At 73.4% G+C, this 55705-nt stretch carries 55 protein-coding genes, 2 pseudogenes and 1 riboswitch (1 of these 58 cut by a window edge); of the genes and pseudogenes, 35 read left to right on the top strand and 22 right to left on the bottom strand.

Annotated features, from left to right (window positions below):
• The 6 genes from ACGFML_RS32380 to ACGFML_RS32355 all read left to right on the top strand — a co-directional run.
• Positions 1-130: the 3' portion of a DUF3037 domain-containing protein gene (locus ACGFML_RS32380; protein ID WP_393549206.1), read on the top strand. The gene continues 266 nt to the left of window position 1, outside the view; 130 of the gene's 396 nt are visible here — the last part of the coding sequence; the start codon falls outside the window, past its left edge; it ends in the stop codon at positions 128-130.
• Positions 131-389: 259 nt separating this feature from the next.
• The gene (gene fabG / locus ACGFML_RS32375; protein ID WP_393549205.1) at positions 390-1151 is read left to right on the top strand and encodes a 3-oxoacyl-ACP reductase FabG; all 762 of its coding nucleotides are present in this window, start codon (positions 390-392) and stop codon (positions 1149-1151) included.
• A gap of 17 nt (positions 1152-1168) precedes the next feature.
• Complete coding sequence (locus ACGFML_RS32370) at positions 1169-1939, top strand: SDR family oxidoreductase (protein ID WP_393549204.1); 771 nt, start codon at positions 1169-1171, stop codon at positions 1937-1939.
• 114 nt (positions 1940-2053) lie between these two features.
• Positions 2054-3019, top strand: a complete 966-nt coding sequence (locus tag ACGFML_RS32365) for an aldo/keto reductase (RefSeq protein WP_393549203.1) — start codon at positions 2054-2056, stop codon at positions 3017-3019.
• A gap of 122 nt (positions 3020-3141) precedes the next feature.
• Positions 3142-3816 (top strand): uracil-DNA glycosylase, encoded by a 675-nt coding sequence (locus tag ACGFML_RS32360; RefSeq protein ID WP_393549299.1) that lies wholly within the window; start codon positions 3142-3144, stop codon positions 3814-3816.
• A gap of 166 nt (positions 3817-3982) precedes the next feature.
• Entirely contained in the window at positions 3983-4444 is a 462-nt protein-coding gene (locus tag ACGFML_RS32355; protein ID WP_393549298.1) for a hypothetical protein, read from the top strand.
• 48 nt (positions 4445-4492) lie between these two features.
• Here ACGFML_RS32355 and ACGFML_RS32350 read toward each other — a convergent pair whose 3' ends face one another.
• Positions 4493-5083 (bottom strand): TetR/AcrR family transcriptional regulator, encoded by a 591-nt coding sequence (locus tag ACGFML_RS32350; RefSeq protein WP_393549202.1) that lies wholly within the window; start codon positions 5081-5083, stop codon positions 4493-4495.
• An 81-nt stretch (positions 5084-5164) separates the two neighbouring features.
• On the opposite strand from ACGFML_RS32350, the gene ACGFML_RS32345 reads away from it, so the two are divergent.
• A complete protein-coding gene (locus ACGFML_RS32345) occupies positions 5165-6352 on the top strand; it encodes an FAD-dependent monooxygenase (RefSeq protein ID WP_393549201.1) in 1188 nt (395 codons plus the stop codon).
• Positions 6353-6401: 49 nt separating this feature from the next.
• Positions 6402-7310 carry a Gfo/Idh/MocA family protein gene (locus tag ACGFML_RS32340; protein WP_393549200.1) on the top strand — a complete coding sequence of 303 codons (909 nt, stop codon included), beginning with the start codon at positions 6402-6404 and terminating at the stop codon, positions 7308-7310.
• Here the strand turns inward: ACGFML_RS32340 and lnt are convergent.
• The 3 genes from lnt to ACGFML_RS32325 form a co-directional block, all read right to left on the bottom strand.
• The gene (gene lnt / locus ACGFML_RS32335; RefSeq protein ID WP_393549199.1) at positions 7279-8862 is read right to left on the bottom strand and encodes an apolipoprotein N-acyltransferase; all 1584 of its coding nucleotides are present in this window, start codon (positions 8860-8862) and stop codon (positions 7279-7281) included. The genes ACGFML_RS32340 and lnt overlap by 32 nt on opposite strands.
• Positions 8863-8932: 70 nt before the next feature.
• Positions 8933-9412, bottom strand: a complete 480-nt coding sequence (locus tag ACGFML_RS32330; protein WP_393549198.1) for a nuclear transport factor 2 family protein — start codon at positions 9410-9412, stop codon at positions 8933-8935.
• Between the two features lie 61 nt (positions 9413-9473).
• Positions 9474-11426, bottom strand: a complete 1953-nt coding sequence (locus ACGFML_RS32325; protein WP_393549197.1) for an ABC transporter ATP-binding protein — start codon at positions 11424-11426, stop codon at positions 9474-9476.
• Positions 11427-11637: 211 nt separating this feature from the next.
• Here ACGFML_RS32325 and ACGFML_RS32320 point away from each other — a divergent pair, with 211 nt between their 5' ends.
• The 3 genes from ACGFML_RS32320 to ACGFML_RS32310 all read left to right on the top strand — a co-directional run bounded on the left by ACGFML_RS32320 (position 11638) and on the right by ACGFML_RS32310 (position 14604).
• Positions 11638-12504: an ATP-grasp domain-containing protein gene (locus ACGFML_RS32320; RefSeq protein ID WP_393549196.1), complete on the top strand. Its 867-nt coding sequence runs from the start codon at positions 11638-11640 to the stop codon at positions 12502-12504.
• Positions 12501-13781 (top strand): SLC13 family permease, encoded by a 1281-nt coding sequence (locus tag ACGFML_RS32315; RefSeq protein WP_393549195.1) that lies wholly within the window; start codon positions 12501-12503, stop codon positions 13779-13781. Before ACGFML_RS32320 ends, ACGFML_RS32315 begins: the two co-directional genes overlap by 4 nt.
• 415 nt (positions 13782-14196) lie before the next feature.
• Entirely contained in the window at positions 14197-14604 is a 408-nt protein-coding gene (locus tag ACGFML_RS32310) for an STAS domain-containing protein (protein WP_393549194.1), read from the top strand.
• A gap of 58 nt (positions 14605-14662) precedes the next feature.
• Here the strand turns inward: ACGFML_RS32310 and ACGFML_RS32305 are convergent, their stop codons facing one another.
• The 4 genes from ACGFML_RS32305 to ACGFML_RS32290 form a co-directional block, all read right to left on the bottom strand.
• Positions 14663-15151 carry a glutathione peroxidase gene (locus ACGFML_RS32305; protein WP_393549193.1) on the bottom strand — a complete coding sequence of 163 codons (489 nt, stop codon included), beginning with the start codon at positions 15149-15151 and terminating at the stop codon, positions 14663-14665.
• Positions 15152-15403: 252 nt separating this feature from the next.
• Positions 15404-16756 carry an SGNH/GDSL hydrolase family protein gene (locus ACGFML_RS32300; protein ID WP_393549192.1) on the bottom strand — a complete coding sequence of 451 codons (1353 nt, stop codon included), beginning with the start codon at positions 16754-16756 and terminating at the stop codon, positions 15404-15406.
• A 148-nt stretch (positions 16757-16904) separates the two neighbouring features.
• The gene (locus ACGFML_RS32295) at positions 16905-17312 is read right to left on the bottom strand and encodes a hypothetical protein (RefSeq protein ID WP_393549191.1); all 408 of its coding nucleotides are present in this window, start codon (positions 17310-17312) and stop codon (positions 16905-16907) included.
• Between the two features lie 74 nt (positions 17313-17386).
• A complete protein-coding gene (locus ACGFML_RS32290; protein WP_393549190.1) occupies positions 17387-17767 on the bottom strand; it encodes a VOC family protein in 381 nt (126 codons plus the stop codon).
• Between the two features lie 170 nt (positions 17768-17937).
• Between ACGFML_RS32290 and ACGFML_RS32285 the strand changes: the two genes are divergently transcribed.
• Complete coding sequence (locus ACGFML_RS32285) at positions 17938-18138, top strand: hypothetical protein (protein WP_393549189.1); 201 nt, start codon at positions 17938-17940, stop codon at positions 18136-18138.
• Complete coding sequence (locus ACGFML_RS32280; RefSeq protein WP_393549188.1) at positions 18135-18557, top strand: ArsR/SmtB family transcription factor; 423 nt, start codon at positions 18135-18137, stop codon at positions 18555-18557. Before ACGFML_RS32285 ends, ACGFML_RS32280 begins: the two co-directional genes overlap by 4 nt.
• A 356-nt stretch (positions 18558-18913) precedes the next feature.
• Here ACGFML_RS32280 and ACGFML_RS32275 read toward each other — a convergent pair whose 3' ends face one another.
• Positions 18914-19741, bottom strand: a complete 828-nt coding sequence (locus ACGFML_RS32275) for a CDP-alcohol phosphatidyltransferase family protein (protein ID WP_393549187.1) — start codon at positions 19739-19741, stop codon at positions 18914-18916.
• A 124-nt stretch (positions 19742-19865) separates the two neighbouring features.
• Here ACGFML_RS32275 and ACGFML_RS32270 point away from each other — a divergent pair, with 124 nt between their 5' ends.
• The 5 genes from ACGFML_RS32270 (at position 19866) to ACGFML_RS32250 (ending at position 24324) form a co-directional block, all read left to right on the top strand.
• Positions 19866-20894: a dehydrogenase gene (locus tag ACGFML_RS32270; RefSeq protein ID WP_393549186.1), complete on the top strand. Its 1029-nt coding sequence runs from the start codon at positions 19866-19868 to the stop codon at positions 20892-20894.
• A 70-nt stretch (positions 20895-20964) separates the two neighbouring features.
• Positions 20965-21363, top strand: a complete 399-nt coding sequence (locus tag ACGFML_RS32265; RefSeq protein ID WP_393549185.1) for a 6-pyruvoyl tetrahydropterin synthase family protein — start codon at positions 20965-20967, stop codon at positions 21361-21363.
• Complete coding sequence (locus ACGFML_RS32260; protein WP_393549184.1) at positions 21360-22475, top strand: glycosyltransferase family 4 protein; 1116 nt, start codon at positions 21360-21362, stop codon at positions 22473-22475. Before ACGFML_RS32265 ends, ACGFML_RS32260 begins: the two co-directional genes overlap by 4 nt.
• Positions 22472-23329, top strand: a complete 858-nt coding sequence (locus ACGFML_RS32255; RefSeq protein ID WP_393549183.1) for an SAM-dependent methyltransferase — start codon at positions 22472-22474, stop codon at positions 23327-23329. The genes ACGFML_RS32260 and ACGFML_RS32255 overlap by 4 nt, the downstream gene beginning before the upstream one ends.
• On the top strand, positions 23329-24324 hold the full coding sequence (locus tag ACGFML_RS32250; protein ID WP_393549182.1) for a lysylphosphatidylglycerol synthase domain-containing protein: 996 nt from the start codon (positions 23329-23331) through the stop codon (positions 24322-24324). The genes ACGFML_RS32255 and ACGFML_RS32250 overlap by 1 nt, the downstream gene beginning before the upstream one ends.
• 102 nt (positions 24325-24426) lie before the next feature.
• Here the strand turns inward: ACGFML_RS32250 and ACGFML_RS32245 are convergent.
• Together ACGFML_RS32245 and ACGFML_RS32240 are read right to left on the bottom strand one after the other, a co-directional pair.
• Positions 24427-25062 (bottom strand): annotated as a pseudogene (locus tag ACGFML_RS32245) (RibD family protein); the annotation flags it as partial.
• Positions 25055-25810 carry a creatininase family protein gene (locus tag ACGFML_RS32240; RefSeq protein ID WP_393549181.1) on the bottom strand — a complete coding sequence of 252 codons (756 nt, stop codon included), beginning with the start codon at positions 25808-25810 and terminating at the stop codon, positions 25055-25057. The gene ACGFML_RS32240 and the pseudogene ACGFML_RS32245, both read right to left, overlap by 8 nt.
• Positions 25811-25912: 102 nt before the next feature.
• Here ACGFML_RS32240 and ribA point away from each other — a divergent pair, with 102 nt between their 5' ends.
• Positions 25913-26566 carry a GTP cyclohydrolase II gene (gene ribA, locus ACGFML_RS32235; RefSeq protein ID WP_393549180.1) on the top strand — a complete coding sequence of 218 codons (654 nt, stop codon included), beginning with the start codon at positions 25913-25915 and terminating at the stop codon, positions 26564-26566.
• A gap of 222 nt (positions 26567-26788) precedes the next feature.
• Here ribA and ACGFML_RS32230 read toward each other — a convergent pair whose 3' ends face one another.
• Complete coding sequence (locus tag ACGFML_RS32230; RefSeq protein ID WP_393549179.1) at positions 26789-27007, bottom strand: CbtB-domain containing protein; 219 nt, start codon at positions 27005-27007, stop codon at positions 26789-26791.
• A gap of 42 nt (positions 27008-27049) precedes the next feature.
• A riboswitch (cobalamin riboswitch) is annotated at positions 27050-27195 on the bottom strand.
• 125 nt (positions 27196-27320) lie between these two features.
• Here ACGFML_RS32230 and ACGFML_RS32225 point away from each other — a divergent pair.
• Positions 27321-27893: a histidine phosphatase family protein gene (locus tag ACGFML_RS32225; protein ID WP_393549178.1), complete on the top strand. Its 573-nt coding sequence runs from the start codon at positions 27321-27323 to the stop codon at positions 27891-27893.
• A gap of 135 nt (positions 27894-28028) precedes the next feature.
• Positions 28029-28469: an SPW repeat protein gene (locus ACGFML_RS32220; RefSeq protein ID WP_393549177.1), complete on the top strand. Its 441-nt coding sequence runs from the start codon at positions 28029-28031 to the stop codon at positions 28467-28469.
• 48 nt (positions 28470-28517) lie between these two features.
• Here ACGFML_RS32220 and ACGFML_RS32215 read toward each other — a convergent pair whose 3' ends face one another.
• Positions 28518-28727, bottom strand: coding sequence for a hypothetical protein (locus ACGFML_RS32215; RefSeq protein ID WP_393549176.1), 210 nt, complete (start codon positions 28725-28727; stop codon positions 28518-28520).
• Positions 28728-28946: 219 nt separating this feature from the next.
• On the opposite strand from ACGFML_RS32215, the gene ACGFML_RS32210 reads away from it, so the two are divergent.
• Positions 28947-29987 carry a methyltransferase gene (locus ACGFML_RS32210; RefSeq protein WP_393549175.1) on the top strand — a complete coding sequence of 347 codons (1041 nt, stop codon included), beginning with the start codon at positions 28947-28949 and terminating at the stop codon, positions 29985-29987.
• 69 nt (positions 29988-30056) lie between these two features.
• On the opposite strand, the pseudogene ACGFML_RS32205 reads toward ACGFML_RS32210, so the two are convergent.
• Positions 30057-31205: pseudogene (locus ACGFML_RS32205) on the bottom strand (MFS transporter); the annotation flags it as partial.
• Positions 31206-31263: 58 nt separating this feature from the next.
• Between ACGFML_RS32205 and ACGFML_RS32200 the strand changes: the two are divergent.
• The 5 genes from ACGFML_RS32200 to ACGFML_RS32180 all read left to right on the top strand — a co-directional run bounded on the left by ACGFML_RS32200 (position 31264) and on the right by ACGFML_RS32180 (position 37704).
• Entirely contained in the window at positions 31264-32247 is a 984-nt protein-coding gene (locus tag ACGFML_RS32200) for an ArsR/SmtB family transcription factor (protein WP_393549174.1), read from the top strand.
• 38 nt (positions 32248-32285) lie between these two features.
• Positions 32286-33008, top strand: a complete 723-nt coding sequence (locus ACGFML_RS32195; protein ID WP_393549173.1) for an SDR family NAD(P)-dependent oxidoreductase — start codon at positions 32286-32288, stop codon at positions 33006-33008.
• Between the two features lie 73 nt (positions 33009-33081).
• Positions 33082-34416, top strand: a complete 1335-nt coding sequence (locus ACGFML_RS32190) for a condensation domain-containing protein (protein WP_393549172.1) — start codon at positions 33082-33084, stop codon at positions 34414-34416.
• A gap of 49 nt (positions 34417-34465) precedes the next feature.
• Positions 34466-35554: an enoyl-CoA hydratase/isomerase family protein gene (locus ACGFML_RS32185; RefSeq protein WP_393549171.1), complete on the top strand. Its 1089-nt coding sequence runs from the start codon at positions 34466-34468 to the stop codon at positions 35552-35554.
• Positions 35555-35673: 119 nt separating this feature from the next.
• The gene (locus ACGFML_RS32180; RefSeq protein ID WP_393549170.1) at positions 35674-37704 is read left to right on the top strand and encodes an ATP-binding protein; all 2031 of its coding nucleotides are present in this window, start codon (positions 35674-35676) and stop codon (positions 37702-37704) included.
• 123 nt (positions 37705-37827) lie between these two features.
• Here the strand turns inward: ACGFML_RS32180 and ACGFML_RS32175 are convergent, their stop codons facing one another.
• The 6 genes from ACGFML_RS32175 to ACGFML_RS32150 all read right to left on the bottom strand — a co-directional run bounded on the left by ACGFML_RS32175 (position 37828) and on the right by ACGFML_RS32150 (position 43247).
• Entirely contained in the window at positions 37828-39186 is a 1359-nt protein-coding gene (locus ACGFML_RS32175) for a hypothetical protein (protein WP_393549169.1), read from the bottom strand.
• A gap of 199 nt (positions 39187-39385) precedes the next feature.
• A complete protein-coding gene (locus tag ACGFML_RS32170; protein WP_393549168.1) occupies positions 39386-40477 on the bottom strand; it encodes a serine hydrolase domain-containing protein in 1092 nt (363 codons plus the stop codon).
• Positions 40474-41400 (bottom strand): DUF6895 family protein, encoded by a 927-nt coding sequence (locus ACGFML_RS32165; protein ID WP_393549167.1) that lies wholly within the window; start codon positions 41398-41400, stop codon positions 40474-40476. The genes ACGFML_RS32170 and ACGFML_RS32165 overlap by 4 nt, the downstream gene beginning before the upstream one ends.
• Positions 41400-42353, bottom strand: coding sequence for a DUF6895 family protein (locus tag ACGFML_RS32160; RefSeq protein ID WP_393549166.1), 954 nt, complete (start codon positions 42351-42353; stop codon positions 41400-41402). The genes ACGFML_RS32165 and ACGFML_RS32160 overlap by 1 nt, the downstream gene beginning before the upstream one ends.
• Positions 42350-43009 (bottom strand): hypothetical protein, encoded by a 660-nt coding sequence (locus ACGFML_RS32155; RefSeq protein ID WP_393549297.1) that lies wholly within the window; start codon positions 43007-43009, stop codon positions 42350-42352. Before ACGFML_RS32155 ends, ACGFML_RS32160 begins: the two co-directional genes overlap by 4 nt.
• Before the next feature lie 52 nt (positions 43010-43061).
• On the bottom strand, positions 43062-43247 hold the full coding sequence (locus ACGFML_RS32150; protein WP_393549165.1) for a hypothetical protein: 186 nt from the start codon (positions 43245-43247) through the stop codon (positions 43062-43064).
• A gap of 934 nt (positions 43248-44181) precedes the next feature.
• Here ACGFML_RS32150 and ACGFML_RS32145 point away from each other — a divergent pair.
• From ACGFML_RS32145 to ACGFML_RS32135, 3 genes are all read left to right on the top strand, one after another.
• Positions 44182-46146 (top strand): MFS transporter, encoded by a 1965-nt coding sequence (locus ACGFML_RS32145; protein ID WP_393549164.1) that lies wholly within the window; start codon positions 44182-44184, stop codon positions 46144-46146.
• A complete protein-coding gene (locus ACGFML_RS32140; RefSeq protein WP_393549163.1) occupies positions 46146-46703 on the top strand; it encodes a MarR family winged helix-turn-helix transcriptional regulator in 558 nt (185 codons plus the stop codon). Before ACGFML_RS32145 ends, ACGFML_RS32140 begins: the two co-directional genes overlap by 1 nt.
• A gap of 85 nt (positions 46704-46788) precedes the next feature.
• A complete protein-coding gene (locus ACGFML_RS32135; protein ID WP_393549162.1) occupies positions 46789-47199 on the top strand; it encodes a molybdopterin-binding protein in 411 nt (136 codons plus the stop codon).
• 76 nt (positions 47200-47275) lie between these two features.
• Here ACGFML_RS32135 and ACGFML_RS32130 read toward each other — a convergent pair whose 3' ends face one another.
• Positions 47276-48805, bottom strand: coding sequence for a helix-turn-helix domain-containing protein (locus ACGFML_RS32130; protein ID WP_393549161.1), 1530 nt, complete (start codon positions 48803-48805; stop codon positions 47276-47278).
• A gap of 202 nt (positions 48806-49007) precedes the next feature.
• Between ACGFML_RS32130 and ACGFML_RS32125 the strand changes: the two genes are divergently transcribed.
• The 3 genes from ACGFML_RS32125 (at position 49008) to ACGFML_RS32115 (ending at position 53416) form a co-directional block, all read left to right on the top strand.
• Complete coding sequence (locus ACGFML_RS32125) at positions 49008-49832, top strand: FAD binding domain-containing protein (protein WP_393549160.1); 825 nt, start codon at positions 49008-49010, stop codon at positions 49830-49832.
• Entirely contained in the window at positions 49829-52690 is a 2862-nt protein-coding gene (locus tag ACGFML_RS32120) for a molybdopterin-dependent oxidoreductase (protein ID WP_393549159.1), read from the top strand. Before ACGFML_RS32125 ends, ACGFML_RS32120 begins: the two co-directional genes overlap by 4 nt.
• A gap of 189 nt (positions 52691-52879) precedes the next feature.
• On the top strand, positions 52880-53416 hold the full coding sequence (locus ACGFML_RS32115; RefSeq protein ID WP_393549158.1) for a molybdopterin-dependent oxidoreductase: 537 nt from the start codon (positions 52880-52882) through the stop codon (positions 53414-53416).
• Positions 53417-53506: 90 nt separating this feature from the next.
• On the opposite strand, the gene ACGFML_RS32110 is transcribed toward ACGFML_RS32115, so the two are convergent.
• Positions 53507-53926 (bottom strand): molybdopterin-binding protein, encoded by a 420-nt coding sequence (locus ACGFML_RS32110; RefSeq protein WP_393549157.1) that lies wholly within the window; start codon positions 53924-53926, stop codon positions 53507-53509.
• 292 nt (positions 53927-54218) lie between these two features.
• Here ACGFML_RS32110 and ACGFML_RS32105 point away from each other — a divergent pair, with 292 nt between their 5' ends.
• Positions 54219-54614, top strand: coding sequence for a molybdopterin-binding protein (locus ACGFML_RS32105; protein ID WP_393549156.1), 396 nt, complete (start codon positions 54219-54221; stop codon positions 54612-54614).
• Between the two features lie 169 nt (positions 54615-54783).
• Positions 54784-55581 (top strand): molybdate ABC transporter substrate-binding protein, encoded by a 798-nt coding sequence (gene modA, locus ACGFML_RS32100; RefSeq protein WP_393549155.1) that lies wholly within the window; start codon positions 54784-54786, stop codon positions 55579-55581.
• Positions 55582-55705 lie beyond the last annotated feature (124 nt).

Raw genomic sequence — 55705 nt, 5'->3', positions numbered from 1 at the left:
CCCGGGGCGCCGCTTCCGCTGGCTGATCGCGCCGCGCAGCACGATCGTCCAGCCGGGGCCCGTCCACACCGGGCTGACCACCGACCCCTCCGCCGAGGCGACACGGCTGCTGGAGTTGCTGGTGCGCTGACGGGCCAAGCACCGCCACCACGTACGGCGCCGGGTCCGTCCTCTTGGGACGGGCCCGGCGCCTTCGCGTGCCACGGCGCAAACGCGCCACTGGTGTCCCCCGCCCGGCCGCCTCCGCAGGTGAGGTGGGTTACGGCGCGGCGGCGGGGCGTTGACAGCGGGTGGCCGGGCTTCTAGCGTCAGCCCTACTAAGCGGTTGCTCACCTTCTCGACCGGTGCGGCGAGCCGCTTTCGAGGTTTCGAGGCTGAGGAGAACCCGCATGTCCACCACCGACCAGCGCGTCGCCATCGTGACGGGCGCGGCCCGCGGAATCGGCGCGGCCACCGCCGTCCGCCTGGCCGCCGAGGGCCGCGCCGTCGCCGTACTCGACCTCGACGAGGCGGCCTGCAAGGACACCGTCGAGAAGATCACCGCGGCGGGTGGCAAGGCCCTCGCGGTGGGCTGCGACGTCTCCGACGAGGCCCAGGTCGAGGCGGCCGTGGCGCGCGTCGCCGAGGAGCTCGGTGCGCCGACCGTCCTGGTCAACAACGCGGGCGTGCTCCGCGACAACCTGCTCTTCAAGATGAGCGCCGCCGACTGGGACACGGTCATGAACGTGCATCTGCGCGGTGCGTTCCTGATGTCGAAGGCATGTCAGAAGCACATGGTCGACGCCAAGTTCGGCCGGATCGTCAACCTCTCCTCCAGCTCGGCGCTCGGCAACCGCGGCCAGGTCAACTACTCCACCGCCAAGGCGGGTCTGCAGGGCTTCACCAAGACGCTCGCCATCGAGCTCGGCAAGTTCGGCGTCACCGCCAACGCCGTCGCCCCCGGCTTCATCGTCACCGACATGACGGCGGCCACCGCCGAGCGCGTCGGCATGGGATTCGAGGACTTCCAGGCCGCGGCCGCCACCCAGATCCCGGTGCAGCGCGTCGGCCGGCCCGAGGACATCGCCAACGCCATCGCCTTCTTCACGGGCGAGGCGGCCGGGTTCGTCTCCGGCCAGGTCATGTACGTCGCCGGCGGCCCGCTCAACTGACCACAGGAGTACAGGACATGACCGAGCAGGACAACGTGCTCCCCGAGCTCAGCGGCAAGGTGGCGCTGGTCACCGGTGCCAGCCGGGGCATCGGCTACGGCATCGCGCAGGCCCTGGTGGCCCGCGGCGACCGGGTCGTCATCACCGGCCGCAACGAGGACGCCCTCAAGGAGGCAGCCGAGAAGCTGGGCGCGGACCGGGTGATCGGCGTCGCCGGCAAGGCGCACGACGAGGCCCACCAGGCCGTCGCCGTCGAACGGGCGATGGAAGCCTTCGGCCGCGTCGACTACCTCGTCAACAACGCCGGGACGAACCCGGTGTTCGGCCCGATCGCCGACCTCGACCTCGGCGTCGCGCGCAAGGTGTTCGAGACGAACGTCGTCTCGGCGCTCGGCTTCGCGCAGCGCACCTGGCACGCCTGGCAGAAGGACAACGGCGGCGCGATCGTCAACATCACCTCGATCGCCGGCCTCAGCGCCTCGCCGTTCATCGGGGCCTACGGCATCAGCAAGGCCGCGATGGCGAACCTGACGCAGCAGCTCGCCCACGAGTTCGCGCCGGTGGCCCGGGTCAACTCCATCGCCCCCGCGGTGATCAAGACCAAGTTCGCGGCCGCGCTCTACGAGAACCGTGAGGAGGAGGCGGCGGCCGCCTATCCGATGGCACGACTCGGCGTCCCGGAGGACATCGGGGGCGCCGCGGCCTTCCTGCTGTCCGACGCCTCGGGGTGGATCACCGGGCAGTCGCTGGTCGTCGACGGCGGCCTGTTCCTCAACGCCGGGGTCTGAGCGCGGGGCCGCCGGCCTTGCGTTCGTGTGCACTCCAAGAGGCAGAGTCGCTGGTGCCGGCCCCATCGGGGCCGGCACCAGCCGCGTCGGCGGACTCTGCGAGGGAGACACACCATGCACTACCGCACGCTCGGCGGCGGCCGGGGACCCCGGGTGAGCGCCATGTGCCTGGGGGCGCTGCCGTTCGGCACCACGGTGGACGAGCGGACCTCGTACGCCATCCTGGACCGCTTCGCCGAGGCCGGGGGCACCTTCGTCGACACCGCGAACCACTACGCCGCCTGGGTCCCCGGTGCCACCGGCGACGAGAGCGAGCTGCTGCTCGGCCGCTGGCTGCGCAGCCGGGCCGCCGGCGGCCGCACGGTGCTGGCCACCAAGGCAGGCGCCCGGCCCGACCCGGCCCGCGGATCCGAGTGGCCGGCCAACACCGAGGGGCTCGGCGGGCCCGCGCTCCGTACCGCGCTCGAGGGCAGCCTGCGGCGTCTGGGCACCGACCGGGTGGATCTCTACTACGCGCACATCGAGGACCGCCGCATCCCTCTGGAGGAGACCGTCGGCGCGCTGGCCGCCCTCGTCGCGGAGGGCCGGGTGGGCCTCCTCGGTGCCAGCAACCACCCCACCTGGCGTCTCGCCGAGGCCCGCCGGATCGCCGCCGGGCGCGGGCTGCCCGGCTTCCGGGCCGTACAGCAGCGGCACACCTACCTGCACCCGCGCCGGGGACTGCCGCCCGGCCTCCAGCGGGAGACCGACGAGGACCTCCTCGACTACGCGGACGCGCACCCCGATCTCACGCTGCTCGGCTATTCGACCCTGATGAACGGCGCCTACACCCGCGCGGACCGGCCGCTGCCGGAGCGCTACGACCATCCGGGATCCGTGCCGCGGCTGCGGGTGCTGGCGGAGGTGGCGGCGGAGTGCGGGGCCACCGAGAACCAGGTGGTGCTGGCCTGGCTGATGGGCGGGCCGGTGCCGGTGGTGCCGGTGCTCGGCGTCAGTTCGGTGGGGCAGCTGGACGAGTGCCTGGCCGCGCTCGACCTCGCGCTGGATCCGTACCAGTGGGCGCGGCTCGACACCGCCTGAGCGCCGCCGCGGCCCGCTCCCGAACCGAACCGACGCCCGCGGGTCGCGTTGTCAGTGGTCGCCGGTAGGTTCTGTTGCGGAGAACGTTACGTACACCGGAGGTTGTTGACGTGGTGACCGACATGCTGCCCGAATCCTGGCGCGGGGCCCTCGGCGAGGAGTTGGAGAAGCCCTACTTCAAGGAGCTGACCGACTTCGTCGAGGAGGAGCGGGCCAACGGGCCGGTGTACCCGCCCCGCGAGGAGGTCTTCGCGGCACTGGCGGCCACGCCCTACGACCGGGTGAAGGTGCTGGTCCTCGGCCAGGACCCCTATCACGGCGCGGGCCAGGGCCACGGCCTGTGCTTCTCCGTGCAGCCCGGGGTGAAGACGCCGCCGTCGCTGCGCAACATCTACAAGGAGATGAAGGAGGAACTGGGGCACCCCGTTCCGGACAACGGCTATCTGATGCCGTGGGCCGAGCAGGGGGTGCTGCTGCTGAACGCCGTGCTCACGGTCCGTGAGGGCGAGGCAAATTCTCACAAGGGCAAGGGCTGGGAGAAGGTCACCGACGCCGTCATCCGCGCCGTGGCCGCCCGCCCGGACCCGGCCGTGTTCGTGCTCTGGGGCAACTACGCCAAGAAGAAGCTCCCGCTGATCGACGAAGAGCGGCACGCCGTGGTCCAGGGGGCCCACCCCTCGCCGCTCTCGGCGAAGAAGTTCTTCGGCTCCCGTCCCTTCACCCAGATCAATGAGGCGATCGCCGCCCAGGGCCACACGCCGATCGACTGGCGCATCCCCGACCTGCACCAGGGCTGACCCCACGCTCGGGCGCGCCGCCCACACCGCGCGCCGGCTTCCCCCGGCGGTTAGCGTCGGGGGAAGGAGCCGAGCGGCGAGCGAGCGCGGGGTGTGTGCGGTGGTGGACGAGCAGCGGGAGCAAGCGCCCCTGGAAGGCGTGCTCACCCGGATCGGCCAGGCGATCATGTTGCATCGCGCCGGCGACCGGGAGGAGGCGCGCAACCGCCTCTCCGAGCTGTGGCACGAGATCGGACCGCAGGGGGACGCCTTCCACCGCTGCGCCCTCGCCCACTACATGGCCGACACCCAGGACGACCCGAGGGACGAACTCGACTGGGACCTGCGAGCCCTGGAGGCCGCCGAGGGCTTCGTCACCGAACCCGCCGGTGGTCCGGTCCCGGAGCGCACGATCGCCGAGGGCCCCGACGCTCGCCATCCCCTCGCCGCCCTGCGCGCCTTCTTCCCTTCCCTCCACCTCAACCTCGCCGCCGACTACGTCACGCTCAACCGGCCGGCCGACGCCCGTGCGCAGCTCCGGCGGGCCCGCGCCTCGACCAATGCCCTGGCCGACGGCGAGTACCGCCAGGGGCTGCGGGAGGCCATCGACCGGCTGGCGGTGCGACTGGACGGCGGAGGGGCGGCGTAGCCACGGGTCGCCCGGCGTGCCGCCCGCGCTCCTCGGCGGGCCGTCCGGTCAGCGCTCCCTCAACATGCCGTCCAGCAGTTCCGCGCAGGAGGCGCGCAGGGCGGCGCGCCCGGGTACGGCGGTGTGGAACTGCCCCGCGGTACAGGAGAACAGCATGCCGTCGCACCAGGCGATCATGCTCAACGCATGCCGCTCGGGGTCGGTGGAGCCGGCCGCCGTCAGCATCGCCGTGATCGGCTCCCGGAAGGCCCGCCCGGCCCGGTCGTAGAAGGCCCGCAGTTCGGGTCGGCGGCTTGCCTCCAGGGCCAGTTCGTAGCGGGCGACGGCCAGCTGCCGGTGCCGGGAGAGATAACGGTGCAGGGCAAGCGACAGTGCGTCGGCGACCGCCGCCGGGGTCCTGCCCGCGGTGTCCGGCTCGTCCCCGGGGGCGAGGACCGCCGCCTCCCGCTCGGCCAGCCGTCGTACGGCCGCCTCCAGCAGCGCCGCACGGGTGCGCGCGAGATTCGAGGTGGAGCCCTGCGGCAGCCCGGCCGCCTCGTCCACGGCCCGGTGGGTCAGCCCACGCATACCGCGCTCGGCGAGCAGGGTCAGGGCGGTGTCGGCGATGAGTTCGTGGCGCGGGGTGCTGCGGGTGGTCATGGCAGCCGACCCTACCGCGGTAACTACGGGTGTAGTAGCGTGGAACTACAGGTGTAGTGGGGCGGGTCGGAAGGGGAACCCATGCAGCGTCGCACCGCCGTGGTGATCGGTGGAGGGATCGGCGGACTCACCGCCGCGGTGGCACTGGACCGCCGCGGCTGGGCGGTCACCCTCCTGGAGCGCGCCGCCGCTCTGGAGCCGGTCGGCGCCGGCATCGGCCTGGCCCCCAACGCCCAGCGCGCCCTGGACACCCTCGGCGCGGGCGACGGGATCCGGGCCCTGGCCGCCCCGCAGCCGACCGGGGAGCTGCGCCTGCCCGGCGGCCGTCGGCTGGCCCGCACGGACCACGCCGCGGCCGTCCACCGCTTCGGCGGCCCGGTCGTCGTCGCCCCTCGCGCCGAACTCGTCGCCCTGCTCGCCGCCCGGCTGCCCGCGGCCACGGTGCGCACCGCCGGCGCGGCCGCACTCACCGACGAGGGCGACCCGTCACCGGGCGGCCGACCGGCACGGGTGCGGCTCGACGGCACCGGCGAGGAGCTGACCGCCGACCTGGTGGTGGGCGCCGATGGCATCCACTCCGCGGTCCGTCGCGTCGTCTTCCCCGGCCACCCAGAACCCCGCTACGCCGGGTTCACCGCCTGGCGCTTCGTGGTCCGCGCCCCCGACGGCCCGTGTCCGGCGCACGAGACCTGGGGCCGCGGTGGCATCTGGGGCTCGTTCCCGCTGCACGACGGGCGTGTGTACGCCTACGCCACCGCCGTCCTGCCGCCCGGCGGCCGGGCCGCCGACTGTGACGAACGGGCCGAACTGCTGCGCCGCTTCGGCGACTGGCACCACCCCGTCCCCGCGCTCCTGGCGGCCGTCGATCCGGCCGCTGTGCTCCGCAACGACGTCCACAGCGCGGCTGCCCCTCCGCCCGCCTTCCACCGGGGGCGGGTCGCCCTGCTCGGTGACGCCGTCCACCCCATGACGCCCCACCTCGGCCAGGGCGGCTGCCAGGCCATCGAAGACGCCGTTGTGCTCGCCCACGAGGCCGCACCGGACGGCGACCTCACGGCCGCGCTCGCCGCGTACACCCGGCAGCGGCTGCCGCGCACCATGGCGGTGGTGCGCCGCGCGGAGCGGATCGGCCGCCTCACCACCTGGCGGTCCCGGCCCGCCTGTGCGCTGCGGGCCGCGCTGATGACCGCCGCCGCCCGGTTCGCTCCGGACCTCGCGCTGCGCGGCCTGGACGGCATCGCCGACTGGCGCCCCCCGGCGGACACGTAAGCTGCCGACGGCGGGTCACCCGGACCGCCGCACTACCCAGGGAGTACGCGTGAAGGTCGGCTGCATCGGACTCGGAGACATCGCGCAGAAGGCGTACCTCCCGGTACTGGGCCAGCAGTCCGGCGTCGAACTGCATCTGCAGACCCGCACGCCGGCCACCCTCCGACGGGTCGGCGACCTCCACCGGCTGCCCGCCCGCCAGTTGCACACGGATCTGGACTCGCTGCTCTCCGCCGGCCTGGACGCGGCCTTCGTGCACGCGCCGACCGCCGTGCACCCCGAGATCGTCACCCGGCTCATCGAGGCGGGCGTGCCGACCTATGTCGACAAGCCGATCGCCTACGAACTCGCCGCCTCCGAGCGCATCGTGCGGCTCGCCGAGGACCGGGGCGTGGGGCTGGCCGTCGGCTTCAACCGCCGCTTCGCACCCGGCTACGCCCAGTGCCGGGAGCACGCCCGCGAACTGATCCTGATGCAGAAGAACCGCATCGGCCTGCCCGAGGACCCGCGCACCCTGGTGCTGGACGACTTCATCCACGTCGTCGACACCCTGCGCTTCCTCGTCCCCGGCGAGATCGACCACGTCGATGTGCGGGCCCGGATCCGGGACGGGCTGATGCAGCATGTCGTGCTGCAACTGTCCGGCGACGGATTCACCGCCATCGGCACCATGAACCGGCTCAGCGGCTCCGCCGAGGAGCTTCTGGACGTCTCCGGGCAGGACACCAGGCGCCAGGTCGTGAACCTCGCCGAGGTCATCGACCACAAGGGGCAGCCGAGCGTGCGGCGCCGGGGCGACTGGGTGCCGGTCGCCCGGCAGCGGGGCATCGAGCAGATCGTGCTGGCCTTCCTGGACGACGTGCGGGCGGGCCGCCGGCCGTCGGCGCAGGACGCGCTGCGTACCCACGAGCTGTGCGAGCGGGTGGTCACCGAGGCGCTCGCCCAGGGCGCCGGCTGAGCGCCCGCAGCCCCGCAGGGACGCCGAAGAGCACCAGCGCGCCCATCGCCCCGTAGAGCGCCCAGTCGCCGAACCGGTTGTAGAGGCTGGTGCCCCGGGCCAGCGGGAGATCGTAGACCGCCGCCGCGCTGCGGTCGGTGCCCAGCCGCTCCCCGACCGGTTCGCCCCGGGGGCCGTGCACCGCGCTGACTCCGGTGAGGGTGGCGTGCACCATCGGGCGCCCGTTCTCCGCGGCGCGCAGCGCGGCCAGTGACGCGTGCTGGGCGGGTGCCCAGCTGTCCTGGAAGGTCGAGGTGGAGGACTGGGCGACCAGTACCCGCGCGCCGTCGTGCACCAGGCGGCGGCTCATGTCGGGGAAGGCCGTCTCGAAGCACACCAGGGGACCGATGCGCAGCCCGCCCGCCGTGGGGACCGGCAGCACGACCTGACGGGTGCCACGGATCCGGTCGGTGGTCGCGGCCTTGCCGACATGGGTCGCCCAGCCGAGGAGGGACCTGGCCGGTATGTATTCGCCGAAGGGCACCAGCCGCATCTTGGCGTAGCGGTCACCGGTCGGTCCGTGCGGCCCGATCAGTACCGCGCTCTTCTCGATGCCGGGCCGGCCGCGGCGCCGCGCGTCCGCATTGACGAGCAGGTCGGCGCCGGTCCGCCGGGACAGCGCGGCGAGCCGGGCGGCGAGCGCGGGGTGATCGGCCGGATCCTCATAGAGGCTGCTCTCGCCCCAGACGACGAGCCGGACGCCCCGGCCCGTCAGCGACCGGGTGAGCGTCTCGCCGCGGGCCAGGCGCTCGGTGGGGGGGCCCGTGAGGCCCGGCTGGACGACGGCGATCCGTACGGTGCCCGCGGGGCGGGGGAGCGGCGCCGCGTACCAGGCCGTGGTGGCGGCCAGGCCGCACACCAGCAGTCCGGCGACGGCCGGCGGCCAGGCCGCGGGCCGGGCGATCAGCTCGGCGACGGCCGTGTTCACCGCCACGACCAGGAGGCTCACCAGCCACACTCCACCGATCGAGGCCAGCCGCAGCGCGGGCGGCACCGGCCATTGACTCGCGCCGAGCAGTCCCCAGGGGCCGCCCAAGTACTCCCAGGATCGGATCAGTTCGACCATCAGCCACCCGGACGGCACCAGCACCAGCGCCGCGGCGTACCGCCCGCCCGCCGCCCGCCGCCGCCCGCGAGGAGCACCGTCCGCCGTCGGCCCGCACGGCGTCGACGCGTCTGCCAGCAGCGCGCGCACCAGGATCCCCCAAGGCGCCCACAGCGCACCGAGCAGCAGGGCCAGCACGAGGATGAAGACGTGCAGGCTCGGCAGCAGCCAGTGGTGGACGGCCAGCATGAATCCGGCGCCCCCCAGCCAGCCGTCCAGGGCCGCCCGGCGTGCCGTCGGAGCCGTGCGCACCAGCAGCAGCCAGGGGACGAGTGCGACGTAGGCCAGCCACCACCAGGACGGTGCGGGGAAGGCGAGCGCCGGCAGCGCGCCTGCCGTCGCCGCCGCCAGGCCTCGCCACCAGGGGGAGCCGAGCCGGCGCGGTCGCCCGCCGAGCGGACTGGGCATGCCGTCTCCTTCTTGTCGCAGGGTCCGGGGTCGTCGCGGGGGCCGGGGCGCCGGTGCGGTGCCCGGCGGGTCATTCCCCGGCGGGCACCACCTCGCGCCACTTCTCGTGCACGACGACTTCGGTCAGCCGCCAGCCGGCGGGTGTGCGGCGGGCGGCGAAGGCGTAGCGGCCGGCGCACGTGTAGTCGGGGGCGTTGGGGCCGGTGCCGGAGTCCGGCCGGCCGGCGAGCCGCATCGGGTTGAGGTAGTCGGCCTGGGCCGTGGCGGTGTCACCCGGTGCGCCGTCCCGGCGGGCGACGGTGATGCGGCGGTTGACGATCAGATGCTGGCGTATCGCGAAGTGGCCCAGCATCTCGGCGAGCCAGTCCGCGATCTCCGCGGTACCGCCCTCGATGCCGCCCGCGGACCGGTAGTCGGCCCGGCCGTCGTCGGTGAACAGGGCCCGGTAGTCCGGCCAGTCCCCGTCGTCGAGGGCGATGGCGTATCCGGTGATCAGGTCGTCGATCGCCAGGCGGTCCATGACAGCCGAGTGTTCTGTGCGCTGCGTCATTGCCTCAGTTTTCGGCATACGGAGGCCCCCGCCAAGAGAGCGGGGGCCAAGCGGCGCGGTATCACCTCACCAGAACGGTGTCCTCGGCGGAATCCTCGCCCGCGTCCTGGCCGGATTCCGCACTGTCCGCCGCCTCCGGCGCCGTCCCGCCCGCCTCCGGGGCGAACTGGGTCCGGTACAGCTCCGCGTACCGCCCGTCGGCCGTCAGCAGCGCTGCGTGGGTGCCGCGCTCCACGATCCGGCCGCCCTCGACCACGAGGATCAGGTCGGCGGCCCGTACGGTCGACAGCCGGTGGGCGATGACCAGCGCGGTCCGGCCGTCCAGCGCCTCGGTGAGGGCCTCCTGGACGGCGGCCTCGGAGGTGTTGTCCAGATGGGCGGTGGCCTCGTCGAGGATGACCACCCGCGGGTGGGCGAGCAGCAGCCGGGCGATCGTCAGTCGCTGGCGTTCGCCGCCGGAGAGCCGGTAGCCGCGCTCGCCGACGACGGTTTCCAGGCCGTCGGGCAGGCTCGCGAGCAGCTCGTCGAGGCGGGCGCGGCGCAGCGCGTCCCACAGCTCCGCCTCGTCCGCCTCCGGCTTGGCCAGCAGCAGGTTCTCGCGGATCGTGTCGTGGAAGAGGTGGCCGTCCTGGGTGACCATGCCGAGCGCCTCCCGCAGCGAGGCGGCGGTCAGCTCGCGGACGTCCACCCCGGCCAGCCGGACCGCGCCCCCGTCGGTGTCGTACAGCCGCGGCAGCAGTTGCGCGATGGTCGACTTGCCGGCGCCCGAGGAGCCGACCAGGGCGACCATCTGGCCCGGCTCGGCGCGGAACGAGATGTCGTGCAGAACCTGTTCGCCGCCCCGGGTGTCGAGGGTGGCGACCTCTTCCAGGGAGGCGAGCGAGACCTTGTCGGCGGAGGGGTAGCCGAAGCGTACGGAGTCGAACTCCACCGACACCGGGCCCTCGGGGACCGGGCGGGCGTCCGGCTTCTCGGCGATCAGCGGTTCGAGGTCCAGCACCTCGAAGACCCGCTCGAAGCTGACCAGGGCGCTCATCACCTCGATGTGGGCACCGGACAGGGCGGTCAGCGGGGCATAGAGCCGGGTGAGCAGCAGGGCGAGCGAGACGATCGCGCCGGGCTCCAGGCTGCCGCGCAGGGCGAGGAAGCCGCCGAGCCCGTAGACCACGGCCAGCGCCAGCGCGGACACCAGGGTGAGGGCGGTGACGAAGTACGTCTGCACCATGGCCGAGCGGACCCCGATGTCGCGCACCCGGCGGGCCCGGGTGGCGAACTCGGCCGACTCGCGGGCCGGCCGACCCATCAGCTTGACGAGGGTGGCGCCGGGTGCGGAGAACCGTTCGGTCATCTGCGTGCCCATCGCGGCGTTGTGGTCGGCGCCCTCCCGCCGCAGGTCGGCCAGGCGCCGGCCGACCCGCCGGGCGGGCAGCACGAACACCGGCAGCAGGACGAGCGCGATCAGGGTGATCTGCCAGGACAGGCTCAGCATCACCACGAGTGTCAGCAGCAGCGTCGCGATGTTGCTGACGACGCCGGAGAGGGTGTCGCTGAAGGCCCGCTGGGCGCCGATCACGTCGTTGTTGAGGCGGCTGACCAGCGCACCGGTGCGGGTGCGGGTGAAGAAGGCGACCGGCATCCGCTGCACGTGGTCGTAGACGGTCGTCCGCAGATCGAGGATCAGTCCCTCGCCGATGCTCGCCGACAGCCACCGGGTCAGCAGGCCCAGGCCCGCCTCGGCGACCGCGATGACGGCGATCAGTGCGGACAGTTCGAGGACGACGGCGGCGGAGTCGCCGGCCCAGATCGCGTCGACGACCCGGCCCGCGAGCAGCGGGGTGGCCACCGCGAGCATCGCGGTGGCGGTGCTCAGTGCGAGGAACCACACCAGGCGGCGGCGGTGCGGCCGGGCGAACGCCGTGATCCGGCGCAGCGTGCCGCGGGAGAAGCGTCTGCTGCCCTGTTGGGCGGTCATCGTGCTGTGCAGCGAATGCCAGGCGGTGACTTCCATGTCCATGGCGGTCTCCAGGGTGTCGGGGTCGGCGCAGGATCGCCGTGGCTGACCGGCGACATGAAAGGAACCTAGGACCTAAACCAATGTTGAGGTCAAGGGATTCCTCGCCGGTCACCCTTCAGGGCCGCCGTACGGCCCCCGCTCGCACGCCCGGCCGCTCGGTACCGCCCTCCCGCCACCGCCACCGCCACGGCCCGCCGATACGATGACCGCCATGCGACACGGGGGCGACGGACACACCACACACGAGGCTGCCGAGGCCGGGCTGCTGCTCCTGCCGCCACGCCTGACCGCATCGGCCGCCGAACTGCGCGACACCGCCCGCCGGCGTGGCCTGCGCACCGTCCAACTGCCCACCTTCACGGTCCCGGACGGCCTGCGCGCCACACACCTGCACGCCGGGCCGTCCTTCGCCGACGCGGTCGCGGGCCCGCTCGGCATCGCCCCCCTCGAAGCCCCGGCCCGCTGGCTCGCCGACCTGCCCCGCGACCTGGTGCGGCGCGAGATCCGCGCGCTGCCGATCCGCCGGGCCTACGCCCTGCGCCGGCCCGTCTTCGTCAAGTCACCCAACGACAAGGGCATCCGGGCCATGGTCTACACCGACGGCTCCCGGCTGCCCGGCGCCGACGCCGTCGACCCCGCCACCCTCGTGCTGGTCTCCGACGTCGTGTCCTTCGGCGTCGAATACCGCCTCTTCCTCCTGGACGGCGCGGTACGCACCGGCAGCCGCTACGCCGAGGACGGACGGCCGAGCCTCGGCCCGCTCACCCCGGACGCGGCCGCCTTCGGAGCCGAGCTCCTCGCGCGCTGCGGCGCCGCGCTGCCCTCCGCGATCGTCGTGGACATCGGCCGCCTGGACGGCCACTGGGCCGTCATCGAGGCCAATGCGGCCTGGGCGAGCGGACGGTACACCAGCGACCCGGACCTGGCCCTGGACACCGTGCTGCGGGCGGCGGGACCGGCGGATCGGGTGGCGGCGCGCGATCTGCCGTTCGTCAGGGGGGACGGGAACCGGCCGGGCCCCGCGCGAGGCGGGCCGCCCGGACCGGCGGCTTCCGTGACCGGTAGCTTTCAGGGGTGAACACCGCCTGGTCCGAGACCGTCTCCCTGCTGCTGTTGCTGGGGGTGCTGGGCTTCGCGGTGCGGCGGCCACGCGGCGCCTCCGAGGCGGTGGCGGCGGTACCCGCGGCGGCCGTCCTCGTACTGGTCGGAGCGGTGTCGCCGTCCGAGGCGTGGTCCCAGGTGCACAGCCTGCTCCCGGTCGTCGGATTCCTCGCCGCCGTGCTGGCGCTGGCCCACCTCTGTGCGCGGGAGGGCGTGTTCGAGGCGGCGGGCGCCGCGCTGGCCCGGCTGTGCACCGGGCGTCCGCGACGTCTGCTGGCCGGGGTGTTCGCGCTGGCCTCCGCGGTGACCGCGGTGCTCAGCCTGGATGCGACGGTGGTGCTGCTGACCCCGGTCGTCCTGGCCACCGCGGCCCGCGCCCGCGCCCGCGCCAGGCCCCATCTGTACGCCTGCGCCCACCTGGCCAACTCCGCCTCGCTGCTGCTCCCCGTCTCCAACCTCACCAACCTTCTGGCACTCGGCGCGGCCGGACTCTCCTTCACCCGGTTCGCGGCGCTGATGGCGCTGCCCTGGGTGCTGGCGGTCGCCGTCGAGTACGTCGTCCTCCGGCGCTTCTTCGCCCGTGACCTCGAGGCGATCGTCGCCCGGCCAACGGCGGGGGAGGAGCGGCCGGCGGCGGGCCGGCCGGATCCGCCGCTGCCCGTCTTCGCGCTCGTGGTGCTCGCTCTCACCCTCGCGGGGTTCGTGCTGACCTCCTTCGCCGGAATCAACCCGGCGTGGGCGGCGACGGCCGGCGCCCTGGTGCTCGCCGTCCGTGCGCTGCGCCGCCGCGAGACCACCGTGCCGCGGCTGGTGGCGGCGGCGAACCCGTTGTTCTGCCTCTTCGTGCTCGCCCTGGGCATCGTGGTCAAGGCCGTCGTCGACAACGGTCTGGGCGGCGCCGTGGACCGGCTGCTGCCGGACGGCTCGTCGCTGCCCGCCCTCCTCGGGCTCGCCGCGTTCGCCGCGCTGCTCGCGAACCTGATCAACAACCTCCCGGCGGTCCTCGCGCTGCTGCCGGTCGCTGCCCAGTCCGGGGCCGGCCCCGTCCTCGCGGTACTCATCGGCGTGAACATCGGCCCCAACCTGACCTACGTCGGCTCCCTCGCCACCCTCCTGTGGCGGCGGATCCTGCACGACCACAAGGCCGCCCCCGCCCTGCCCGTCTTCACCGCCCTCGGCCTGCTGACGGTCCCGGCCACCTTGGCCCTGTCGACAGTCGGACTGTGGGTGGCGCTGCGCGTCATCGGTACATGACTCTGCGTCACCTTTGATTTCAGGCCACGCGGTGTACCGCGCGTGTCGGCGGCGGCCCCGGGGTGGTGCGGCGGCCGGCGCGCAGACGGTGCGATCGCGTGCACGGGTCCATGCGAACTCGCCCTGGAAAAGGGTCTGTTGGATGCCGCAGTCGGGCGCGCACGCACGGCGTGACCGCGCGCGGCGCAGGGGCCCTCCCCGGCGTGGCCGACCACCGTGATTGAGACAACCTCTATACGTGCTTCTCGCCAGGACTTGACGCCCTGACAGGCGGGTAAGCCGTAGAACGTAACGCACAGCAGCGACGTCAGGGCACAGCCGACGACCGGATACGGATGCATCCGCCCGGGACCGCGCCGGGCGCTTCCCTCACTCCCGTAATGCCTCCGCCACCTGCGTGGCGCTGTCTCACTCCTTGGCACGAAAGTGGGTCGGGCTGATGGCCGAGGGCCACAACTACCAGGAATTCGTCGGTCACATCCGCGAGGCGGGCAGCACGATCGTGCTCGAACTGCGCGGTGAGTGGGACATCCTCGCCGTATCAGTGGTCTCCGACCGGCTGGACGCGCTGACCGGTACCCGGCGTCCCGACCTCGTCCTCGACGTCAGTGCTGTCACCTTCATGGACTGCGCCGGGCTGGGCCTGCTGTGCCGCGCCCGGCACCGGACGCGGGAGCGCGGCGGGCGACTGCGGCTGGCCGGGGTCACCGACGGCGGCTGCGTCGCGCGGCTGCTGCGCATGGCCCCCTCGGCGGCGGAGTTCGAGATCGTGGCGGAAGCGATCGTCGGGGCGACCTGCCTGGCCGACTGCGTGGCCGTCTGAGTGGCGGCGGCCCGCCCCGGCTCCGTGCGCCGGCCGGCCCGGGGCGGAGCGCCGTCGGTCAGGCCGGCAGGGCGGTCTCGATGGCCGCGACCAGCTCGTCGGCCTCCGGCTCCGTGCGCGGCCGGAAGCGGCCCACGACCTCGCCCCGGTGGTCGATCAGGAACTTCTCGAAGTTCCACTGGACGTCGCCGGCCGTCCCCTCCGCGTCCTCGGTGCCGGTCAGCTCCGCGTACAGCGGGTGCCGGTCCGCGCCGTTGACCTCGGTCTTCTCGAACAGCGGGAAGCTGACGCCGTAGGTCGTCGAGCAGAACGTGGAGATCTCCTCGGCGGAGCCCGGCTCCTGGCCCGCGAACTGGTTGCTGGGGAAGCCCAGCACGCTGAAGCCACGGTCGGCGTACCGCTCCTGGAGCCGCTCCAGGCCCGAGTACTGCGGGGTCAGCCCGCACTTGGACGCCACGTTGACCACCAGCAGCGCGCGGCCCCGATAGTCGGCGAGGGACGCGGGCTCACCGGTCAGGGTGCGCAGCGGAATGTCGTACAGGCTCACGGTCATGCTCCTCAATGCGGTTCCGCGGATAGGGACAGCCATCATCCGTGCCAACAGCGGCGCCCGGCTTGATCTTCCCGGAATCGTCGACCGGCCACGAGACCATCGGCCGGAGCGACCCCGCCCGCCACTCCCTGAGCAGCTGGTCGAAGATCGGCGTCGGTTCCTCGGCGGGCCGGCGGGCGTACGGAGGTGAGAGTGAGAGGCGTTGGAAAACATGACCCGTGGTCTTTTTGGCGTCCATGTCCGGACTCAACCGAGGGAGCGCCGCCCTGGTTGCGGGGCCCGCCCGGGACGGACCGCAGATGTGCCTGCGCCGGTGACGGGCAGAAGATACGTTCCCGCGCGGCCCAGTGCCGACAGGTCCACCGCCTCTGCCAGGGCGTGCATGCCCGCGACGTTGGGGTGCACTCCGTCGCCGCTGTTGTAACGGGCCCGCAGCCGCCAGGGTCTGGACGGGTCGCGCAGCGCCGCGTCGAAGTCGACGACGCCGTCGAAGGCGCGGCCGGTACGGATCCAGTGATTGACCCGGACCCGCATCCGCTCACCCGCCGGGCGCAGCAGGGCGTTCGGGGTGATGGTGCCCCCGTGCAGCGCGATCCCGGCAGCGTGCGCGCGGGCGGCGAGGGAGGCCAGCCCGGCGATCACCTGGCGGGCGGTCACCGGTGTGCCCCGGTGGACCCCGGTGCGCGCCCCCAGATCATTGGTGCCCAGGAGAACGATCGCGTCGGACACGGCGGTCTGCCGGAGCACGTCGCGGGTGAACCGTGCCTCGGCGTTGACCCCGAGATGGACCCGCCCGTCGGCGCCGGTGCCGACGTCGCTCAGCAGGCGGTTGCCCCCGATGCCCGCGTTGACCACGGAGAGGCCGGGGCCGCGCCGCGCGGCACCCGCCAGCCGCCGTGCCAGTACGTCCGGCCAGCGCAGATTGACGTCGTCGGGGATGGCGCCGCCCTCGGTGATGGAGTCGCCGAAGGTCACCACCGTACGGTCCGCGGTCACCGAGGCGACGTCCACGCCTTCCAGGAAGAACCAGGACAGGAGGCGCTGGTGAAAGGCTGAGCCGTGCACGTCGGCGGTGTGGTCGCCCCGCGCGGAGAGATAGCTGGTCTGCTTCGCCCCGCCGTGCCAGGTGGTGGGCCCGGTGGGCGTCGGCAGATGGATGCTCACCACCAGGTCGCGGTCGGCGTGCACGGTCAGCCGCACCGGGTCGCTGACCACCTCGGCGCCCGGGGGGAGGGTGGCCGAACGGTACCCGGCGAAGGTCACCGTGCGCCTGGACCCCCGCTCGACGGCCGCGCCCCCGGCCCGCCGGGCGACGGTCACCGCGCCCAGGTCCAGCGGGCGTGTGCCGTAGAGGTTGGAGAGCCGCAGCCGGATCCGATCGCCGCCGGTGGAAAGGCGGACGACCAGGCGGAGGGTGCGGTGGGCGAACCCGGTGACGGAACGGCCCCGGTGGGCGGGCGGGGTGAGGGCGGCGGCCCAGCCGCCCACCCAGTGACGGCCGGGGGCGGCCGAGGCCGCCGGCGACGTGGCCGCTCCCAGGGCGCCGAGCGATGCCGCGCCGGCCAGGAACGATCTGCGGGGCAGGGGCCGTCCTCGCACGGCTGTCTCCCGTCGGTCACCTGATCGGTATGGGTGCTGGGACGGTCCCATGGCGCGATGCGGGACGGCCGCTTACACGCCGTCCTCGCCCGTCTGGCGGCGCCCGAGTGGCTCCCAGAGGGAGGAGCGGCGCGGCGTCGGGCGGGCGTCACGGGCCGGCTCTGTCCACCGTCGCCGCGATCCCGTCCGGGATGACGTCCGGGCCGACCTCGAAGGCGGTCCTCGCCTCGCACTCCGGATACGGCTCCGTCGCGTCCGTGCGGAGTGCGGCGCCCTCGGTCTCCAGGCGGACCAGGAGCGGAAAGCGCTCCCGGAAGTCGGGCACGACCTCGCCGAGCACGCTGGAGCGCGACTGCCACCACTCCTCGTCGGAGACGTCGGTCCCCGTCGCGGCAAGCCGCGACTCCGTGTCGACGCCGTGCCGGGCACCGCGCTTCCTGACGGCCGGTCTTCGCCAGGACGACGCCCCACGGCGGAGGACCCGGCCGAGGCGCAGGAGCGGGCCGCCACGGCCCGGGCTCCGCGCGGGCCCGCGCGAGGAACTCGGCGTTCTCACCCCCACGTTCCTCCGCGGAGTCGACGTACCGCGGGTACGGAAGGAGTGACCCACCCGCGGGCACGTTCACGAGGTCATGCGGTCTCCGCCCGCTCGGCGGCGCTCCGCTCCACACAGAACTCATTGCCCTCGGGGTCGGCCAGCGTCGCCCATCCGGTGCCGTCCGGCCGCCGGTGATCGCCCACCAGCGTCGCGCCCAGCGCCAGCAGCCGCTCGACCTCCTCGTCCCGGCTGCGGTCCTGGGGCTGCAGATCCAGGTGCACCCGGTTCTTCACCGCCTTCCCCTCCGGTACGGCGATGAACAGCAATCCGCTCCCCGCGGCGGTCACCAGGGCCTCGGGATCGCCCGGGACGTCGTCCTCGCCGAGGGTGCCGCCCAGCACGTCCGCCCAGAAGCGGGCCAGGCCGTAGGCGTCGGTGCAGTCGATCGTGATGTGGCGTACCAGTGAAGTCATGCGCGTCACTATGCGGTTGACGGCCGCGGGCGTCCACCGGGTTCGCCCGGCCGGTGGCCGTCGACCGGCATTCCGCCTTGGGGAGGCCCGGCTGCGTCGTCTACAGTTGCAGAATTCCGCAATTCAACAGATGACGCGACGGCCGGTCGGCCTGGACGCGGAGGGCATGCGTGGGCGGTTTCGCCGAGTCGGTACGGGAACGGGTGCGAGCGGCACGTGCCGCCGTCGAGGCGGCGCGGACGGCCGACGACGCCCATGCGCCGGCCGTGGCGGAGGACGAACCGGACGACGCGCTCCGGGTGGCCCGCAACGTGGACGTCGATCCCGAGGGCGGGTCCGGGACGTGGCCGCAGGGCGGGGCGCCGGTATGAACGGCGCAGGGGTCCCGCTCTACCAGGCGAAGGCCGAATTCTTCCGGATGCTGGGCCACCCGGTCCGTATCCGGGTGCTCGAACTTCTCCAGGACGGGCCGCTGCCGGTGCGCAGCCTGCTCTCCGCGATCGAGGTGGAGCCGTCCGCCCTCTCCCAGCAGTTGGCGGTCCTGCGCCGCTCGGGCATCGTGACGGCCACCCGCAGCGGCTCCACCGTCGTCTACGAGCTCGCCGGCGGCGATGTCGCGGAGCTGCTGAGCGCCGCACGCCGGGTGCTCTCCGGTGTGCTCACCGGCCGGCACGCGCTCCTCGCCGAGCTGCGGGAGGCCGAGGCCGGTGCCGGTGCCGGTGCCGGTGCCGGTGCCGTGCGGACGGCCGGCGGCGTGCCGGCGGTCGACACTGTGGGGGCGGCGTCGTGATCCACGCGCTCCGCCCCGAAGGGTGATCGCCATGCCGGCCAGGCGTAAAGGGCCGCCGCCCTGGCGGGCGGTCCGCTCCCGCACCTGCATACCCCCGGCCACGCGTCCGGGCGCCGCCCGGCCCTGCCGCGGCCGTCACCACGGACCGGGTTCGCTGAGAACGGCGTGCGGCCACGGCCGCGGCGGCCCGGAGTTCGCCGCCCGCCGTCGGACACCGCCGCGCTGCGGAGCCCGCCGCCGCACTCTCACCGCCGTGCGCCCCGGCCGTCAGCTGGCGCGGCTTCCCGGCGCGGTCCACGTACCGCATCGCGCCATCCAACGCAGCGTGTGGCAAAGGGTGTTGCTCTACATCCTCGTCAGCCAGCTGCTGATCGTCTTCCTGGCGCTGGTCGTCTACCTGGGGCGCCACGCGGGGACGTAGCGGCCGGGTGGCGCTCGGGGCCCCGGGCCGCGCCCCGGCCGGCCGCCGTCTCCTCCCGCACCCGCCACAGCCAGGCGACATCACGCCCGAAGGACCACACCAGCAGCGCCAGCGCCGCCCCCACCGCCAGCAGGGACCAGGCCGGCGGCACGATGCCGGCACCGGCGACCACCAGGGCGATGCCCTGCAGCGCGGCGACGGCCTTGCGGGCCATGCTGTGCGGCAGGCCGCCCCGCAGCCAGGGCAGTACCCAGGACGCCGCGACGAACGCGTACCGCATGAGCCCGATGAGCAGCACCCACGCGCCCAGCGGCAGCGCGACGTAGACGGACAGCACCAGGATCAGGAAGGCGTCGACCTCCATGTCGAAACGGGCGCCCAGGGCCGTCGCCGTTCCGGTGCGCCGGGCCACCTGCCCGTCCACGGCGTCCAGGATCAGCGCCACGGTGGCCAGCGCGACCAGCAGCGGAACCGGTACCCGGTGGGCGAACGAGTCCGCCACCAGCGCCGCCACACAGCCGACGAGGATCGCGCGGGCCAGCGTGACGCGGTTGGCCGGGCCGAACGGACCGCTCCAGGACCGGTGCAGCGCGACGGTGAGCACGGCCCAGGTGACGACGGCGAACAGGACGCCCGTGAGCCACCCCGCCGTGTCCAGGCCGATCGCCCGGCAGAGCACCTCCAGCACCAGCAGTTGCACGGCCATGCCCGCCGTGGTGTCCGGCCCGAAGGACCGCATGTCGTACGGGACCTGTACGGCCACCGGGCCTCCCGGGATGTGTGGCGGAGTCGATGACTGCCGCGTATGGTAACGGCGTCCTCATGATCCCCGGCATCGACATCCCCAGCATCGATGAACCGCCACCGCAGTGTCCAGGAGGGTCCCGATGTCGCGCCTCGCCCATGCCTTTTGGACCGGTTCCCCGGGGCGCGGCGAGATCCGCGAGGTGGCGCTGGCCGAGCCCGGTGACGACGAGGTGCTGGTGCGTGCGCTGTACTCCGGGGTGAGCCGCGGGACGGAGACGCTGGTCTTCCGTGGTGGGGTGCCCGAGAGCCAGTACGCCACGATGCGGGCGCCGTTCCAGGACGGCGAGTTCCCCGGGCCCGTCAAGTACGGCTATCTCAGCGTCGGGGTCGTGGCGGAGGGGCCGACGGCGCTGCTGGGCCGTACGGTCTTCTGCCTCCATCCGCACCAGACGCATTACGTCGTCCCGGCGAGCGCGGTCGTCCCCGTACCGGAGAACGTCCCCGCCTCGCGCGCCGTGCTGGCCGGTACGGTCGAGACCGCGGTGAACGCCCTGTGGGACGCGGCGCCGCTGGTCGGGGACCGGGTCGCGGTGGTCGGCGGGGGCATGGTCGGCTGCGGCGTCGCCGCCGTGCTCGCCCGTTATCCGGCTCTCCGGGTGCAGTTGGTCGATACGGACCCCGCGCGGGCCGCCACGGCCCGGGCGCTCGGCGTCCCCTTCGCGTCGCCCGCGGACGCGCTGGGCGAGTGCGATCTCGTGGTGCACGCCAGCGCCACCGAGGCCGGCCTGTCCCGTTCGCTCGAACTGCTCGCCCCGGAGGGCACGGTCATCGAGCTGAGCTGGTACGGCGACCGGCGGGTCAGCCTGCCGCTGGGGGAGGCGTTCCACTCCCGTCGACTGGTCGTCCGCAGCAGCCAGGTGGGCGCGGTCTCCGCCGCCCGGCGCGCCCGCCGGGGTTTCGCCGACCGCCTCACGCTCGCCCTGGAGCTGCTCGCCGACCCCGCCTTCGACGCGCTGATCACCGGCGAGTCCCCCTTCGAGGACCTGCCGGCGGTGCTGCCCCGGCTCGCCTCCGGTGACCTTCCCGCGCTCTGCCACCGCATCCGGTACGGCGACGGCGGCGGCGAGGGTCCGGGGGGCGCGGGCGAGGGACCGGCGGCCGGCCCGTAGCGTCGCCGCCCCGCCCGGCAGCGCACCCGCCCCATCCGTCACCCCCCACCCGACACCACCGGAGGACCACTTGTTCAGCATCACCGTCCGCGATCACCTGATGGTCGCCCACAGCTTCCGCGGCGCGGTCTTCGGGCCCGCGCAGCGCCTGCACGGCGCGACCTTCGTCGTGGACGCCACCTTCCGCCGTGCCGAGCTGGACGCCGACAACATCGTCGTCGACATCGGTCTGGCCACCCAGGAACTCGGCGGGGTGATCGGGGAGTTGAACTACCGCAACCTCGACGACGAACCCGCCTTCGCCGGCATCAACACCTCGACGGAGGCCCTGGCCAAGGTGATCGCCGACCGCCTCGCCGACCGCGTGCACGCCGGGAACCTCGGCGAGGGCGCCCGTGACCTCGCCGGCATCACGGTCACCCTGCACGAGTCGCACATCGCCTGGGCGACGTACGAGCGCACGCTGTGACCGCCACCGGGCAGGCGGCGCGGCGGGTGCTGCATTTCCTCCTGCCCGGTGGCGTCGACGACCCCGCCGCGCCCAGCGGCGGGAACACCTACGACCGCCGGGTGTGCCGCGCGCTCCCGGCGGCCGGATGGCGGGTGCATCCCGATGCCGTGCCCGGCTCCTGGCCACGGCCGGAGCCGGGCGCCCGCGCCGAACTGGCGCGGCGCCTGGCCCGCTTGCCGGACGGCGCCCCGGTCCTCCTGGACGGCCTGGTCGCCTGCGGAGTGCCGGAGGTCATCGCCCCCGAGGCCGCACGGCTGCGGATGGCCGTACTGGTGCACCTACCGCTCGGCGACGAGACCGGGCTCGCCGCCGGCCCGGCCCGGGACCTCGAGGCGCGGGAGCGCCGCACCCTGCACGCCGTGCGCGAGGTGGTGGCCACCAGCCGGTGGGCCGCCCGCCGCCTGATCGCACTGCACGGCCTCGCCGCCGACCGGGTCCACGTGGCGGTGCCCGGGGCGGACCCCGCACCCCTCGCGCCCGGTACCGACGGCGTCTCCCGGTTGCTGTGCGTCGCGGCCGTCACTCCGCGCAAGGCGCAGCACCGCCTGGTGGAAGCCCTCGGGACCGTCGCTGGCACGCCCTGGACCTGCGCCCTGGTGGGCGGCACCCGCGCCCACCCCCGGTACGTCGATCGACTGCGGTCACGGATAGGCGAGTTGGGACTCGACGACCGGGTGTGCCTGGCCGGGCCGCGGTCGGGTGCGGAGCTGGCGGCGGCCTACGCGACCGCCGACCTCCTGGTGCTCACCTCCCGCGCCGAGACCTACGGGATGGTCGTGACCGAGGCGTTGGCGCGGGGCGTTCCGGTCCTGGCGACGGCCGTGGACGGCGTCCCGGAGGCCGTCGGACGGGCCCCGGACGGCAGTGTGCCGGGCCTCCTCGTGCCGCCCGGCGAGGCGGCCGCGCTCTCCGGCGCACTGCGCGACTGGCTCGCGGATCCGGCACTGCGGCACCGGTTGAGGGCCTCCGCCCGCGGACGGCGTGCCATGCTGGACGGGTGGGAGACGACGTCGCACAGCCTGGCGCGGGTGCTGGACCGGCTTCGGCAGGTGCCGGGGCCGACACGGTGAGGGAAGCAGGGCCGCCCCGATTCGCCGCGGAGTGGCTGGAGTTGCGCGAGCCCGCCGACGCCGCCGCCCGGGCGTCCGGACTGCTGCACCCCCTGCGCGCCGCCCTACCGGCTCCGGACGGGGCATCGGGCCCGCTGGTGATCCGCGATCTGGGCTGCGGTACGGGGTCGATGGGGCGCTGGCTCGCGCCGCGGCTGCTCGGCCCCCAGCACTGGATCCTGCACGACCACGACCCCGCGCTGCTCGCCCGCGCCGCGGCCACGTTCCCTGCGGCGGCCGCCGACGGCAGCACCGTGACGGCCGCCACCGAGCGTGGCGACCTGGCCGACCTGACCGCCACCGGACTCGCCGGGACGGGTCTGGTCACCGCCTCCGCCCTGCTGGACCTGCTGACCCACGACGAGGTGGCGGGACTCGCCGGGGCCTGCGCTGAGGCGGGCGCTCCCGCACTGCTGGCGCTCTCCGTCGCGGGCCGCGTGGAGCTCACTCCGCACGATCCGCTCGACGCCGAGATCACTGCCGCCTTCAACGACCACCAGCGCCGCACGGACGGGGGCCGGCGCCTGCTCGGCCCGGACGCGGCCGCAGTGGCGACGGCGGCGTTCGAACGGCACGGTGCGAGAGTGATCACGCGGTCCGGTCCCTGGCGGCTCGGCGCGCCGGACGCCGCGCTCGCCGCCGCCTGGCTGCGCGGTTGGGTGGGTGCCGCCTGCGAGCAGCGTCCGGAGCTGGGCCCGCGCGTGCAGCCGTATCTGCGCCGGCGGCTGGCGGCCTGCGGGGCGGGGGAGCTGAGCGTCACCGTGCACCACACGGACCTGCTGGCCCTGCCTCGGCCACGCCCCCGGGCCGACTGATGCGACGGCCTGTCTGGGCGTGGCTGCGGGTCTTCGGGGGACTGGGCATTCTGGCCGGGCTGCTGTGGCACCTGGGCTCCGGCGCCTTCCTGGACGGCCTGCGCCGGATCGACCCCGGGACGCTGCTGGCCGCCCTTGCCATCGGCCTGCTGACCACGGTGTTCAGCGCCTGGCGCTGGTGCCTGGTGGCCCGCGCCCTGGGCCTGCGGCTGACCCTCGGCCGGGCCGTCGCGGACTACTACCGCGCCCTGTTCCTCAACGCCGCGCTGCCCGGCGGGGTGCTCGGCGATGTGCACCGGGCGGTGGGCCACGGCCGCAGCGCCCACGCCCTGGGGCGCGGCGTCCGTGCCGTCGTCCTGGAGCGTGCCGCGGGCCAGTTCGCCCTGTTCGCGACCGGTGCGGCGGTGCTGCTCGTGCGGCCGTCCCCGGTCTCGGCCCAGGCGGCCGGCCTGCTGACCTCGACCGGCGCTCTGATCGCGACGGCCGCGGTGGCCGTGGCGGCGATCGCCGTGGCCTGCTGGAGCCGCGGCGCCTCGCGCGGCGGGCGGGCGGTGCGCGCGACGCTGGCCGAGGCGCGCCGGGCCCTCCTCTCCCGCGGCAGTTGGCCGGGCGTCGCGCTCTCGTCCGCGGTGGTCCTCGCGGGCTACCTCGGGATGTTCCTGCTCGCCGCCCGCGTGGCGGGAGTCACCGCACCGCCGGCCGAACTGGTCCCGCTGGTCGTGCTGGCGCTGCTGGCCATGGCGCTGCCGCTGAACATCGGCGGCTGGGGCCCGCGGGAGGGCGTCGCGGCATGGGCGTTCGGCGCGGCGGGGCTAGGCGCGGCGCAGGGGCTGACCACCGCCGTCGTCTACGGTGTCCTGGCCTTCGCGGCCGCCCTGCCGGGTGCCGGGGTGCTGCTCGTCCGCTGGGGGAGCGGACTCCGCGCCGGCCGCCCGCAGTTCGAGCTCGAAGAGGGTGTCCTCGCCGAGCAGGGTGCGCCGCAGCGGCGGCCGTAGCGCGTCCCGCATGACCGGCGTGCCGGGAAAACGCAGGCCGGGCACCCCGTCACCGAGCAGCACCGGGGCGACGGTGAGATACAGCCGGTGGAGCGCACGCTCCCGCAGGAACCGCGACACGGTGACGCCGCCACCCTCGACCAGTACCCGGCCCAGTCCGCGCCGCGCCAGGGCGGCCAGCAGGCGGTGCGGGGCGAACGCTCCGGGCTCCGGAAGCACCAGCACGTCCACACCGTCGGTCGCCCGGCGGGCCCCTTCCGGCCCCACCACCCACACCGTCGGGGCCGCCCCGTCCGTGAACACCCGACGCTGCCGCGGCACCCGCCCGTGCGGATCGATCACCACCCGGACGGGGCTGTCGCCCGTGCAGGCGCGCACCGTCAGCCGCGGGTCGTCCGCCACCGCCGTACCCGCCCCGACGACCACGGCGTCGGCCAGTGCGCGCAGCCGGTGCAGATGGCGCCGGTCCTCCTCCCCGGTGACGTAGTCGGCGTCGCCGGTCCGGGTCGCGATGAAGCCGTCCAGGCTCTGCCCGAGCTGCGCGAAGGCGAAGCGGGGGCCGGCCAGGCAGAGCGGCACATAGCATGCGGCCAACTGCGCCGCCTCCGGTGAGGCGGGCGCTCCCCAGCACAGCCCTCCGTCGCCGTCCGGGACCAGGCCGGCAGCCGCGGCATCCCGTGCCGTGCGGATCCGGCGCAGCCGGTCCCAGGCCGCTTCCACGCCGAGTGCCTCATCCATGGCCGTCCCCCTGCGGAGCGAGCAGCGCGGCGTACTCGCCGAATGCCTCGACGAGCCCGGCCAGCAGCTCCCGTCCCTTGCGGGCGGAGGCGAGGGAGGGGCGGCCGAGGACCCCGGAGTCGGTGTACGCCGGCATGCCGAGAGTGAGCAGATGCCTGCGGTCGTCGGCGAGGTGGTCCGCCGATGCGTGCCCGGGCCGGACGAGTTCGGGATGGGCGTGCAGCAGGATGGATGTCTCCAGCTCGCCGGCGTGCATATCGCTGTGTGCGGACGTCTCCACCCCCGCCCGAGTGCGGGCCGCGTCCCAGTCGGCCGGGCCGGGGAAGAGAGCCATCCGCGTCCCCGTGCCGCCGGATTCTTGAACGATATTGCGCAGTACGTAATTTCCGCCGTGTCCGTTGACGAGAATCAAGGAGTCGATTCCGGAGCGGCGCAGCGAATCGGCGATGTCCGTCACGACGGTGTGCAGGGTACGGGCCGAAATGCTGACCGTGCCGGGCCAAGCCGCGTGTTCGTGGGAACAGGAGATGGTCAGCGGTGGCAGCAGAAGTGCGGGACGGCCGGCGGCGACCTCGTCGGCGACGGTGCAGGCGATGACCGTGTCGGTGATCAACGGCAGGAAAGGGCCGTGCTGTTCGAAGCTTCCGACGGGAAGGAGGGCGAAGTGCGGCTGCCGCTCCCGTACGTCCTGGGTGGTGTCCGCCGTCAGTAGCGCGCGGGCCGAATTCCGGGGTACCGGTGCGGTCATGGTGGGGTGCGGCCTTTCGTCGCGCTCGTTCGCAGGGCCGTCGCAGCATAGGCATCAGGCCAACTCATGCCAACCGGGTGCCCACCCCGGTACCATCACGCCATGACGGACCTCCATGCCGGTATCGCTCTCGATGACGACAGCCAGGTCGAACGGGTGGTGGAGGTCCGGTTGCCCACCGCGCACGGCGAATTTCTGGCCGTCGGCTATCTCGCGGTCCGCAGCGGCATCGAGCAAGTGGCCTTGGTGTACGGCGATGTGGCGGCGCAGCAGGTGCTGACCCGGGTGCATTCGGAGTGTCTGACCGGAGATGTCTTCGGGTCCACGCACTGCGAATGCGGCGACCAATTGTCCGCGGCGCTGCGGGCGATCGTGGCGGCCGGGCGCGGCGTTCTGGTGTATGTGCAGGGCCACGAGGGCCGGGGGATAGGGCTGTTGGCCAAGCTCCGGGCGATGAAACTCCAGGAGGGCGGGCTGGACACGGTCGAGGCGAACATCGCGCTCGGACTTCCGGTCGACGCTCGCGAATACGGCGTCGCGGCCGGAATGCTGCGGGATCTCGGCGTCGGGTCGGTAAGGCTGCTGTCGAACAATCCGCGTAAGCGGGAGGCGCTGCTGCGGCATGGTGTCACCGTCGCCGAACAGGTTCCGCTGCTGATGCCGCCGGGTGCGGAGAACATCCGCTATCTGCGGACGAAACGGGAGCGGCTCGACCACGATCTGCCGCATCTCGACGGCATTCCCGGGCTGTTCTGACGGCATAAGGGCCCGCGACCGGGGTCGCGGGCCCTTATCGGGGTGCCGCATCAGGGGCGGCCCAGGAGGCCGCCGCCGCGAAGGCCGTACCCGCGGCATCCGGAATCGCCGGAGCAGGGAGCCGGAGAAGCCTGCGGTACTTCGTCGACGGGCGGCAGGACGGCAGGACGGCGTGGGCGGGCGCGAATGCCGCGCCGCCCGCCACCGTTGACCGGATCCCGATCAGTGGCAGGGGAATCCGAGGAGGTGGCGTCCGTCGTGGACCCACTCGTGGACGTCCGTTCCGGAGAGCAGTGAGGTGGCGCCCTGCTCCGCGCCGATGAAGTACAGCAGGACCAGCATCAGGACACCGGTGAACAGTGCCCAGGGGGCGATGGCCTTGAGGGGGATCGGGGCCGGGGCGATGGTGCCGGTGGCCGGGGGTGCGATGGTCTGAGCCATGGCGGGACCTCCTGGTAGGGGGAACTCGCGTCCCTGGTTCGTGGAGTGCGCACGCGATATGTCGGGTCTGGCTCGCCCGGTCCCGGCCCCGCTGGGGCTGCGTCAAAACCGGACATACAGTGGCGCGACCGCGCCGGGATCCCACCGGCTTCCGTCATGTCGTCGTCAATATCATCGGGAAGGTATCGCGTACCGACCGGCGGGCCAAGGTCGTGCGAGGGGCGGAGGGACGCAAGGAGGGGCGCGCTGCGGCGTCAACTCACCGGAAAGGGAACGTCGTTGCCGTGGCGGGCGGACTATGAGAGAAGAGGACATGACAACTCGGGTGATGCTGGTCTCGCCGGCCGCCGGTGACGCGCAGCGCGAGGTGCGTTTCGATGACGACGGGCCGCTGAGCGAGGCCGGTCTGCGACGGGCCCGCGCGGTGGCCGGAAATCTGCCGTCCGCGGACCGCGTCGCCGTCTCGCCCTCCGTCCGGTGCCGCCGTACGGCCGCGGAGATCGGGTTGCCGGGAGAGTCCGAGCCGGCGCCGTCGGGCTGTGCGATGGGGCGCTGGCGCGGCCGAACCCTGGCCGAGGTGGCCGGGGCGGAAGGGGAAGGGGTGTCCGCCTGGCTGTCCGACCCGGACTTCGCGGGGCACGGCGGCGAGTCGCTGCGCGAGCTGTGCGAGCGGACCGGGGAGTGGCTCGCGGGGCTCGTGGCCACTCCCGGGCGGGTCCTGGCGGTGGTGGAGGTGGACGTGGTGCGTGCCGCCGCGGTGTGCGCCCTGCGGGGGCCCGTGGAGGTCTTCTGGCGGCTCGACGTACCGCCGCTCACCGTGACGGAGCTCAGTGGCCGGGGCGGGCGCTGGAACCTCGGGTTGGGGCGGGCCCTGCGTCGGGACTGACGGCGGGCTGTGAGGGCCCGTATCGATCGTCTTCAGGGTAAAGGCGACATAAGCGCAAAATAAGCGCAGAATAAAGAGTGCGCGGTTCCTTTGCCGCGGTACGGCCACGCTTGCGGAGCGAAGGAGGCGAGTCGGATGGCCGACGTCTCACACCACAGGGGAGATCTCGCAGGTCACCCCGATGTTTCTGAGATGCAGGCGCGATACGAGCGGGTCCTCGGCGGACGTGACGTGATCCTCGTGGACGGGCCGGTGTTCCTCGTCGGCCTGTACTGCGCCGCATCACCGTGGATCGTCCACTACGCGGCCTCGCAGCCCGCACTGTTGACCCACAACCTGATCCTCGGCATCGCCATCGCGCTGCTGGCCGTCGGGTTCACCGTCACACCCGACCGCATGTACGGCCTGAGTGGCGCGATGTGCGCCATGGGCGTGTGGATGATCGTCGCGCCCTGGATCGTCGGCAGCGGCCCGGACGCGGGCGTGATCCTCAACAACATCATCATCGGAGCCCTCACCTTCCTGCTGGGGGCGATGTGCATCGGCGCGGCCGCCAAGAGTCGCCGCACGACATGAGGCAGGCCCCGGAACGGGGCGTGTGACAGACCGTCGGCCCGCCCGCCCTCATCGAGGGTGGGTGGGCCGACGGCCGTCCGGGGCCAGCAGATTCCCGGAGAACCCGGCCAGCATCACTCCGCCCGCCATCAGCAGGCCCTGGCCGAAGGCGATGCCGGAGCCCAGCCCGACGAGCCCGGCGGCCAGCAGCAGCCAGGCGGCGCCCCGCCTCAACTGCCCGGCACGGTCGCCGGGTCGGCGGTCGTCGTCGGGGAACACAGGGGTGTTCCTCCCTCCCGGAGTGGGTCGGCGGTCGCGTCGCACGGGCGGATCGCAGGGGTCGTTGTCCCGGTGATCCCGAGATCTTAGGGTTACCTCGCATGATGCGGTGCGGCGGGCAACGGGCCGCACTGCCACAGGCGTTGTTGTGCCCGGTGCGACCCCGTCCGTAACGCGGCGATCGCGCCCGCCGTGCCCGTGAACAGAGAGGTGTCTCCCATGTCCCAGGAGAATCGGCCGGTCGACGAGGGCCGCGAGGTACTGACCCGGATCGCCTACGGCGCCATGGCGTCGCACACCCTGGGGGCCGCCGTCCGCCTCCGGATCGTCGATCTGATCGGCGACGGCACGGTGACGGCGGCGGACGTCGCGGCGCAGTGCGCGGCCCGGCCACAGGCCATGGGCAGGTTGTTACGGGCGCTGGCCGGGCTGGGGCTGCTCGCCGAGCGGGCCCCGGGACGGTTCGCCGTCACCCCGGCCGGCGCCCTGCTGCGCAGTGACGGGCCCGGGTCGCTGCACTCCTTCGCCCGGATGTTCACCGACCCCACCATGCTCCGGGCATGGGAGCACCTGGAAGACAGCGTGCGGACCGGTGAGCCGGCCTTCGACGCGCTCTTCGGCAAGGACTTCTTCGGTCACCTCGCCGAACATCCGGAACTCTCCGCCGAGTTCAATGCCGCGATGGGCCAGGCCACGCGCGACACCGCGGCCTTGCTGCCGGCGGTGTTCGACTTCGGCCGCTTCACGACGGTGGCCGACATCGGCGGCGGCGACGGCACGCTGCTCGCCGCGATCCTGCGGGCGCACCCGTCGCTCACCGGCATCGTCTTCGACCTTCGCGAGGGGCTCGCACAGGCCGCCGACACACTGGCCCGAGACGGCCTGGAAGGCCGGTGTTCCCTGGTGAGCGGGGACTTCTTCACCACGGCACCGGACGGCGCCGACCTGTATCTCCTCAAGAGCGTGATCCACGACTGGAGCGACGAGCGGTGCACGGAGATCCTCCGCCACTGCCGCCGGGCCGTCCCGGACGACGGCCGACTACTGATCATCGAGCCGGTGCTGCCGCCCGTCGTGGATCCCTCGGCCGCCGGAGTCGTCTATATCAGCGACCTGAACATGCTGGTCAACGTCGGTGGCCGGGAACGCACCCGGGACGACTTCGCACGCCTGCTGGGCGGCGCCGGCTTCGCCCTGCGGTCCGTGACGCCGCTGCCCAGGCCCAACCGCTTCTCCCTGCTGGAGGCCGAGCCCGTGTGACGACGGGGCGCCCGTGCCGTCGCCGGGTGTGTCCGCGGCTGCGTCGTGCCGGGGCTGCGGGGGGCCGGGCCGCAGCCCCGGTGCGAGGGCCAGGGTGACCGCGATCGAGGCCGCGGCCGTCGCCGCCATCCCGGTGGCGGCCGAGGTGCGCTCGGCGACGGCCCCCGCCAGGGCGGCGCCGACGCCCTGCCAGGTCAGCATGCCCGAGGTGTGCAGGCCCAGGGCGTGACCGCTCGCCTCCGGTGGCGTCAGGGCCAGCAGCCGCTCCTGCAGCAGCAGCCCCGCCCCATAGCCGACGGTGGCGAGCGACACCGCCGCCGCCGCGAGCGGCAGCGCCGGATGCAGGCCGAAGAGCAGGTACGGCACGGCGAGCAGCAGGCACAGCGGAACGACGAGCCGGTGGCGCCACCGGGCCGGGACGAAGCGGCCGACCGCCGTGTCCCCGGCCAGCATGCCGAGCGCGCCACAGGCGAAGAGCAGGCCCGCGTACCGGGGCGCGTAGGAGACGTACAGGGACTCGCAGCCGGCGATCAGCCCGTTGGGCACCCACAGGGCGAGGTAGACGTGGCGGCGCGGACGGGACGCCCAGAGCCGGGCGTTGATCCGCCAGGTCTCGGCGGGCGACGGCCGCCCGGTGGCGCGTGGCGGGCGACGGCTCAGGCCGCAGCGGGCGGTGGCCGCCGCGGCGAGGTACAGCCCGGCACCGGTGAGCAGTGCGCCGCGTGCCGAGAGCGCGCTCACCAGGATGCCGCCGAGCGCGAAACCGGCGACCTGCACCACCCCGGCGGACACGTTGAGCGCCGCGCGGCCCAGCAGCCGACCCTCGGCGGGGAGGATCTCGTTGAGCAGCCCGTAGCGCACCCCGCCGCCCAGCGCCGCCGCCGTTCCCAGACCCGCCAGGACGGCGAACACGGCCGCCACGGGCAGACCCGGAACGGCCTGGGCGGCGGTGCCCAGGCCGAAGAGCAGAGCCAGCCCGGTCAGCGTGGCCCGCGGCGGCAGCCGGTCGGCCGCGGACAGGAGGGTGGCCGCGCCGACCACCTGGGCCAGGCAGGGGCCGAACATCGCGAGGGCGGACAGCAGTGGGGAGCCGGTCGAGGCGTGGACCAGCGTGCCCAGCGCCAGGCCGGACAGGGTCTGGGCCGCCACCTGAGCGGCGGACATCAGGAACAGTGCGGTGAACTCCGGTGCGATGAAGAGCTGTCGGTAGGTGTGCATGGCCGGAGTCTTGGTGGGCGCACGGCCCGGACATACTGTTTCGCGGGGAGGCGAAACGATGGGCTGGTGGCAGGTCGGCGCGGACACCCTCGCGGGCAGCCGGTTCGTGCTCTCCCCGCTGGCAGAGGCCATCGGGAGCCTGAAGACCCTGGAGCGGGGCACGGCCGCGCACCCCGGCGAGCGCGGCTGGCTCGATGCCTACCTGCCCGCCTACCGCCGGCGTCTGGCCGGTGATCCGGTCACCGCACTTCTCGTCCGCGCCGCGCTCGGCCGCACCTGGAACGCCACCTTTCTGACCCCGACGCCCTCCGGTGAACACCGCGACTTCGCAGCGGAGTCGGCCCGCATCCGCCGGACGCCGCCGGCCCGGGCCCGGGCGGATCTGACCGTGTCGCTGGGCGGCCCGCTCCCCGGCCGGCTGCATCGCGACGATCTGCCGGCGCGCACCGCGGACCTGTTGGAGTGGGTCTGGACGCGGGCGGTGCTGCCGGAGTGGCCGCGGCGGTGCCGGGTTCTCGAGGCCGATGTCGTCGCGCGTACCGCGCGGTGGAGCCGGCACGGCTGGGCCGCGGCCCTTGACGGGATGCGGCCGGGGATGCGGTGGCTGGGGGAGGGACGGTTGCAGATCACCGTGAGCGACGCCCCGGCGCGAGAACTCCGAGGGGCTCGGCTGCTCTTCGTCCCCGTGACGTCCGGTCAGAGCTGGGTCTCGTGGGACACGCGGCGCTATGCGGTGGTGTACCCGTGCGCGGGGGCGCTCGCCGATGCGGGCCGCCCGGCGTCGGTGCCCGAGGCGTTGGGCGGACTGCTCGGCCCGGCGCGGGCGGCTGTGCTGGTGCTGCTCGGCAGCCCCAAGAGCACCACCCACCTGGTGGCGCTCACCGGCCAGGGCCTGGGGTCGGTGGGCCGACATCTGCGGGTACTGCTGGATGCCCGGCTGGTCGGGCGGCGGCGGGCCGGCCGGTCCGTCCTCTACTTCCGGACGGCGGTGGGCGAGGCTCTGGTGACGGCCCAGGGGGAGGAGACCCGCATCGTTAATTAGGTTAGGCTTCCCTAAGTAATCGAGCGAGGGGATGCGGCGTGTGGGATTCCGAGCTTTCCGGGCGGACGGCACTGGTCACCGGCGCCGGGCAGGGTATCGGCGAGGCCGTGGCGCGGCTCCTCGCCGAGGAGGGAGCCCGGGTCGTCGCGGTGGACCGGGCATCGTCCGGCACGGCGGCCCTGGAGGCCGCTTACGGACGCTCCCGAGTCACCGCCCGCGCCGTCGACATCACCGACCCCGCGGCCGTCGACCACCTGGTGGACGAGGCCGAACACGCCGTCGGACCGCTGGACATCCTCGTCAACGCGGCCGGCGTGCTGCGCACCGCGGCCGTCGTCGAACTCACCGACGGGGACTGGGACGACACCTTCGCGGTCAACACCACCGGCGTCTTCCGGCTCTCGCGCGCCGTGGCCCGCAGGATGACCGCCCGCCGGGCCGGCAGCATCATCACCGTGGGATCCCACGCGGCGGGCGTACCGCGGGCCGGGCTGGCCGCGTACGCCGCGTCCATGGCGGCCGCCACCCTCTTCACCAAATCCCTCGGCCTGGAACTGGCCGGCAGCGGCGTGCGCTGCAACGTGGTGTCGCCCGGCTGCACCTATGGGGACCTGCAGGCCCCGCACAGCGAAACGCCGCTCGGCCGGATCGCCGAACCCCTCGACATCGCCGAGGCCGTCGCCTTCCTCGTCTCGGACCGCGCCCGCCACATCACCATGCACGACCTCTACGTCGACGGCGGCGCGACGCAGTACGCCTGAGTGCCCCGGCCGGGCCGGTCCGTATCCCCAGCTACCACCGGTCCCGCTTTCCGTCCCCGCGAAAGGCCCCGTCATGGCGCGTTCCCTCCTCGCTCCGCTCACCGCCGCCCAGATCGCCCTCTGGCACGAACAGGCCCGCGACCCGGACAACCCCGCCCACCACACCGCGGCCCGGATCGAGATCCGCGGCCCGCTGGATCCCGTGCTCTTCGCCGAGGCGCTGCACCGGACCGTCGGCGAGAGCGATGCGCTGCGCGTACGGATCGAGGAAACACCGGACGGGCCACGACAGTTCCCGCTCTCGATCGAACCCCCCGGCCACGGCTTCGCCCTGCACGCCGCCGGCCTGCTCGATCAGGGAGATCCGGACGCGGTGGCCGGCGCCTGGATGCGCGACGACCTCAGCCGGCCCTTCGACCTCACCGCCGGACCGCTCTTCCGCCACGCCCTGTTCCAGGTCGGCGGGCGCCGCTGGCTCTGGTACCAGCGGGTGCACCACATCGCCCTGGACGGCTTCGGCTTCGCGCTGATCGTCCGCCGCGTCGCCGCCCTCTACAGCACCCTCGCCGCGGGCGCGGAGGCCGGCCCCAGCCCGTTCGGACGGCTCGGAGACCTGGCCGCCGAGGAAGCCGCGTACCGGGTGAGCGAGGCATACGCCGGCGACCGCGCCCACTGGCTCCGGGTCTTCGCCGACCGCCCCGAAGCTCCCACCCTCGCCGGGCGCACCGCCCCGCCCGCACGCACCGCGCTGCGCACCACCGCCCGGCTCGGCACCGAACTCACCGAGCGGATCGACGCCCTGGCCGGATCCGTCCGCGCCACCTGGCCCGACGCCCTCATCGCCGCCCAGGCCCGGTACGTCGCGCACACCACCGGCAACACCGACGTCGTGCTCGGCCTCCCGATGCGGGGCCGGACGGGCGCCGCCGCGCTGCGCGTCCCGGGCACCGTACGCAACGTCCTGCCGCTGCGGCTGTCCGCACCCCCGCAGGCGACCTTCGCCGAACTCACCCGCCAGGTCGCCCTCGGCATCCGCGCCGCCCGCCGGCACCAGCGCTACCGCCACGAGGACATCCGCCGCGACCTCGGCATGGCCGCCGGTCGGCCACTCGTCGGCCCCCGGATCCACCTCGTGCCCGGCGACGACGCGCCCGCCTTCGCCGGGGCGCCCTCGGACATCCACCCTCTCGCCTCGGGCGCCGTCGACGACCTGACCCTCACCCTCCGCCGGGAACCCGGCGGCGAACTGCGGATCGACCACGACGGCAATCCCGCCCTGTACGCGGAGCACGAGCTCGCCGCCCACCGGGACGGCTACCTCGACCTGCTCCGCCGCCTCGCGGCCGCCGACCCGCACCGCCCGCTCGCCACCGTGGACCGCGCCGCCGCGGGCGCCCGCGGCGTCTGATGGACTGGCGCCCGAGAACAGCGCCCCGCGGGAAGGGATCCACGACACCATGCACGACAGCGACGACTCCGTACTGGTGCACACCGACGGCCGCGCCGGCTACCTCACCCTCAACCGGCCCCGGGCCCTGAACGCCCTCACCCACCCCATGGTGCGCCGGATCGACGAGGCGCTCGACGCATGGGAGCGGGACCCGGCGGTGACCACCGTGGTGATCGGCGGCGCCGGCGATCGCGGACTGTGCGCCGGCGGCGACATCCGCGCCATCCACGACGACGCCCGCGCCGGCGGCGGTGCCGCCTCGCGTGCCTTCTGGCGGGACGAGTACCGGCTCAACGTGCGGATCGCCCGATATCCCAAGACCTGTGTCGCCCTGATGGACGGCATCGTGATGGGCGGTGGCGTCGGCGTCTCGGCGCACGGCGACGTCCGCATCGTCACCGAGCGCTCCCGGGTCGCCATGCCGGAGACCGGGATCGGCTTCGTCCCCGATGTGGGCGGGACCTTCCTGCTCTCCCGTACCCCCGGCGAGCTGGGCACCCATCTGGCGCTGACGGGCGCCGCGGTGGGCGCGACCGACGCCCTGCTCTGCGGTCTCGCCGACCACTTCCTGCCCGCCGAGCACCTGCCGGAGTTCGCCGCCGCGCTGGCCGGCACCGACGTGGCGCGGGCGCTGCACCGCTACGCCGTGCCGGCACCCGACGGCGAACTGTCCGAAAACCGGGCATGGATCGACGCCTGCTACGCCGCCGGCTCGGTCGAGGAGATCGTCGAGCGGCTGGAGGCCAGTGGCGAACAGGGCGCGAAGCAGGCGGCGCAGACCCTCATGAGTCGGTCGCCCACCGCCCTGAAGGTCACCCTCGCCGCGCTGCGCAGGGCCCGCGGGCTGGGTTCCCTGGAGGAGGTCATGGACCAGGAGTACCGGGTCTCCTGCACCGCGCTCGTCGGGCACGACCTGGTCGAGGGCGTCCGCGCACAGATCATCGACAAGGACCGCGCGCCGCGCTGGTCCCCGGCCCGGCTGGAAGACGTGTCCGACGCGGAAGTGGCCCGTCATTTCCGTCTGTTGGGACAAAAGGAGGAACTCGGACTGGCCGCGGGGCGGGCGTCAACCTCGTCACAGCAAACCATCGGGTGACACCCTGCCCCATCCGCACCAGTGCACGGCGCGCCGACCCTGCGGCGCGCCGGCACGCGGGCGGCTGAACGATTCCGCCACCGGCCCCGCAACGCCCCCGGGTGGGGCAAACTGGGCCGGTGGCGAGCAATATTCCCGAAGAATCCACCAGTTTCGTCGGGCGTAGGGACGAACTGCGCCGATTGAACATCGAGTTGGCACAGCACCGGCTGATCACCCTGACCGGTCCTGGCGGGGTGGGCAAGACCCGGATCGCGATGAAGGCTGCGAGCGCCGCGGTACCACGCCATCCGGACGGGGTGCGCTGGGCCGATCTGTGGCCCCTCCAGGGCGACCGGCTGCTGGCGGCCACCGTCTGCGACTCCGTAGGGCTGTCCGACCACACGGTACGGATGCCGACCGCGGCGCTGTGCGACTGGCTCGCCGACAAACGGATGCTGCTGGTGCTGGACTCCTGCGAACACCTCATCGGCGCCTGCCGAGATCTGATCGGCGATCTGCTGACGGCCGCGCCGCTGGTCAACGTACTGATCACCAGTCGTCAGCCGCTGGACGTGGTCGGCGAGTGGGTCACCGAGGTCGAGCCGCTGCCGGTCGAGGGCGACAGCGACGCGCTCACCCTGCTCACCGAGCGGGCCCGTGCCGTGGCGCCCGGCTTCCGACTCGGGGACGCCGCCAACGCCGCCGCGGCGGTGTCCATCTGCCGCCGTCTCGAAGGCATCCCGCTCGCCCTGGAACTGGCCGGCGCCCAGCTCGCCCACGCCTCCGCCGAACGCGTCGCCGAACGGCTCAACTCCCGATTCGACGCGCTCGGCGGCGACCGCACGGTGCTTCCCCCACGGCACCGGACCCTGCGTACCGCCATCGGGTGGAGCCACGAACTGTGCGAGCCCCTGGAGCGGCTGCTGTGGGCGCGGCTGTCCGTCTTCCGCGGCACCTTCGACGAGGAGTCCGCACGGTCCGTCTGCGCCGGCGGCCCGCTCACCGCGGAGGGTGTGCGCACCGCACTGGAGGGGCTGGCCGCCAAGTCGGTGATCCGCCGCGAGGGACAGCGCTTCCGGATGCTCGACACGCTGCGTGAGTACGGCCGGATGTGGCTGGCGGAGCTGGGCGAGGTCGCGGCCCTCGCCGACCGGCACGCCGCGCACTTCCTCGGCTTCGGACGCCGCGCCGACACCGGCTGGCTCAGCCCCGACCAGGTCAGCTGGTACGAACGGGTCGCCGAGGCGCACGTCGACCTGTGCACCGCCCTCGACCACCTGCTGGTCGCCGACCCCGCGGCCGCCCAGGAACTGAGCGCCTGCATCGGCTTCTTCTGGAGCTGCTGTCGTCATCTGCACGAGGCCCGTGGCTATCTGGAGCGCGCCCTCGCCGCGCATAAGGCCCCGAGCCTCGCCCGGACCCGCGCGCTGTGGATGCTCGGTGTCGCCCTGCTGCTCCAGGGCGACCTGGACACCGCCGACGAACTGGGCCGCCAGTGCTCGCGCGCGGCCCGTGAGGACGGCGATGCGGAGGGGATGCTGGCGGCCGGCTACCTCGTCGGCCTCACCCACCTGATGGCCGGCCGCCCGCTGGCCGCGCACACCGTCGCCGACCACGTGCTCGGCCCGATGCCGGACATGCCCTTCGACTCACCGGCCCGGCTGCGCTGCCACATCATCCGCATCTTCGCCCTCACCGGCCTGGGCAAGTTCGCCGAGGCGCGGGCCGAGGCCACCGAACTGCGCCGCGGCTGTGTGGCCCACGGCGAATACTGGGCCCGCTCCTACGCCGACTACCAGCTCTCCCTGATCGCCCTCTTCCAGGGCCGCCCGGAGGACTCCGCCGACCACGCCCGCGCCATGCTCGTCGCCAAGCAGGGCATCAGCGACAACTTCGGTATCGCGCTCGGCCTCGATCTGCTCGCCGCCGCGGTCGCCGCGCAGGGCAACGGCGAGAACGCCGCCGTGGTCTACGGCACCGGCCAGGCCTTCTGGCGGGCCGTCGGGCACCCGCAGCGCGGCACTCCCGAACTCCGCGCGGTGCGCGAGGAGTGCGAGCAGCGGGCCCGCGCGGCGATCGGCGACGAGGCGTACGCGAACGCCTTCCGCCGGGGCATCGAGGAGCGGCCCGAGGCGTCCTTGGCCAGGGTGTTGGCGGGCGAGCTCTGAGGACTGCCCCCTCACTCCGCAGACGCCGAGGAGGGTCGGGGACCGGCGTGGTGGCTGACACCCCGTTTCCGGTCCCCGACCCTCCTCAGAAGTACGACTCCTCGCCCGGGGCCTCGCCCCGTCTCAGCCGTAGATCTTCTTCTGCCAGCTCCGCCACTCCTGCCGCATCTGGCTCGCCGGGTACAACTCCGCGTCCCCGTTGGGCTTGATCTTCTTCGGCACGAAGGCGAAGGGGTCACGGCCCTCGTCGTACGCCCGGGCGCAGGCCACCATCGCCGCGTTCACCCCCACCCGCTCGGTGATGAACTCGTACACGCTGGATGCGTAGTCGTACGCCGGGCCGGCGTTCGCCAGCGAGGCGAACTCCGAGTTCTTCGGCGGCTTCGCGCCGAACCGCCCGCTGCGCACGATGCTGCGGATGTCCGCACCGGTGTCGGAGTGCGGATAGCTGTTGCCGTTGCCGCCGTTCCGCTGGGTGAAGCTGGTGTCCCACCAGCGGGCGAAGCCCTCGGTCACCCACTTGTCCTGCTGCACGTCGATGATGCCGAAGCTGCTCATCAGGGAGTGTGCGAACTCGTGCGAGGAGACCCGCGCCACCCGGGCGTGCCCGCCCGCGACCTCGGAGCTGAGGACCACCCGGGCGCCCCCGACGGAGTCCCGCCCGAACTTCTTGCCGCCACTCTCGGATTCCGACAGCCTGACCGACGGCAGGCTGAACGACGAGCCGTCCGCCTCGCGCACCCCGCTGGCGCCGGCGCCACTGTTCGGTGCCCTGAACCAGGAGTTGAAGTGGCTGGTGTTGGTCGCGAGGAACGCTACGAAGCCCTTCTGCACCAGCAGCTTCGGCGCGAACTTCCGCATCATCTTGACGTTCCAGTCGGCGGCGGTCTGGGCGTCGTCGAAGTAGCTGTCGACGGCCGCCCGGTCGGCCGCCGGAGCCGCCAACGCAAGGTGCGGGCCGCGCCGCACATACAGCGGGCCCTCGTCCCACGGCCCCTGGTAGGTGGTCGGATCCCACCCGGTGATCTTCCCGTCGGAGATCGTCACCGCGTAGCGGGCCAGCGTCAGGTCCGGGTTGCCGTGCACGTCCACCGGGTCGTAGCTGGTGTGCACGCCGATCCGCACCTCGCCGGAGCCGGAGGCGGCGGCCAGGTCGCCGGAGCCGGAGTCCGCCCCGCCGGTCGTCATGCCCAGGCTCTTCATGTTGGTCCACCACTCCTGGGCCTTGGCCTGGAGTTGGGGGCCGAACGCGCGGACGAACTTGTCCTTGTCCTGCTTGAGCAGCGCGGTGTTCAGGGCGCCGAGCGTGCCACCGGAGTCCGCCGCGTCCGCCCCTGTGTCGTCGCCGCTCTCGTCCTGGGCACCCGTCGGGGACGGCCGTTCGGGCACGGTGTGGTGTGTGCCTCCGCATCCGGCCAGCGCCAGCGCCAGTATCAGCGCCCCGGCCGCGGCTCCCGTCCCTCGTATCGCCGTGTTCCTCATCAACGTCCCCCGTGTTGTCGTTGGCTCCCCCAGTTCCTGGGAGGTCGCGCAACCCTATCGACGGGGACTGACATCAACGGATCGGGGGGGTCGGAGGACTGCGAGAGGGCGGGCCCGGCCGACAGGCCGCGGTCACTGCGGACGACGCGGGCACGGCGCCGTGAACCGCCCGGCCGTCCACACGAACACCGTTGCCGGGCTAAGGGCCCTCCGCGACGACCGGATCGCCGCCGCGCCCGCTCCCGCCCCCGGGATCGCCGGCCAGCTCGTACAGCAGCTCGTACGCGGTGTCGACCATGTGGCAGGTGCGCCCGCGGCGGGTCGCGATCGCCACGAGCCCGGTGCCGGAAGGGGGGTGGAAGCCGAGGAGCGCCTGCTGCCCGAAGGTCGCCCCGACGTGGAAGAGCAGCGGGCCGCGAGGTGCGGGATGCTGATACCACGTCAGGGTGTGGGTGTGCCGGTGCTGCCAGCCGCGGCGCAGCAGCGGGACCTGGACATCGCGCAGCGCCCCGGCCAGCGGTGTTCCTCCGGGGTCGAGATGCGCTTCCAGATAGGTGAGCAGATCGCCCGGGGGAGCGTGCACCGCCCCGGCTGCGCGGAACCCGCCCATGTCGGTGCCGGGGACGGGGGTGACGCCGTTCGTGCGGTGCCCGATGGCGTCGGTCCCGGTCGTGCCGGCGCCGAGCGTGGTGCCGCCCAGTCCCAGGGGCCGCAGCACCCGGTCGGTGAGCAGGGTGGCGAAGTCGGCTCCCGCGGCGCCTTCCATGGCCGGGCCGAGCAGCGCCAGGCCGAAGTTGGAGTAGCGCCAGCGGGTGCCGGGCGCATGCCGCAGCCGGGTGCGGGCGAAGGTGTCGAGAAGCCGCTCGCTGTCGTAGCGGGCATAGCCGTTGCGGTAGGGGTGCAGCAGCGCGCCGGTCACCAGATCGGGCGGGATGCGGGGGAGCCCGGAGGTGTGGGTGGCCAGGTGCCGCAGGGTGATCCGGCGCGAGGCGGCGTGGGGGAGGGGCCGGCCGGGCAGGTGGTCGGCCAGGCGGTCGTCCAGGGACAGCACGCCCGCCCGGGCCAGCTGGGCGAGCAGCAGCACGGTGAACGTCTTGGACAGCGAGCCGAGTTCGTAGCGCAGCGCGTGCCGTGGTGTGGGTGGCGCGAGGGCGGTGCCGCCGGTGATCACCGTCCGGCTGCCCCGGTGGGTGACGGCCAGCACGATGTCCGGGGCGTCGATGAGGGTGACCGCCTCCGCGAGTCGGTCACTGAGGTCTCCGAGGGCGCCACCGGGGCGGAGGCTGCTCATCCGATGGCGTCGGCGGACAGCGACCGGGAGGTGGCCATCGCCGAGGCGAACGCGGCGACCAGCGTGGGGTGGTGGACGAGGTCGAAGACGTCCTCCGGGGAGCCGGCCGGCATCCCGCGTTGAATGGGCATCGCCCCGCTCTCGGACTGCGCGGCGGCATACCGCTCCCACATCCGGGCGTCCAGCGTGGGCCGCGGCAGACAGGCATCGACGACGAGGAGTTCGCCGAGCAGATCCCAGTGCTCCAGATCCGCCCAGTCGTCCATCCAGGCGGGCAGATACCGGGCGAGGTACTCGGCGACGGGCGCTGGGAGGCGTTCGGGGGCCTCGCCCCAGTTGGTGAGGTGGAAGACGGTGTGCGTCAGGTCGTAGGCGATGTGGTACTGCACCGTCCACGGCTCGGGCAGCCGGCCCAGCCAGGTGGCCGCCACGGCCCGGTCGAAGTCGTCGCTGGGCGCCAGCTTCATCTTGCGCTCGGCGTTGAGGACCCCGAGCCGCCGGTTGGGCACCATCTCCAGCGCGGTCCAGGTACCGGTGCGCCGGCAGACCTCCACGGCCGCCTCCAGCGCCGGGTGACGGTGCCCCAGTTCGTGGAAGGTCGCATAGACCTCCAGCGGTACGGGGGAGAGCGGCTCCTCGTGCTGCAGCGCGGCCAGCACGTTGCCGCCGTCCAGCAGCTCCCGCCAGGCGAAGTCCAGGAGCTTCCCGGCGCGCGCGTGCTGTCGCGAACCGGCCACGCCCTCCCGGAACAGCACCTGCATGTTGATCGCCAGCTCACCGATCGGCTTGAGCCGTTCGATCAGGCGGCTGCCGGTGGTGCGGTCGTCGTCCGTCAGTCGGAAGAAGTCGCGGTGGGTGTCGAGCCAGGTCAGGGCCCGGTCGCCGACGCCGTGCAGCAGCGCGGGGGGAGCGGCCGTCACCATCACGGAATTGCCTCGCTTTCGCAGGGGGGTTGCCGGGCCGCGCCCGCCCCGTCCGGGGCGATCCGGGCGAGGGTGCCGGCGAACGCGGTCACCAGGGTGGAGTGGTAGCAGGCCGTGAACGCCTCGGCCCGGTCGTCCGGGCACGGCGCGGTGCCGGTCTCCGGCACACTGCCGTCGGCCGCCTGCGCGCCGGCCAGCCGTTGCCAGGCGACCGGATCGTAGGGGGCCTGCGGCAGGCAGGCGGTCACGGCCAGCAACTCGCCTGCCAGGTCCCACAGTTGTTCCTCCAGCCAGTTCTCCAGCCAGGAGGGGAGCCACAGCCGCAGATAGTCGGCGAGATCCGGCGGCAGCCGCCCGGGGGCGCGCCCCCAGTCGGTGAGGTGGAAGACGTCGTGCGTCACGCCGTACGCCGCCCTGCGGTCCAGGGCCCACGGCTCCGGCAGCCGGCCCAGCCCGGTGTGCCCCAGGACGGCGTCGAAGTCGGCGTGCCGGGGCAGCCCGATCCGCCGCTCCGCGTTGAGCACGCCGAGCGTACGGGTGTGGTCGTCGCGCGCCACGCGCCAGCCCCGCAGCCGCGTCGTCACCGCCAGCAGCTCCTCGACGGCGGCACTGCGCAGGCCGGCCCGGGCGAACACCCCGTAGATCTCGACCGGGTAGGTGGCGTGCGGCTCGCCGCGGATCAGCTCGGCGAACAGTTCGCCGTCCCGCGTCTCGCCCCAGGCGAACGAGAAGAGCGCCTCCGCCGCCTCGCGGAGGTGACCGACGGGGTGGCGGGAGGCGATCAGCTGGGTCAGCTCGGCGAGTTCCCCGAGCGGTTTGAGTGTCAGGTTCGGGTCGGCGTCCGTGGTCACGTTCGACGGCAGGCGGAAGCAGGGCCGCGCGCCGTCCAGCCACCCCAGGCTGTCGCCGACCATCCGGTCCAGCAGCCCCGGGGCGCCTCGGTCGCCGGTCACCAACCCCGTCCGTGGAACCGGTGGGCGGCCACCACGTGCAGCGCCACCCTGGGGTCGCCGCCACTCATCTGACGTACGAACGCCAGCCCGGCATCGAGCCCGAGGGTCGCCGGTACGTCGGGCATCCGGGCGAGCCAGCGGCCGACACCGGCCGCCTGCAGCCAGTCGCGCCGCCGGACCGCGCGGACGAATCCGCGGGCCAGATCGTCGGTACGGGTCATCAGATCCTCGGCGAGACCCGACGCAAGCCCGGGGAGGGCGAGCGCGGCCAGCTGCGATGCCCGGTGGGCGAGCTGGGGCCAGGGATCGGTCGTCACCCAGTCGGCTCCGGCCGGTGGCGGAGCCGGCCAGGGTTCCGTGCCGCCGGGCAGATAGGAGTGCGATGCCTCGACCAGGCCCCGGTAGCTCCACACCGATACCTCCGAGGCGTCGGCGCCCGGTGGGTAGGCGGCGAGTGCCTCGCGTACCACGGTCTCGTCATCGCCGCCGGGGGGTGCCCGGTGGTCCAGTGCGTACGGTGCGAGCGCATCGGCGCCCAGCACCCGAAGCGCCGCGAGCGACACCGCATCACCCTGTCGCAGAATGCGCGACAGGGCATAAGGGTCGCCCTCACCCCGAAGGGCGAGGGCGACCCCGGTTGCGGCATCGGCGACCACAGCGCTCAGTGGGACTGCGCCCTGCGCATGCTCAGCCAACGCATGCCCCTTATTACCGCGCGTCCGTCTTCGGACGGGGAGTGGGCGGCGAGATCAGCAGGAGCCCCAGGAGAAGCAGGCCCCCTCCGCACTCGCGGGTGTCGCGGAACACGCCGTTGGGTTCGGCGCAGTCCAGCAGCCCTTCGACTTCGGCGGCCAGGGTGGTCGTGTCGGTCGATGCTGTGCGATCCGTAACCATGTTTTTCCTCCTTGTGCGGCGGACGGAACCCAGCCTTACATCCGCCCAAATCGCCCGCAATCCGAAGAAAGCGGGCTGCGGCACCTCCCGGGTGTCGGCCCGCGAGTCGGCCCGGTCCGCCGCGTTGCCCCGCAACGCCGCCGCGCCGCAGCTCAACTCCGTTGCAAAAGCGAGCCGTTGCGGGCGTTCCGGTGACCATCGAATGGCCTATGGAGGAGGCCCTCCGGGCGCCTCCGCGGGCCCTTTCCGATTGCTCCGTTCGGAGGCATTACCTGCAAGTACGGGGCGCCGTCGGCCGGATGGCTACCTCCAGGTAGCCCGCACCTACCTCCAAGTAGGGGCCGGAAACGGCCGTCCGGGACCGCCGACACCGGCCCCGGCGCGGATTCGGGGCACCGCACCACGACTTTCCGGGTGTGCCGACTGCGCCGCCCCGGCCGGACCGCTTGCGCCGCCCGGGCGAACTCGTACGGCGCCAACAGCCGCGGGCCGGGGCGCCCGAGGCCCGGGCGGCGCCCGCACCCTCCCCCAACGGCGGGGCCGGTTCACCGTGTTGGCGGCCGGATGTGCGCAGGTGCGCCGCGGGTGCCGGTGCGGGCCGGGCGGCTCCGCCCGGCCCGCCGTGCGGTGCCCTGCACGGCCCCTTGCCGATCCGGCGGCTTCCCCGGGCACCCCGGTCGCTCACCGCCGACCGACCCGCCGCCGCTCCGCGCCGAGGAGCCGCGCACCGAGGCCGTACGCGAGGCGGTGCCCGGTACCACGTGCCCCGGTTCTGCGGGCGGCGGCGCGGGCGGGACGGCGGAATGCTCGGAACGCTCCCGGCGGGCCCTGGCCGGACCGCGCGGCCGGATCTACAGTGGAGATTGGTTGACATCAAGCAAGTAAGTGCCGAGCGAGTATCCGTCCCGGTGGAGCCCTCCAGGGGTGATGTTCCGTGGGAAAGACTGCCGAGCCGCCCGATGCGACCGCGACAGGAGCCCTTCCGGGGCCCGCGCCGGGCCCCGGCTACAAATGGGTCGCCCTGTCGAACACGACGCTGGGCGTGCTGATCGCCTCCATCAACATGTCGATCATGCTCATCGCGCTGCCCGACATCTTCCGGGGCATCGGCGTGGACCCGCTGCAGCCCGGCAACACCAGCCTTCTGCTGTGGCTGATCATGAGCTATCTGGTCGTCACCGCCGTCCTGGTGGTCAGCTTCGGCAGGCTCGGCGACATGTACGGCCGGACCCGGATGTACAACCTGGGCTTCGCCGTCTTCACTCTCTTCTCCGTCCTGCTCTCGGTGACCTGGCAGCACGGCACGGCCGGTGCCCTCTGGCTGATCGCGATGCGGGTGCTCCAGGGCGTGGGCGGCGCGATGCTGATGGCCAACTCCAGCGCGATCCTCACCGACGCCTTCCCCGCCGCCCAGCGCGGACTGGCACTGGGCCTCAACCAGGTCGCGGGCATCGCCGGATCCTTCCTCGGGCTGGTCCTGGGCGGACTGCTGGGGCCGGTCAACTGGCGGCTGGTCTTCCTGGTGTCGGTGCCGTTCGGGGTCTTCGGCACGGTCTGGGCCTATCTGAGGCTGCGGGACACCGGCGTCCGCATCCCCGCCCGCCCCGACTGGTGGGGCAACCTCACCTTCGCCGCCGGGCTGATCGCGCTCCTGACCGGCATCACCTACGGCATCCAGCCGTACGGCGGCCACACCATGGGCTGGACCAACCCCGCGGTGATCGCCGCGATGACCGGCGGGTCGGCGATGCTGGGCGTCTTCTGCCTGGTCGAGCGGAGGGTCGCGGATCCCATGTGCGACCTGCGGCTGTTCCGGATCCGGGCGTTCACCGCGGGCAACCTCGCCAGCCTGCTGGCCTCGCTCGGCCGCGGCGGCCTGATGTTCATCCTGATCATCTGGCTGCAGGGCATCTGGCTGCCGCGGCACGGCTACAGCTTCACCCAGACCCCGCTGTGGGCCGGTATCTACATGCTGCCGATGACGCTGGGCTTCCTGGTGGCCGGGCCGGTCTCCGGCTGGGCGTCGGACCGCTTCGGGGCCCGGGCCTTCGCGACCGGCGGCATGGTGCTGGCCGCCGGAACCTTCGTCGCGCTCCAGGCCCTGCCGGTCGACTTCTCCTACCCCGGCTTCGCCGCGATCCTGCTGTTCAACGGCATCGGCATGGGCCTGTTCGCCTCGCCCAACCGGGCAGCGGTCATGAACAGCCTGCCGCCCGACCGCCGAGGCGTCGGCGCCGGCATCAGCACCACCTTCCAGAACGCGGCCATGGTGCTGTCCATCGGCATCTTCTTCTCGCTGATGGTCGCGGGCCTCTCCGGCTCGCTGCCCGGTGCCCTGACCAGCGGGCTGACCGCGCAGGGCGTTCCCGCCGCCGACGCGGCCAAGGTCGCGGCGCTGCCTCCGGTGGGCGTGCTCTTCGCCTCCCTCCTCGGCTACAACCCGGTCCAGACTCTGCTCGGCCCGCACGTGCTGGACCGGCTGCCGGACGCCCACGCCGCCTACCTGACCGGTCGCGAGTTCTTCCCGCAGTTGATCTCCCAGCCGTTCGCCGACGGTCTGGCCGTCGCCTTCGACTTCGCCATCGCCGCCTGCCTGATCGCGGCCGTCGCCTCGCTCCTGCGCGGCGGGCGCTACGTCCACGGTGAGCAGGTCCGGGACGCGCCGGCCGCCGCCGGGCGCCCGAGTGTCGAAGGGGGACGCGACGACGGGCGCGGTCCCGGCGCGGCGGCCCCGGCCGAGCCGCCCCGGGGCGGTACCTCTCCCGGCGCGGGGGAGACCGCAGGGCGAGCCCGCCACGATCCGGCCCGCGAGGCGCCGGCCCGCGAGGCCCCGGCCCCCGAAGCCGCCGCCCACGAACCGGCGGCCCCACCGTCGGCGAACCCTCCGGGGAGCCCCTGATGAACGAGCCGCTGACGGATGCCCCCGGCGTCCCGCCGGAACCGCCCGCGCCCGAGGCCGTGCCCGACCCGACTCCGGCCCCGTATCCGCCGGCGGAGCTCGCCGGCCGGCTGCGCGCGGTGATCCAGCATCTGCTGCCGCTGCTGCGCCGGCAGAGCGTGCACAGCGATCTCACGCCCAGCCGGCTGACGGCCCTCGCCGTTCTCGCCGCGCACGGCCCGCTGCGGATCAGCGACCTCGCCGCCCGCATGAACATCGCCCTCTCGACCGCCTCCCGGATGGTCGACCTCCTCGACGGCTGCGGCTGGATCGCCCGCCGCCCCGACCCCCAGGACCAGCGCGCCAGCCTCATCAGCCTCAACGACGCCGGGCAGCAACTGCTGCACTCCGTGCGCCGGGAGACCACCAGCATCCTCGCCGCAGAGCTGGCGGGGCTGGCCCCCGACCGGCAACGCCTGCTGCACGACGCGCTCCCGGCGCTGGAGGAGCTCGCCGAGCTCGCCCAGCGGCCGCGCCCCCGAGGGTCGGCGCCCGGCCGCGCCGACCCACCGCACTGACACCTCGTCGGTTTTCTGCCGGCCCCTGCCGCCGGGCCGCCGAGGCGGTGCCGGGCGCGAGTCGGCGCTGGCCTAGAGTGCGGGGGTGCCGTCGTACAGCATTGGCCAGGCAGCCCGGCTGCTGGCAGTGAGTTCGGAGACCGTCCGCCGCTGGGCCGACGGTGGTCAGCTACGGATGGACCGGGACGGCTCGGGGAACCGGGTGATCGACGGCGTGAGCCTGGCGGGCTTCGCCAAGGAGCGTGCCGCTGGGCTGCATCCGGTGCCCGGCGAGGTCCGCACCTCGGTGCGGAACTCCTTCGCCGGTATCGTCACCGCCGTCGTCCTGGACGACGTCGTCGCCCAGGTGGAGATCCAGTCCGGTCCGCACCGGCTGGTGTCGATGGTCAGCCGGGAGGCGGCCGAGGAACTGGGCATCGAGGTCGGCGTCACCGCCACCGCCCGGATCAAGTCGACCAATGTGCACATCGACCGGCCGGACGACCGCGGGCAGTGAGGACCCGCGCGCCCTGGCGGCGGATCCGCACGCTGCCCCGCCGCCGAGGGCCGTTCCGGACGAGTGACACCGTGGATCAGGCGGCCTGACGGCACAACAGCGCGGCGTGCAGGTCGAGTTTGTGGTCGAGTCGGGACAGATCACGGCCGGTGAGCGTCTCGATGCGCTGGATGCGGTAGTGGACGGTGTTGACGTGCAGATGCAGCGTCTCGGCCGTTCGAGCCCAGGACCCGTGCTGGGCGAGGAAGACCTCCAGGGTCTCCAGGAGCATCCGGTGCGACGTGCTGCTGCCGCGCGCCAGCGGGCCCAGCACCCGGGTGCTGAAGGCCGTACGGACCTCGGCGGGGACCCCGGCGAGCAGCGTGCCCAGCGTCGTGAGGTCCTCGACGGAGGTGACCGCGGAGGTCTTCGGGGTGGCGGCGCGGGCCGCTGCCCGGGCGTAACGTGCCTGGGCGAGCGCGGAGTCGAGCCTGTCAGGAGTCGCCGCGAGGGAGCTGACCCCGGCGTGCAACGCGGCCTGGGGCCGGCAGACGTGCAGGGCCGGCCAGAGCTCGCGCAGCGTCGTGCGGGCCTCGGCGTCGGGATCCGCGTGGACCACGGCGACGGCCTCGCCGCCCGGGAGGCGGCCGGTCGCGAACGGCTCGCCGGGGAAGTGCCGCAGCGCCTCGGTCAGCGCGCCGACCGCGTGTCCGCTGTCGTCCCCGCCCAGCGCGGCCACCACCACGCGGTACGGGCCCACGGTGGGCAGCCCGGCGGCGTGCAGGGCGGACTCCAGAGTGGCGCCGTCGGCCGCGGCGGTGTCGACCAGCGCTGCCAGCTCGTCCGCGGCCCGCCGCCCGGCGGCCTGCCGGCGGTCGAGGTGGTGACGGTGCTGGGCGAGAACATCGGCTATTTCGTGCAGCACGCGCGGCGGGGCGTCGGCCGCACCCCGCAGATGCAGGTGCCAGCTGTCGTACGGGCCGCAGTCCCCGTCGATCCGCAGGCTGGTGCCGATCGCCTCGTGCAGATCGCGGGCGGCCTGCTGCGCGGGCAGGAACGGGGCCGCCGGGGTGCGGGCGATCACCCGCCCGGTCGCCGTCAGCAGATAGCACGCCGGGCCGCCCAGGTGTGCGAACGCGCGGTCCAGCAGGGCGTCCGGTGGGGCGTCCTCGGCGAGCAGACCGGCCAGTTCGGTGCGGACGTTCTCCGGCAGCGCGTAGTGGTCGGTGGGGCGGCGGCTCAGGTCCCCCCACTGGCGCAGGTAGACCGCCTCCGTGATCGCACGGAAGGTGGTGTGCGCAGGCACCGCGATCAGGGCGATGCGGTGCTCGCGGCAGGACTCGACGAGGACGTCGGGTACCGAGCCATGGGTCTCCTCGCCGGCCAGCAGAGCGGCGGCTCCCGCCGCACGCAGCGCGGAGACGAAGCGGTCGGCCTTCGCGCGGCCGTCGCCGGGCGCCCACCAGACCAGCCCGCTGAGCACCAGCTCGCCCGGTTGCAGAAACCGCTCCGGGTCCTCCAGATCGGTGGCGGTCACCCCGCTCACCTCCTGGGCGAGCAGGGCGCTCTCGCCCCACAGCGGGGTCAGGTCGAGCGAGTCGAGCTGGAGAAGATCGTGGACGTGCATGTGCTGGCTCCTTGGGCGGCTGCCGGGGGACGGACCGGCATCTCACATTCACGAGGCTAATGCGAGTACAGGCATCGTAAATGCCAGCCGTTCTGCCCGATACACCTCTTGGTTGATCATCCAGTTCCGGGCCGCCGTGCTCGTGTTTTTCCGTGTTGCGCACCAGTCGTGCCGGGTGCCGCCGTGTTGCTTCACTCGCGGCATGGATCTGAACACGGTGCTGGAGGTGCAGGACGCCCGGCAGCGCGCCCCCTGGCGCACGGGCGACGCCTGGCTGGGCGGCGGCACCTACCTCTTCTCCGAGCCGCAGCCGCACATCCGGCGCCTGGTCGACCTCGGCCGGATGGGCTGGGAGCCGCTGCGCCGGCTGCCCGACGGCTCCCTGGAGATCGCAGCGACCTGCACCATCGCCCAGCTCTCCCGCTTCGCGCGGACCTACGACGCCCCGGCTGCCCCCCTGTTCGAACAGTGCTGCCGCGCCTTCCTGGCGTCCTTCAAGATCTGGAACATGGCCACGGTCGGCGGCAACCTCTGCAATGGCCTGCCCGCCGGCCCGATGATCTCGCTGACCGCCGCCCTCGACGGCACCGCACTGCTCCGGGCCCAGGACGGATCCGTGCGCCGCACCAAGGTCGCGGACTTCATCACCGGCGCCGGCCGCAAGGACCTCGCCGAGGGCGAACTGCTGCGCTCGGTCACGCTGCCCGCGCGGGCCCTCGTCGCCCGTACCGCCTTCCGCCAGGCGTCCCTCTACGGACTCGGCCGCTCCGGTGCGCTGGTCGTCGGAGCCCTCGACCCGCTGGACGGCTCCCTCGCCGTGACCGTCACCGCCGCCACGGTCCGGCCGTTCCGCCTCTGGTTCCCGGTGGCACCGGACGCCAAGGAACTGCGCGACACGATCGAGTGGACCATCACCGACGGCGACTGGTTCGACGACATCCACGGACTGCCGGCCTGGCGCCGGCACATGGCGCTGCGGCTCTCCGAGGAGATCCGCCGGGAACTGGGCCGGGAGGCCGGACGATGAGCTTCGAGATCCATGTCAACGAGCGGCCGTTCGACGCGGAGCCGCGTGCCGGCCAGTGTCTGCGCACCTACCTGCGCGACCGCGGCTGGTTCGGGGTCAAGAAGGGCTGCGACGCGGGCGACTGCGGCGCCTGCACGGTGCACGTCGACGGCGAGCCCGTCCACAGCTGCCTCTACCCGGCGGTCCGCGCCGCGGGCCGCCGCGTCACCACCGTCGAGGGACTCGCCGACGCCGACGGCGAACTCCACCCCGTACAGCGCAAGTTCCTGGACGCCCAGGGCTTCCAGTGCGGCTTCTGCACGGCCGGATTCCTGATGACCACCGCGGCGCTCGTCGACGAGCAGGGCGGGGAGCACGACGACGGGAAGCTGGACGACCTGCCGCGCGCGCTGAAGGGCAACCTGTGCCGCTGCACCGGCTACCGGGCGATCGAGGACGCCGTCCGCGGGGTCAAGAACGTCGAGGAGCCCTGCCCGGGCCAGGCAGTCGGCCGCAATCTGGGCGCCCCGGCCGGTCCGCTGGTCGTCACCGGCACCGCCCGCTACACCTTCGACATCGACGTGCCCGGCCTGCTGCACATGAAGCTGCTGCGCTCACCGCATCCGCACGCGCGGATCGTCGCCATCGACACCTCCGACGCGCTGCGGGTCCCCGGCGTGCACACGGTGCTGACCCACCACGACGCCCCCGAGCGGCTGTTCTCCTCTGCCCGGCACGAGCACCCCACCGAGGACCCCGACGACACCCGGGTGCTGGACGACGTGGTCCGGTTCGTGGGCCAGCGGGTGGCCGCCGTGGTCGCCGACAGCGAAGGGGCCGCCGAGGAGGGCTGCCGTCGCATCGCCGTGGAGTACGAGGTGCTGCCGCACGTCGTCGACCCGGAGGAGGCGATGCGGCCCGGCGCCCCGGTGATCCACGCCAAGGGGCCCGAGACCCGGATCGCACGGGCCGCCGACAACGTCGTCGGCGAGGTGCACGGCGAGATCGGCAGCGTCGAGGAGGGCTTCGCCGAGGCGGACATCGTCTACGAGGAGTCGTTCCGCACCCAGCGGGTGCAGCACGCCAGCCTGGAGACGCACGGCTGCGTCGTCTACTTCGAGGAGAAGGACGAGAACGGTGAGGACGACGAGAACGGTGCGAACGGTGAGGGCGCGGACGCGGAGCAGCGGATCGTGGTCCGCTCCAGCACCCAGGTGCCGTTCCTGACCCGCCGTGCCCTCTGCGCGCTCTACGACCTGCCCGAGGACCGGGTCAGGGTGGTCGCGGGCCGGGTCGGCGGCGGCTTCGGCGGCAAGCAGGAGATGCTCACCGAGGACATCGCCGTGCTGGCCGCGATGCGGCTGAAGCGGCCGGTGAAGCTGGAGTTCACCCGCGCCGAGCAGTTCTTCGGCGCGACCACCCGGCACCCCTTCCGCATCGGCATCAAGGCCGGGGCCAGGAAGGACGGCACGCTGACCGCGCTGCAGCTGCGCGTCGTCTCCAACACCGGCGCGTACGGCAACCACGGCCCCGCCGTGATGTTCCACAGCGTGGGCGAATCCATGGCCGTCTACCGCGCACCGAACAAGAAGGTCAACGCCTACTCCGTCTACACCAACTGCGTCCCGGCCGGCGCCTTCCGCGGCTACGGACTGGGACAGGTCACCTTCGCCGTCGAGTCCGCGATGGACGAACTGGCCCGCCGGCTGGGCATCGATCCGCTGGTCTTCCGGGAGCGCAACATCATCGGCCCCGGCGAGCACATGATCAGCCCCGGCGGCGAGGAAGAGGACCTGCACATCGCCAGCTACGGCCTGGACCAGTGCCTGAAGGTCGTCCGGGACGCCATCGCCGAGGACCGCAGCGCCGCCGACGCGCCGCCGGGCTGGCTCGTCGGACAGGGTACGGCGATGTCGATGATCGCCACCGGCCCGCCCGGCGGCCACTTCGCCGACGCCACGGTGACGCTGCTGGAGGACGGCAGGTACGACATCGCCGTGGGCACGGCGGAGTTCGGCAACGGCACCACCACCGTCCACAAACAGATCACCGCGGGGGCGCTGGGCACCACCGTGGACCGGATCGTCATCCGTCAGTCCGACACCGACGTCGTCCGGCACGACACCGGCGCGTTCGGCTCGGCCGGGACCGTCGTCGCGGGCAAGGCGGTGATGAAGGCGGCGAACGGTCTCGCCGAACGGGTCCTGACCTTCGCAGCGGAGCACGCCAGGGTCCCGCGGAGCCTGTGCCGGCTGACCGCGGACTCGGTCGAGTGCGACGGGCGCATGGTGTCGCTCAAGGAGCTCCACGAGGCCGCACGCGGCACCGGGGTGGAGCTGTCGGCGGCCGGGCACTGGGGTGGTTCACCGCGCTCGGTGGCCTTCAACGCCCAGTGGTTCCGGATCGCGGTCGACCCCGACACGGGGGAGATGAAGATCCTGCGCAGTGTGCACTCGGCCGACGCCGGCAAGGTCATGAACCCCATGCAGTGCCGCGGCCAGGTCGAGGGCGGCGTCGCCCAGGCGCTCGGTGCCACCCTCTTCGAGCAGGTCCTCGTCGACGGGAGGGGAAAGGTGGTCACCCCCGCGTTCCGCCGCTACCGGCTGCCCGCCTACGCCGACGTACCGCGTACCGAGGTGCACTTCATGGAGACCTCCGACGCGATCGGGCCGCTGGGTGCCAAGTCGATGAGCGAGAGCCCGTTCAACCCGGTGGCGCCCGCCTTCGCCAATGCGCTGCGCGATGCCACCGGGGTGCGCTTCACCGAGGTGCCGCTGCTGCGCGACAAGGTGTGGCAGGCCATCGAGGACCACCGGGCCGCCGGTGCGGAGGAGGGCTGGTCGGCCACGGCACACCCCGGACGCGAGGGGTCGGTGTGAGACGGGCCGGACGACGGAGCTCCGCGTCCGGCTGGGTTCACCACACGGACATGCCGCCCTCATGGCCCCATTCCCCTCACACCAGCGAGGTAAAAGCGGAGGGGAGGGTGGCATCCGTGATTCACGGGCCGGCCGGTCGGGCATCACAGGGAGGCAGCCGCCACGCGGACCGTCTCCAGGGGGACTCGAATGAGCCGACTCAGCCCACCGACCGGACCCGTCGCCGTACGCCCGACGCCGCCGGACACCGCACCCGCCGGCTCCCGGCGCTTCGCGATCCGCGGCCAGTTGCGCCGGCCGCTCGCGCTGAGCGTCGCGGACCTGCGGGAGCGGTGGGCGCAGCGGCACGCCGACGTGGTCTTCGACTGCGCCACCAACGGTCCGCAGCACCACACCTTCGAAGGGCCGCTGCTGCGGGAGGTCGTCGACGAGGCGGGGCCGGCCTTCGACGCCCGGCGGCGCAAGGACCGCTCCCGCTTCCTGCTGGCGGTCACCGGCAAGGACGGCCACCACGCGGTGCTGTCCTGGGCCGAACTCGACGCGGACTTCGGCAATTCGCCGATTCTGCTGGCCACGGTGATGGACGGCCGCGGCCTGGACGAGGTGGGCAGCCAGCTGGTGGTCCCCTCGGACCGCTGCGGGGCCCGGTACATCAGCGCCATCACCGGGATCTGGGTCGGCACCTGCGCGGTGCCGGAGGAGCGGTTCGCCCCGGGAGCGCCGTAGGCCCCGACAGGCGGTACCCCCGACGGGCGGTACCCACGGCGCGCGGTACCCACGGCAGAGTGGGCACTCGGCCCGCGGGCGGGGCCGGGCTCAGGCGCCGGCGAGCGAGATCTCGGTGGACTTGATCAGAGCGGTGACCGGTGAACCGGCAGTCAGGCCCAGGTCGTCGACCGCCTCCCTGGTGATCGCCGCAGTCAGCTCGCCGCCCGCCACGCCGACCTTCACCCCGGCCATCGCGCCGCCGGTGGCGACGCCCTGCACCGTGCCGGGGATCCGGTTGCGGATGCTCAGCCCGTCGACCGCGCCAACGGCGAGCGAGACCTCGGTGGATTTGATCAGCGCACGGACCGCCGAACCCGCGGCCAGGCCCAGTTCCTCGACTGTCTCCACGGTCACGGCGGCGGTGATCTCCTGGCCGCCCTCCAGGTGGACCTTGACGGTCGCCATGACCTCCCCGGTGGTCACCTCGGTGACGGTGCCGGGAATCTGATTACGGATGCTCAGGCTCATGGTGGGCTCGCCTCATAGGGAGAGTGGAATGTCGGAGTTTTTCCTGCCATGGCTCACGTTCCTGCACTCTCACCACACTCTACGCGGTCGACCGGACACGCATTGTAGGCAAGAGGTCGAGGCGTGAATGCGCCTGGCGAATCGGAGGTGAGGCGCTTTCCTCCGGTATCCGGATTCCGGGAAGCGGTCTCCGGTTCTCCTTTAGTCATTTCCTCCAATGGGCCTGGCGTCTGCTATAGGGAATCGTCTTATGGATTGCAAATGCGAGCCCCTGCCGCATATCTTGTCGCACATGCAGTCCTACACAATCGGTCAGGCGGCGCGATTGCTGGGCGTCAGCCCGGACACCGCCCGCCGCTGGGCGGACGCCGGCAGGGTCGCCACCCACCGCGACGACAGCGGCCGCCGCCTGATCGACGGCCGCGACCTGGCCGCGTTCTCCACCGAGGTCGCACAGAGCGGCACCGGTGAGGACGACGCCTCCTACACCTCGGCACGCAACGCCTTCCCGGGCATCGTCACCGCCGTCAAACTCGGCGATGTGGCGGCTCAGGTCGAAATCCAGGCGGGACCGCACCGCCTGGTGTCCCTGCTGACCCGGGAGGCCGTCGAGGAACTGGGGCTGGAGGTCGGCATGCAGGCCACCGCCCGCGTGAAGTCCACCAGCGTGCACATCGACCGCACCTGAACGACCGCGTGCCGGCCCGCTCCCGGGCCCGCGCGCCAGCACCATCGCCGCACCGCACCGCCCCCACCGGTCGGCCGTCCCACACCAGCGGCGTCGCCCGTCCCCGGCGCGACTGGTCCCCATCCGCTCGGCGGCATCCGCCGCCCCGCGTCACAAGGAGCCCCGCCCCATGTCCCGTGCCGTCACCCGCCGTCGCGCCGCCGCCGCACTCGTCACCGCCGCCCTGCTCGTCCCCCTCGCCGCGTGCGGTGACAACGACAGCAAGAAGGACAGCGGCGAGAAGTCCGCCGGCGACGCCCCGAAGGCCGAGCTGACCGTGCTGGCCGCCTCGTCGCTGACCGATGTCTTCAACAAGGCCGGCGCCGCCTACGAGAAGGAACACCCCGGCACCAAGGTCCGTTTCTCCTTCGCCGGTTCGCAGGAACTCGCCGCCCAGGTCAAGCAGGGCGCCCCCGCCGACGCCCTGGTCACCGCCGACACCAAGACCATGGACGGGCTCAAGGCGGACGCCGGCACACCGACCGTCATCGCCAAGAACCGCCTGGTCATCGCCACGGGCGAAGGCAACCCGAAGAAGATCGACAACCTCAAGGACCTCGCCGACAGCAAGCTCAAGGTCGTGCTCGCCGCCTCCGAGGTGCCGGTCGGCCGCTACAGCAAGCAGGTCCTGGACGCCCAGAAGCTCGACGTCAAGCCGGTCTCGCAGGAGCCCAACGTCCGCGCCGTGCTCAGCAAGGTGGAACTGGGCGAGGCCGACGCCGGTCTCGTCTACAAGACGGACGCCGCCACCGCACCCAAGAAGGTCGACGCCGTCGACATCCCCGACGCGCAGAACGCCGTGGCCTCCTACCCGGCCGCCACCCTGAAGACCTCCAAGAACGCCAAGGCGGCGGCCGCCTTCGTGAAGTGGCTCAGTACCCCCGAGGCGCAGAAGATCCTCCGCGACGCCGGCTTCCAGAAGCCGTAACCGGCCCTGGTGCGGCGCGGGGGGGCGGGCCCGGGGGGGGGGGGGGCCGGCCCCCCCCCCCCCCCCCGGGCCCCCCCCCCCCCCCCCCCCCCCCCCCCCCCCCCCCCCCCCCCCCCCCCCCCCC

The organism is Streptomyces sp. NPDC048650, from assembly GCF_043199095.1.
Classification (GTDB): domain Bacteria; phylum Actinomycetota; class Actinomycetes; order Streptomycetales; family Streptomycetaceae; genus Streptomyces.
This window is presented reverse-complemented; position numbering and strand designations above follow the sequence as displayed.

Coding starts and splice junctions, on each gene's coding strand:
- ACGFML_RS32190 (WP_393549172.1), top strand. CDS start 33,082: ATGGCGCGTTCCCTCCTCGCTCCGCTCACCGCCGCCCAGATCGCCCTC.
- fabG (WP_393549205.1), top strand. CDS start 390: ATGTCCACCACCGACCAGCGCGTCGCCATCGTGACGGGCGCGGCCCGC.
- ACGFML_RS32365 (WP_393549203.1), top strand. CDS start 2,054: ATGCACTACCGCACGCTCGGCGGCGGCCGGGGACCCCGGGTGAGCGCC.
- ACGFML_RS32175 (WP_393549169.1), bottom strand. CDS start 39,186: ATGAGGAACACGGCGATACGAGGGACGGGAGCCGCGGCCGGGGCGCTG.
- ACGFML_RS32230 (WP_393549179.1), bottom strand. CDS start 27,007: ATGGCTCAGACCATCGCACCCCCGGCCACCGGCACCATCGCCCCGGCC.
- ACGFML_RS32290 (WP_393549190.1), bottom strand. CDS start 17,767: ATGACTTCACTGGTACGCCACATCACGATCGACTGCACCGACGCCTAC.
- ACGFML_RS32140 (WP_393549163.1), top strand. CDS start 46,146: ATGAACGAGCCGCTGACGGATGCCCCCGGCGTCCCGCCGGAACCGCCC.
- ACGFML_RS32210 (WP_393549175.1), top strand. CDS start 28,947: ATGTCCCAGGAGAATCGGCCGGTCGACGAGGGCCGCGAGGTACTGACC.
- ACGFML_RS32345 (WP_393549201.1), top strand. CDS start 5,165: ATGCAGCGTCGCACCGCCGTGGTGATCGGTGGAGGGATCGGCGGACTC.
- ACGFML_RS32330 (WP_393549198.1), bottom strand. CDS start 9,412: ATGACGCAGCGCACAGAACACTCGGCTGTCATGGACCGCCTGGCGATC.
- ACGFML_RS32120 (WP_393549159.1), top strand. CDS start 49,829: ATGAGCTTCGAGATCCATGTCAACGAGCGGCCGTTCGACGCGGAGCCG.
- ACGFML_RS32240 (WP_393549181.1), bottom strand. CDS start 25,810: ATGACCGCACCGGTACCCCGGAATTCGGCCCGCGCGCTACTGACGGCG.
- ACGFML_RS32270 (WP_393549186.1), top strand. CDS start 19,866: ATGTCGCGCCTCGCCCATGCCTTTTGGACCGGTTCCCCGGGGCGCGGC.
- ACGFML_RS32225 (WP_393549178.1), top strand. CDS start 27,321: ATGACAACTCGGGTGATGCTGGTCTCGCCGGCCGCCGGTGACGCGCAG.
- lnt (WP_393549199.1), bottom strand. CDS start 8,862: ATGCCCAGTCCGCTCGGCGGGCGACCGCGCCGGCTCGGCTCCCCCTGG.
- ACGFML_RS32320 (WP_393549196.1), top strand. CDS start 11,638: ATGCGACACGGGGGCGACGGACACACCACACACGAGGCTGCCGAGGCC.
- ACGFML_RS32250 (WP_393549182.1), top strand. CDS start 23,329: ATGCGACGGCCTGTCTGGGCGTGGCTGCGGGTCTTCGGGGGACTGGGC.
- ACGFML_RS32130 (WP_393549161.1), bottom strand. CDS start 48,805: ATGCACGTCCACGATCTTCTCCAGCTCGACTCGCTCGACCTGACCCCG.
- ACGFML_RS32280 (WP_393549188.1), top strand. CDS start 18,135: ATGAACGGCGCAGGGGTCCCGCTCTACCAGGCGAAGGCCGAATTCTTC.
- ACGFML_RS32360 (WP_393549299.1), top strand. CDS start 3,142: ATGCTGCCCGAATCCTGGCGCGGGGCCCTCGGCGAGGAGTTGGAGAAG.
- ACGFML_RS32165 (WP_393549167.1), bottom strand. CDS start 41,400: ATGGTGACGGCCGCTCCCCCCGCGCTGCTGCACGGCGTCGGCGACCGG.
- ribA (WP_393549180.1), top strand. CDS start 25,913: ATGACGGACCTCCATGCCGGTATCGCTCTCGATGACGACAGCCAGGTC.
- ACGFML_RS32370 (WP_393549204.1), top strand. CDS start 1,169: ATGACCGAGCAGGACAACGTGCTCCCCGAGCTCAGCGGCAAGGTGGCG.
- ACGFML_RS32350 (WP_393549202.1), bottom strand. CDS start 5,083: ATGACCACCCGCAGCACCCCGCGCCACGAACTCATCGCCGACACCGCC.
- ACGFML_RS32355 (WP_393549298.1), top strand. CDS start 3,983: ATGTTGCATCGCGCCGGCGACCGGGAGGAGGCGCGCAACCGCCTCTCC.
- ACGFML_RS32200 (WP_393549174.1), top strand. CDS start 31,264: ATGGGCTGGTGGCAGGTCGGCGCGGACACCCTCGCGGGCAGCCGGTTC.
- ACGFML_RS32220 (WP_393549177.1), top strand. CDS start 28,029: ATGGCCGACGTCTCACACCACAGGGGAGATCTCGCAGGTCACCCCGAT.
- ACGFML_RS32185 (WP_393549171.1), top strand. CDS start 34,466: ATGCACGACAGCGACGACTCCGTACTGGTGCACACCGACGGCCGCGCC.
- ACGFML_RS32115 (WP_393549158.1), top strand. CDS start 52,880: ATGAGCCGACTCAGCCCACCGACCGGACCCGTCGCCGTACGCCCGACG.
- ACGFML_RS32325 (WP_393549197.1), bottom strand. CDS start 11,426: ATGGACATGGAAGTCACCGCCTGGCATTCGCTGCACAGCACGATGACC.
- ACGFML_RS32150 (WP_393549165.1), bottom strand. CDS start 43,247: ATGGTTACGGATCGCACAGCATCGACCGACACGACCACCCTGGCCGCC.
- ACGFML_RS32170 (WP_393549168.1), bottom strand. CDS start 40,477: ATGAGCAGCCTCCGCCCCGGTGGCGCCCTCGGAGACCTCAGTGACCGA.
- ACGFML_RS32125 (WP_393549160.1), top strand. CDS start 49,008: ATGGATCTGAACACGGTGCTGGAGGTGCAGGACGCCCGGCAGCGCGCC.
- ACGFML_RS32105 (WP_393549156.1), top strand. CDS start 54,219: ATGCAGTCCTACACAATCGGTCAGGCGGCGCGATTGCTGGGCGTCAGC.
- ACGFML_RS32110 (WP_393549157.1), bottom strand. CDS start 53,926: ATGAGCCTGAGCATCCGTAATCAGATTCCCGGCACCGTCACCGAGGTG.
- modA (WP_393549155.1), top strand. CDS start 54,784: ATGTCCCGTGCCGTCACCCGCCGTCGCGCCGCCGCCGCACTCGTCACC.